General features: G+C 37.6%; 47 protein-coding genes (2 of these 47 cut by a window edge). 24 read left to right on the top strand and 23 right to left on the bottom strand.

Translation table 11 applies throughout. The annotated features are described in order from the left end of the window. Window positions 1–407 carry the 5' portion of a valine--tRNA ligase gene (locus D9O48_RS10165; protein WP_126972936.1) on the bottom strand. Its footprint begins 2194 nt before the window's first position, so 407 of the gene's 2601 nt are visible here — the first part of the coding sequence; its start codon is at window positions 405–407; its stop codon lies off the left edge, out of view. 592 nt (window positions 408–999) lie between these two features. Here D9O48_RS10165 and D9O48_RS10160 point away from each other — a divergent pair. From D9O48_RS10160 to D9O48_RS10145, 4 genes are all read left to right on the top strand, one after another. Beyond that, entirely contained in the window at window positions 1000–3162 is a 2163-nt protein-coding gene (locus D9O48_RS10160) for a hypothetical protein (RefSeq protein ID WP_126972861.1), read from the top strand. 38 nt (window positions 3163–3200) lie between these two features. Beyond that, window positions 3201–4589, top strand: a complete 1389-nt coding sequence (locus tag D9O48_RS10155) for an exonuclease domain-containing protein (protein ID WP_126972860.1) — start codon at window positions 3201–3203, stop codon at window positions 4587–4589. Window positions 4590–4731: 142 nt separating this feature from the next. Further along, on the top strand, window positions 4732–5340 hold the full coding sequence (locus tag D9O48_RS10150) for an outer membrane beta-barrel protein (RefSeq protein WP_126972859.1): 609 nt from the start codon (window positions 4732–4734) through the stop codon (window positions 5338–5340). A gap of 79 nt (window positions 5341–5419) precedes the next feature. Further along, window positions 5420–6151: an esterase family protein gene (locus tag D9O48_RS10145; protein WP_199750548.1), complete on the top strand. Its 732-nt coding sequence runs from the start codon at window positions 5420–5422 to the stop codon at window positions 6149–6151. Here the strand turns inward: D9O48_RS10145 and aat are convergent. The 3 genes from aat to D9O48_RS10130 form a co-directional block, all read right to left on the bottom strand. After that, on the bottom strand, window positions 6123–6785 hold the full coding sequence (gene aat / locus D9O48_RS10140; protein WP_126972858.1) for a leucyl/phenylalanyl-tRNA--protein transferase: 663 nt from the start codon (window positions 6783–6785) through the stop codon (window positions 6123–6125). The two genes, D9O48_RS10145 and aat, sit on opposite strands and share 29 nt — an antisense overlap. Window positions 6786–6964: 179 nt before the next feature. Continuing rightward, window positions 6965–9082: an alpha-glucuronidase family glycosyl hydrolase gene (locus D9O48_RS10135; protein WP_126972857.1), complete on the bottom strand. Its 2118-nt coding sequence runs from the start codon at window positions 9080–9082 to the stop codon at window positions 6965–6967. Between the two features lie 15 nt (window positions 9083–9097). Continuing rightward, on the bottom strand, window positions 9098–10132 hold the full coding sequence (locus D9O48_RS10130; RefSeq protein WP_126972856.1) for a LacI family DNA-binding transcriptional regulator: 1035 nt from the start codon (window positions 10130–10132) through the stop codon (window positions 9098–9100). A gap of 164 nt (window positions 10133–10296) precedes the next feature. Between D9O48_RS10130 and D9O48_RS10125 the strand changes: the two genes are divergently transcribed. After that, the gene (locus tag D9O48_RS10125) at window positions 10297–11901 is read left to right on the top strand and encodes a GH39 family glycosyl hydrolase (protein WP_126972855.1); all 1605 of its coding nucleotides are present in this window, start codon (window positions 10297–10299) and stop codon (window positions 11899–11901) included. A gap of 5 nt (window positions 11902–11906) precedes the next feature. Continuing rightward, on the top strand, window positions 11907–13238 hold the full coding sequence (xylA, locus tag D9O48_RS10120; protein ID WP_126972854.1) for a xylose isomerase: 1332 nt from the start codon (window positions 11907–11909) through the stop codon (window positions 13236–13238). Window positions 13239–13505: 267 nt separating this feature from the next. Here xylA and D9O48_RS10115 read toward each other — a convergent pair whose 3' ends face one another. Together D9O48_RS10115 and D9O48_RS10110 are read right to left on the bottom strand one after the other, a co-directional pair. Beyond that, window positions 13506–14894, bottom strand: coding sequence for a S41 family peptidase (locus D9O48_RS10115; RefSeq protein WP_126972853.1), 1389 nt, complete (start codon window positions 14892–14894; stop codon window positions 13506–13508). A gap of 85 nt (window positions 14895–14979) precedes the next feature. After that, window positions 14980–15843: a helix-turn-helix domain-containing protein gene (locus tag D9O48_RS10110; RefSeq protein ID WP_126972852.1), complete on the bottom strand. Its 864-nt coding sequence runs from the start codon at window positions 15841–15843 to the stop codon at window positions 14980–14982. 656 nt (window positions 15844–16499) lie between these two features. Between D9O48_RS10110 and D9O48_RS10105 the strand changes: the two genes are divergently transcribed. The 5 genes from D9O48_RS10105 (at window position 16500) to D9O48_RS10085 (ending at window position 22966) form a co-directional block, all read left to right on the top strand. Beyond that, complete coding sequence (locus D9O48_RS10105; RefSeq protein WP_126972851.1) at window positions 16500–18674, top strand: ATP-binding response regulator; 2175 nt, start codon at window positions 16500–16502, stop codon at window positions 18672–18674. 96 nt (window positions 18675–18770) lie between these two features. Then, window positions 18771–19358, top strand: coding sequence for a DUF4082 domain-containing protein (locus D9O48_RS10100; protein WP_126972850.1), 588 nt, complete (start codon window positions 18771–18773; stop codon window positions 19356–19358). Window positions 19359–19517: 159 nt separating this feature from the next. Continuing rightward, window positions 19518–21416, top strand: a complete 1899-nt coding sequence (gene dnaK / locus D9O48_RS10095) for a molecular chaperone DnaK (RefSeq protein ID WP_126972849.1) — start codon at window positions 19518–19520, stop codon at window positions 21414–21416. A 342-nt stretch (window positions 21417–21758) separates the two neighbouring features. Next, entirely contained in the window at window positions 21759–22322 is a 564-nt protein-coding gene (locus D9O48_RS10090) for a Crp/Fnr family transcriptional regulator (RefSeq protein ID WP_126972848.1), read from the top strand. A 59-nt stretch (window positions 22323–22381) separates the two neighbouring features. Further along, the gene (locus D9O48_RS10085) at window positions 22382–22966 is read left to right on the top strand and encodes an NAD(P)H-dependent oxidoreductase (protein ID WP_126972847.1); all 585 of its coding nucleotides are present in this window, start codon (window positions 22382–22384) and stop codon (window positions 22964–22966) included. Between the two features lie 48 nt (window positions 22967–23014). Here the strand turns inward: D9O48_RS10085 and D9O48_RS10080 are convergent, their stop codons facing one another. Further along, window positions 23015–24067 (bottom strand): saccharopine dehydrogenase family protein, encoded by a 1053-nt coding sequence (locus D9O48_RS10080; protein ID WP_126972846.1) that lies wholly within the window; start codon window positions 24065–24067, stop codon window positions 23015–23017. Between the two features lie 503 nt (window positions 24068–24570). Between D9O48_RS10080 and hppD the strand changes: the two genes are divergently transcribed. The 7 genes from hppD (at window position 24571) to D9O48_RS10045 (ending at window position 34049) form a co-directional block, all read left to right on the top strand. Next, on the top strand, window positions 24571–25701 hold the full coding sequence (gene hppD / locus D9O48_RS10075) for a 4-hydroxyphenylpyruvate dioxygenase (protein WP_199750547.1): 1131 nt from the start codon (window positions 24571–24573) through the stop codon (window positions 25699–25701). Between the two features lie 270 nt (window positions 25702–25971). Beyond that, window positions 25972–26526 carry a TetR/AcrR family transcriptional regulator gene (locus D9O48_RS10070; RefSeq protein WP_126972845.1) on the top strand — a complete coding sequence of 185 codons (555 nt, stop codon included), beginning with the start codon at window positions 25972–25974 and terminating at the stop codon, window positions 26524–26526. Window positions 26527–26533: 7 nt separating this feature from the next. Beyond that, window positions 26534–27799 (top strand): beta-ketoacyl-ACP synthase II, encoded by a 1266-nt coding sequence (fabF, locus tag D9O48_RS10065; protein WP_126972844.1) that lies wholly within the window; start codon window positions 26534–26536, stop codon window positions 27797–27799. Between the two features lie 159 nt (window positions 27800–27958). Then, entirely contained in the window at window positions 27959–29134 is a 1176-nt protein-coding gene (locus D9O48_RS10060; RefSeq protein ID WP_126972843.1) for a L,D-transpeptidase family protein, read from the top strand. Window positions 29135–29681: 547 nt separating this feature from the next. Further along, entirely contained in the window at window positions 29682–32375 is a 2694-nt protein-coding gene (locus tag D9O48_RS10055) for a 4-alpha-glucanotransferase (RefSeq protein WP_126972842.1), read from the top strand. A gap of 28 nt (window positions 32376–32403) precedes the next feature. Further along, window positions 32404–33426: a dipeptide epimerase gene (locus D9O48_RS10050; protein WP_126972841.1), complete on the top strand. Its 1023-nt coding sequence runs from the start codon at window positions 32404–32406 to the stop codon at window positions 33424–33426. Window positions 33427–33482: 56 nt separating this feature from the next. Next, the gene (locus tag D9O48_RS10045; RefSeq protein WP_199750546.1) at window positions 33483–34049 is read left to right on the top strand and encodes an NADPH-dependent FMN reductase; all 567 of its coding nucleotides are present in this window, start codon (window positions 33483–33485) and stop codon (window positions 34047–34049) included. Window positions 34050–34600: 551 nt separating this feature from the next. Here D9O48_RS10045 and D9O48_RS10040 read toward each other — a convergent pair. Continuing rightward, window positions 34601–35275 (bottom strand): YceI family protein, encoded by a 675-nt coding sequence (locus D9O48_RS10040; protein WP_126972839.1) that lies wholly within the window; start codon window positions 35273–35275, stop codon window positions 34601–34603. 378 nt (window positions 35276–35653) lie between these two features. On the opposite strand from D9O48_RS10040, the gene D9O48_RS10035 reads away from it, so the two are divergent. Further along, on the top strand, window positions 35654–36142 hold the full coding sequence (locus D9O48_RS10035; protein ID WP_126972838.1) for a hypothetical protein: 489 nt from the start codon (window positions 35654–35656) through the stop codon (window positions 36140–36142). Window positions 36143–36180: 38 nt separating this feature from the next. Here D9O48_RS10035 and D9O48_RS10030 read toward each other — a convergent pair whose 3' ends face one another. Further along, window positions 36181–36615 (bottom strand): BlaI/MecI/CopY family transcriptional regulator, encoded by a 435-nt coding sequence (locus tag D9O48_RS10030; RefSeq protein WP_126972837.1) that lies wholly within the window; start codon window positions 36613–36615, stop codon window positions 36181–36183. A gap of 428 nt (window positions 36616–37043) precedes the next feature. Here D9O48_RS10030 and D9O48_RS10025 point away from each other — a divergent pair, with 428 nt between their 5' ends. Next, window positions 37044–38180, top strand: coding sequence for an ImmA/IrrE family metallo-endopeptidase (locus tag D9O48_RS10025; protein ID WP_126972836.1), 1137 nt, complete (start codon window positions 37044–37046; stop codon window positions 38178–38180). After that, a complete protein-coding gene (locus D9O48_RS10020; RefSeq protein WP_126972835.1) occupies window positions 38180–38677 on the top strand; it encodes a DUF4411 family protein in 498 nt (165 codons plus the stop codon). Before D9O48_RS10025 ends, D9O48_RS10020 begins: the two co-directional genes overlap by 1 nt. Window positions 38678–38734: 57 nt before the next feature. Here D9O48_RS10020 and D9O48_RS10015 read toward each other — a convergent pair whose 3' ends face one another. From D9O48_RS10015 to D9O48_RS09990, 6 genes are all read right to left on the bottom strand, one after another. Then, the gene (locus D9O48_RS10015) at window positions 38735–40987 is read right to left on the bottom strand and encodes a sodium-translocating pyrophosphatase (RefSeq protein ID WP_126972834.1); all 2253 of its coding nucleotides are present in this window, start codon (window positions 40985–40987) and stop codon (window positions 38735–38737) included. Between the two features lie 455 nt (window positions 40988–41442). Next, window positions 41443–41892 carry a carboxymuconolactone decarboxylase family protein gene (locus tag D9O48_RS10010; RefSeq protein ID WP_126972833.1) on the bottom strand — a complete coding sequence of 150 codons (450 nt, stop codon included), beginning with the start codon at window positions 41890–41892 and terminating at the stop codon, window positions 41443–41445. Between the two features lie 63 nt (window positions 41893–41955). Further along, window positions 41956–42531, bottom strand: a complete 576-nt coding sequence (locus D9O48_RS10005) for a Crp/Fnr family transcriptional regulator (RefSeq protein ID WP_126972832.1) — start codon at window positions 42529–42531, stop codon at window positions 41956–41958. Between the two features lie 130 nt (window positions 42532–42661). Continuing rightward, a complete protein-coding gene (locus D9O48_RS10000; protein ID WP_126972831.1) occupies window positions 42662–43375 on the bottom strand; it encodes a head GIN domain-containing protein in 714 nt (237 codons plus the stop codon). Between the two features lie 229 nt (window positions 43376–43604). Next, on the bottom strand, window positions 43605–44270 hold the full coding sequence (locus tag D9O48_RS09995; RefSeq protein WP_126972830.1) for a hypothetical protein: 666 nt from the start codon (window positions 44268–44270) through the stop codon (window positions 43605–43607). Window positions 44271–45112: 842 nt separating this feature from the next. Next, window positions 45113–48163: an AsmA-like C-terminal region-containing protein gene (locus D9O48_RS09990; RefSeq protein ID WP_126972829.1), complete on the bottom strand. Its 3051-nt coding sequence runs from the start codon at window positions 48161–48163 to the stop codon at window positions 45113–45115. A gap of 54 nt (window positions 48164–48217) precedes the next feature. Between D9O48_RS09990 and D9O48_RS09985 the strand changes: the two genes are divergently transcribed. Both D9O48_RS09985 and D9O48_RS09980 read left to right on the top strand, forming a co-directional pair. Then, window positions 48218–48814: a TrmH family RNA methyltransferase gene (locus D9O48_RS09985; protein WP_126972828.1), complete on the top strand. Its 597-nt coding sequence runs from the start codon at window positions 48218–48220 to the stop codon at window positions 48812–48814. A gap of 60 nt (window positions 48815–48874) precedes the next feature. Continuing rightward, entirely contained in the window at window positions 48875–49354 is a 480-nt protein-coding gene (locus tag D9O48_RS09980; protein WP_126972827.1) for a TlpA disulfide reductase family protein, read from the top strand. Between the two features lie 245 nt (window positions 49355–49599). Here the strand turns inward: D9O48_RS09980 and D9O48_RS09975 are convergent, their stop codons facing one another. The 8 genes from D9O48_RS09975 to miaB form a co-directional block, all read right to left on the bottom strand. Further along, entirely contained in the window at window positions 49600–50208 is a 609-nt protein-coding gene (locus D9O48_RS09975; RefSeq protein WP_126972826.1) for a redoxin family protein, read from the bottom strand. A gap of 18 nt (window positions 50209–50226) precedes the next feature. Next, window positions 50227–51180, bottom strand: coding sequence for a YihY/virulence factor BrkB family protein (locus D9O48_RS09970; RefSeq protein ID WP_126972825.1), 954 nt, complete (start codon window positions 51178–51180; stop codon window positions 50227–50229). A gap of 1 nt (window position 51181) precedes the next feature. Then, a complete protein-coding gene (mltG, locus tag D9O48_RS09965; RefSeq protein WP_126972824.1) occupies window positions 51182–52201 on the bottom strand; it encodes an endolytic transglycosylase MltG in 1020 nt (339 codons plus the stop codon). A gap of 105 nt (window positions 52202–52306) precedes the next feature. Further along, on the bottom strand, window positions 52307–52663 hold the full coding sequence (gene secG / locus D9O48_RS09960; protein ID WP_126972823.1) for a preprotein translocase subunit SecG: 357 nt from the start codon (window positions 52661–52663) through the stop codon (window positions 52307–52309). Window position 52664: 1 nt separating this feature from the next. Further along, a complete protein-coding gene (locus D9O48_RS09955; RefSeq protein ID WP_126972822.1) occupies window positions 52665–53411 on the bottom strand; it encodes a hypothetical protein in 747 nt (248 codons plus the stop codon). 3 nt (window positions 53412–53414) lie between these two features. Beyond that, window positions 53415–53912 (bottom strand): LPS assembly lipoprotein LptE, encoded by a 498-nt coding sequence (lptE, locus tag D9O48_RS09950; RefSeq protein ID WP_126972821.1) that lies wholly within the window; start codon window positions 53910–53912, stop codon window positions 53415–53417. A gap of 2 nt (window positions 53913–53914) precedes the next feature. Next, a complete protein-coding gene (locus tag D9O48_RS09945; RefSeq protein ID WP_126972820.1) occupies window positions 53915–55168 on the bottom strand; it encodes a sigma-54 interaction domain-containing protein in 1254 nt (417 codons plus the stop codon). 45 nt (window positions 55169–55213) lie between these two features. Beyond that, window positions 55214–56641, bottom strand: a complete 1428-nt coding sequence (gene miaB / locus D9O48_RS09940) for a tRNA (N6-isopentenyl adenosine(37)-C2)-methylthiotransferase MiaB (protein ID WP_126972819.1) — start codon at window positions 56639–56641, stop codon at window positions 55214–55216. Window positions 56642–57122: 481 nt separating this feature from the next. Between miaB and D9O48_RS09935 the strand changes: the two genes are divergently transcribed. Next, window positions 57123–57671, top strand: partial view of a TlpA disulfide reductase family protein gene (locus tag D9O48_RS09935; RefSeq protein ID WP_158624863.1) — the 5' portion only. 516 nt of this gene lie beyond the right edge of the window; only the first 549 of its 1065 coding nucleotides appear in the window; the start codon lies at window positions 57123–57125; the stop codon falls past the right edge of the window.

Genomic DNA, 57671 nt, shown 5'->3' with positions numbered 1-57671 from the left:
CTACAACCCAGTTTTGCAATCTGATGATAAATGATACCACCGTATTTGTCTTTCCATTCGTAGGCATGTTTCAAAAACTCTTCGCGGGTCAGATCCGCTTTTTTAATGCCTTTTTCTTTTTCAAGCATCTGTACCACTTTTGCTTCAGTGGCAATAGAAGCGTGATCGCTTCCCGGAACCCAGCAGGCATTGAAGCCACTCATACGTGCTTTACGAACTAAAATATCCTGAACCGTTTCGTTCAGTGTATGGCCCATGTGTAACACGCCCGTAACATTCGGTGGCGGAATGACCACTGAATAGGAAGGACGGCTATCGGGTTTACTATCAAAATATCCTTTAGATTTCCAATGCTGATACCATTTGTCTTCAATTGAAGCTGGATCAAAATTTTTGCTAAGTTCCATCATAATTTCTCCTGCATTAAACGGATGCAAAGTTACTCAATGTTGTTGGGAGCATCAAAAAAACCCCCAACAAAGTTGGGGGTTCCTTACAAGAAAGTAGTAAAAAATACTATACTACCACTGTATAATAAATTGCAACACTCAAGATCAATACTGCAACAAATCCGGCAATAATCCAGTTTGCTTTTAATTGGTCTGCGTTGCTGTGCGTGTCAATTTTTTTCATGATACCTAGGTTAAAAGTTAAGAAAACGGTTTACCAGGTATTCATAGGGGCAATTGAACCGGTTATTTTCAGTGGAAGGATTCTTACTACGAAAGTAATTAATATTTGTCAAATAACCAATACTTAACGTAAACTAACTATATTGATAATCAATGGTTTATGAAATAGTTTGTAAATGTTTTGTTATCCTTTGATTGTCAGTATGTTATTGTTTCGCTTCTTGAGTACAAACAGCTTAAAATTGATTGGTGTCAATAAATGTTCGTGTTTATTTAATTAGAGGCTTGATTTCCCTATGTTTGTTTAAGCGAAACTGGTTTTTAAGAACTTTAACCTTAAACTGCTACGCGAAAAAGCAAATGAGTCATGCTCAAATTCACTCCTCCATATATTGAATTCGAACGGTACATTATTTTTCGTGATAACAATTATCCGGAATTGTTTTACTATCTCAGTCTGTGTCCGCAAATCAGCCTGTTTGAAGATCGTCCCGCAGTTTTGATTGAATATGAAAAAAATGCTGAGCAGGTGAATCATTTGCTACTCCGGTTTAAGATCAATTACATTGCTACTGCTTACGATATTACCGAAATTCAAAATTTTCTCCGTAATAAATTCAGAATACGTTATCCTTACCTCGTACCGGCACCAATGGGTATTGCGAAGGTCTATCTGCAGTTGCAGGAAGAGGGTAGAACAGTATGGACTTCGGCTGAAGATAGTCAATCGATGGTCAACAGGTTTTCGCAGATTGCCCAGTTTGTGGCGAAGAATGAAATCGCAGCTTCCTTCTACAATGCCATTATGCGCGGAGGGTGTTCCGTTAACCTCAATTTTACGGTAAGTGTCGTAGGTTTTCCTCCTGAAAATCCGGCCAGTCTGTTCATCGAGTGGGCCGGTATTTATAGCTATTTTGACCAGTCTGCCAACCGGCCATACAACAGCGATGAAATTTTTGATATGATCAATAAATGGATGAGTAAAAATCTTGATACCATTCATTTCAGCAAAATGGATAAAACGATTCGCGGACTGGCAACGCTTGATATGATGAATGAGGTACGAAAGATTGCTTTTAAAAAACTCTTTGTGAAAGGTTCACACAATAAGCAGCTGCCACTGGATATTACTTTTCAGAATAATATTCACCGGTACGATCTTCAAAAAAAGTTTTTTTTACGGGAAGCTTCTACAATCTCTCCCGCCTCAGAAGAAATCAACCTGGTGTGGAAATCTCAAAAAAGTATCGATTTTAAATATGTACTCAGTTTAAAAGACCTGGCCCGTAATATTGCACGCATTGCCGAATATGTGGTGGATACCACAAACTTTAGTTTTCTGAATAAAATTACCCTGTATGTGGCCATTGCAAATAATACTTTCGACTTTGTTAATATCCGTAAAATCGAAGTACTGATCGAAATATGGCACCGGAAAACCAATACGATAGAAAAAAATATCTATATCACCTTTGAGAAAGGGGGTAAGTCTTTACATGAACTGGCATATGATCTCCTGGATCAATACCATACTTATCAAGTGCAGTTTAAAGTGTTGTACAGTATTATTCAATCGAATAATTACACTATTGAGAATATAGAGATGTCGCCGAAAGTGGAACACAAAACACATTTGTTTATTGACCCGACACGCGATTTCAATGTTTACTTCGTACGATTTTTACTCGATAAGGCTAAACGGTTGGCTATCTTCGATTCGATTCTGGCTAAAATTACTTTCAGAAGCCATTTTAAGAAAAATGCTATTTGGGAAGTATCAGAAAGCCTGAATAAAGATTCCCGCGAGTTTACGCTTGCTTTTGTATCGACCCTGGATGGTATTCGTGCAAAGGTGGAAGTTGAATATATCGTCAATAATGCAAAAGTGGCTAATACTGTGTATACGAATGTTGCAAAATCCAACTATATTGTTGATAACCCTTTTGAGCACTGTTGGGAAGTTGAAGTTTCAGCTGAAGCCAATTGGGCGGATACAAGAAAAATTATTCTGGAAGCCAGTGCCTATGAGCAGAATTCAAACTCTGTTTATGTAAAAAGAATCGAACTGAATAAAGACGAACCGCAACAAATGATAGGTTTTTCACGGCGACATCTGTTTAATGAGTACAGTTTTTATTATCGTATGTTTTGTGTCGAACATGATGGGGTATTCCGTTGTCAATCCGGCTTAAAGCATACCGGTGAAAAGTTGACTGTCAGCGATTGTATTTCCAATATCCGCACTATTCATGGTTATTTGCCATCCGATTTTAGTTTTCGGCACAAGAACTATTCTAAAATCGGATGGACACTCCGGTACCTGGATAAGTCTAATAAAATCAATTTCGTCAGTGCTACAAAATACTTCACCGATACTGAGAGGTATCAGCAGATCAGCCATGAAATGGCCAATCCGTACCTGATAGATTATGAGTATAGTTTTAGCCTTGAGTATGACGACGGAACTGAACGGGAAAAAAGTGTATGGCTAAAAGCCGATCAGGATCAAATTTTTTTGGAAATTGAATAAATATTCTTTTTTGCTAAATTATTTAGTAATATTGCGTTATGGAATACGCGATTGTTGATATAGAAACTACCGGTGGTTATGCAGCCAGTAATGACATTACTGAAATTGCTATCTATATTCATGATGGTAAGCAGGTGATTGATCAGTATAGCACACTGATCCGCCCGAGAAGAGCGATTCCTTATCATATTCAGGTATTAACGGGTATTCAACCGGCTATGGTAGAAGATGCACCTTATTTTGAAGAGGTGGCAGCTACCATATATGAGTGGTTACAAAACAGAATATTCGTTGCTCATAATGTTAATTTTGACTATTCATTCGTAAAGCATCATCTCAAAGAAGCAGGATACATTCTCAACGTCAGCAAAGTTTGTACGGTACGGCTTAGTAAGAAAGTTTTTCCGGGTCATCCTTCTTATAGCCTGGGTAACATCTGTAAATCTTTAGATATTCCTGTTTACGACCGCCATCGTGCCGGTGGCGATGCGGCCGCCACTGCACAATTATTTGGCTTGATCCTGCACAGTGACGGTGATCAATACCTGCAGCAAATGCTTAAAAAAGGTGCAAAAGAACAATGGCTTCCGCTACACCTGTCGCCTGACGTTATTGATAATTTACCCTATACACCCGGCGTATATTATTTTCTTGATCAGAAAGGTAAAATACTTTATATCGGTAAGGCAAAAAAACTGAAGTACCGTATCAAAAGTCATTTTACCCATAATGGTGCAGGAAAACAACGGCAGGAGTTTTTAAGAAATATCCATAATATTGAGTACGAAGTATGCGGTACTGAGCTGATGGCTTTTATACTTGAAAGTATTGAGATTAAAAAGAAATGGCCTCCTTACAATCAAAGTCAGAAAAAGCCTTCGGTTACCTATGGTATTTTTGATTATGAAGACAGGAACGGTTATATACATCTTGTAATTGATAAAGTACGAAAAGGTATTCAACCATTATTCACTTTCGGATTACTGGTAGAAGGACACCGTTTATTAAAGAGCTTAATTGAAATGTTTCAGTTATGCCCTAAGTTATGCTATATCCAAACCCAAGGCACATGCGAATCTAAATTAGCCGGCCAATGTTATGGTGCTTGTGAAGGAGAAGAGCCAGCTATTGATTATAATCAAAGAGTACAACAGGCGGTTGATTATTTACAAGATAATTTACCAACCTATATGATCAGTGACCTGGGTAAAAACAGAGAAGAGCAAAGTGTAGTATTAATGGAAAAAGGAAGATTCTACGGTATGGGTTATGTACCGAAAGAGATTAATGTTGGCACGATTGAAGACGTAAAAACTTTTTTAACCACTTACCCCGATAATGATTATATACGATCATTGATTGTAAACTTTGCTGATAAAAATCCACATAAGCTGATCCGTTTTTCAGATAAAATATCTTTGGTATAATTTTCATATTATCAATTATTTTTATTTTATCTTTGTTGTACTATACCCCTTTACACACTACATCGTAGAAGTTTATCTTAATTATTCGGATTGTCCCAAATTTTTACCTAGAATAAATGTTTGGGTTTTTAAACTTTAATTTATGAAAAAGAAAACTTCTGTTTTAGGGTTGTTAATAGCTCTATTTGCACTCACTTTTATTCCACAGTCTACAAAAGCTCAATTACAAGAAGGTAACATGATGGTCGGTGCCAGTTTAGCCGATTTCGGACTTGATTTTCAGAAAGGTAATACCGGTTTTTCAATGAGTATTAGTCCTCGTATAGGTTATTTTGTAAAAGATAATATTGCTATCGGGGGTATTGTAAAATTAGGCTTAAACACTCAGAAAAACTCTACCATGTTTGATTATGGTATCGGTGCTTTCGGACGTTATTATTTTTCTGATAAAGATCTTGAAGTTTTAAAATCTGCCCGTTGGTTTCTTGAAGTAGACTTCGGCTTCAATGGAAGAAACACAAAGGTGAATAGCGTATCGGCCAATACAAATGGTTTAGGTATCGGCTTCGGACCGGGTCTGGCTTATTTCATTACCGATAATATTGCCTTGGAAGGTTTATTAAAATATAATATTACTACCGGTTTCGGTAACTCAACTACTAATAACAGACTGGGACTGAACCTTGGTTTTCAGATTTATTTACCTACTAAGAAAGTTCAGAGCGTGGTAAATGATATGAGAAGAAATTAATTCTATTTTTTCCCTTCACATTAGGTCCGGAGCTTCCTGCTTCGGACTTTTTTTTTTATCTTAATAAAAATTTACCGTCATGCGACACCTGCACTCCTGGTATAGCCAATCCCTGCATACCGACATGCCCATTGCCGTTTATGGCCATTATGGTCATGCATTATTACTAGTGCCTACTGCGGCTGCAGATTATCTGGAGTATGAACGGTTTCAATTAATTCACTCTTTGTGGCATTTAATTGAAGCAGGAAAAATAAAGGTTTTTTCTATTAACTCTGTTAATAATGAGTCATGGATGAATGCACATGTGCCTGGTGAATGGGCTATTGAAAGGCACCGTCAATGGAACAATTATGTTTATAACGAGGTAATCCCTTTTATTAAAGCACAAACCTCTGCAACGACCCCTATATATGTATCCGGAGCTTCTTTCGGAGCGCTCCACAGCGCTAATCTTTTCTTTCAACGCCCGGATCTTTTTTCAGGAGTTATTGCTATGAGCGGAGTATACCATTTAACAGAATATACCAAGGGCTTCTATAATGAAGAAGTTTATTACAATAGCCCGAATCACTATGTCTCTAATCTGGAAGATCCTCAGATTCTTCAACAAATAAGATCTTCAAACCATATTCATCTTTTCTCAGGTAGTGGTGATTATGAAGATCCGAGAGCAACTCAGAATTTTTCAAATGTATTACACGATAAACAAATTAAGCATGATTGTTTTATCTGGGGGCAGGAATGGAAACATGACTGGGATACCTGGAGAAAGTTTTTACCTATTTTACTGGAGCAATCGTTTGAATAGATTGATTCAGTAACTCAAGAAAATGAGTTCGCTCTATCATTATAGCACCGAGGGTTTCCAGATGTGGATTCCATACCTGGCAGTCGATCAGGGTAACTCCGCGCTTTTTTAATAATTCATTCAGCCGGATGAAAGCAAATTTGCTGGCATTAGGCTGGATACTGAACATGCTTTCACCAAAATAGACATTTCCTATGCGTAATCCATAAAGGCCGCCTACCAGTTGTCCGTCTTTCCAGGCTTCTCCGCAAATACCATAACCCATTTCAAATAATCGGGTGTAAGCCTCAATAACATCCTCTGAAATCCAGGTACCTTCATCTTTTCGATTGGCTTGCTGACAGGCTGTAATCACTTCTCTGAAGGAGGTGTTGTAGCTGAATTCATACTTTTTCTGATTCAGATATGGGCGCATGCTCTTACTGATCTTAAGTTGATCAGGGTAGATAATACAGCGGGGGTTGGGGCTCCACCATAGAATAGGCGGTTCATTGTACCAGGGAAAGATTCCATTCGTATAAGCAGAAATAATTCTTTCAGGCGATAAATCTCCACCCACCGCCAGCAAACCGTCAGGTTCTGCATACGCGGGGTCAGGAAATTTGATATGCTGGTCTAATGCAAAAATTGCCATAAGAGGGGTTCTTATGGCAAAGATAGGATGAATTTTAGCATTAAAATTAAGTTGATTGGCTTCACTTACGTTTTAACTCCTCCGATATTTACATCACAATGATAAACAAACAATCCAGGTCCTGTATTCTGAATGCATAATCCTTAACTCTTCCAATTAATTCTCCATTCTTCATTCCTCTAGATACCCGGAACGAATTTCAGCTTAGCCTGTATTTCTTTATAATAATCAACATTGTGTGGGGGAGGAGTAAAACCTGATGGCCACGGACGTTGATTCTTACTTTGAAAATAAGCTAAACAGGCATCTCTCCACCACTGCGCTTCTTTTAATTGCAATCGCAACAGTTGTTCTATATGTTTTCCTTCCTCTTTACCAAACTCGTTCTGAATAGATAAAAAGTCATTTAATAATTGTTGCATTTCCTGAACGCCTTCTTCATACCGGAAACATAAGTTTTCCCAAACTGTTTTTCCATTTTTCAGTTTAAATTCCCAATTCACACGGTGAAACCACAATAAAAAATTTTCATCAATAGTGTTTTTGTCGCCATATAATTGTTGAATCTCCTGCGCATATTGTGCTAATGCATTACTTCCTGATGCTGTTCTGTCAAAACCGATTCCGGTGCTATCTGCTTTATGATAGTATACTGAAGTCCAGTCGGCACGGTGCATATTATCAATCCATGGAGCAGGCCCGAAGTGATGGCTCCATCCCATAATATGATGTAATCCTAACGGTGTCATATATTTGAACAATACTTCTCTTGAGTTGAGTAGTAAACCGGCTAAAATATCAGTTGCTTCCTGCGATAGTAAATAAGTCTGGTCAATCCACTCTTCAATGATTTCTTCACTGCTCAACTGTGGGTTCCATGCCAGCCTGCCGTATGCATACCAGTTGGCTTGTGATAAAGGATGCCCTGTCCAATTCACATCATTACCGATATTGGCCACACCGGCAATGGCAGACAATGTGTGTTTATCCTGTTCGCCTGTAACAATTCTGGCAACGGTAGCATTCGCGTCCGGACGATAAGTCGGCATTTCCAGCACTTCTTTATACATAGGTGCCAAATAAGCGGCATGTGTAGCCATTCCCAGATATTCCTGTGTAAGCTGAAACTCCATCATTAACGGTGTTTTTGGCATTGCTCCAAACAAAGGATGGAACGGCTCTCGTGGTTGAAAATCAATAGGACCGTTTTTTACCTGTACCAATACATTTTCGGCAAAACTTCCGTCGAGCGGTTTAAATTCATTATAAGCCTGCTTAAAACGGTCTTCAGGAGTTTCATTGGAGTATACAAATGCTCTCCACATGACTATACCATTGAAAGGTGCCACTGCTGCGGCCAGTAAATTTGCACCATCGGCATGAGTACGCTGATAATCCTGAGGGCCTGGCTGACCTTCGCTATTCGCTTTCACCAGATAGCCGGCAAAGTCAGGAACATATTCATAAATTTCCGCTGTTTTTTTCTTCCACCAGTCCTGCACGGCCGGTTCCAGCGGATCAGCTGTTTTTAATCCGCCGATTTCAATCGGTGCTGAAAAACGAGCCGTTAATACTACGCGAATATTATAAGGACGTAATGCGTCAGCCAGTGCTTTTACTTTTTCTAAATACTGCGGTGTTAATACCAGTGCATTGGCATTCACATTGGTCAATGCTACAGTATTGATACCTATGCTGGCATTTGCCCTTGCATAATCTATATACCGGGGTTCGATAATATCGGGTAATGTATGCCAGTTCCATAAAGAAATGCCGGCATAACCTCTTTCTACCGAACGGTCTAAATTATCCCAATGATTCAATACACGGTATTGAATGGAAGGATAGTCAATAATATCTTTTTCTTGTGAACGGTAGCCGCCTGTTTGCAGTTCTTTTAACAATCTGAAGCTACCATATAACAAACCGGCATCGTCATTTGCATAAATGGTGACCACAGGCTTTTTTTTGTGATAGTGATGTGATAGGATGTATCCTTCGGCTGGTAAGTTTGCTAAAGATGAATGTCCTTCTTTTTTTAATTGTATACTGGCATTGGATTGCTGAACAATCGATTGATTCAACATCTTACGCACGGCAATTTCAAACTCCCGTAAAATGATTCGTTGAGTCGGATTGGTATCATCGAGTTGAATAGAGGAGAGTAGATTGGAATATTCTTTCTGAGCTGTTGCCTGAACCGGATAATAATTTAGCCAGAGATCATAACCGTTTTGGGCATGTACAGACAATACGAGGCTGCTCGCAAGCATCCATGCGAAAAAATGTTTAAACATAGCAAGTGGTTTAGATTATTCGATAGGTTTTCTCAAAGAAGATTCCCTTACAATTAAATCAGATTTTATAATAATAGAATTCGTTAGCGTGATATCAGCGTTACCGTTCAGGTGATTGATCAGAATGCGTGCAGCAATTTCTCCCATCTCTACACCCGGATAATTAATAGTAGTCAATTGCGGTTCAATCAATGTACAGATAACATCATTATTGAAGCCTACAATAGCGATGTCTTCCGGAATTCTAAGTCCTGCAGACTTAAATACCCTCATACAAACTGCTGCTGAAAAGTCACCTGCACAAAATACACCGTCCGGACGCGGTTGCATATTTAATATCTCATTGGCCACTTTTTCTGATTCAACCCGGTCAAGGTCAGTTATTTTTAAGTTTGCCGGATTGTACTCCTGGTTATTATCGAGCAAGGCATCTTTAAACCCTTTTGCTCTTTGTTTGTATACGTTTCTCGATTGATTACCGGTAATATGGATGACTCTTTTGCAGCCCTGGTCGAGCAGGTGCTGGGTGGCCTGGTAGCCGGCTTTATAGTTATCGATTATTACTTTAGTGCCCAGGCTGTCTTCCTCCACACGGTCAAAGAATACAATCGGGATATTTTTTTCGCTGAATTGTAAAAAATGAGAGAGGTCTGGCGTGTCAAAGGCCAGCGATGCAATGATACCGTCTACGCGTTTATGAAAAAGGTTTTGTGCATTGGCTACCTCTTTTTGCCCGCTTTCTGAACTGTGGGCAATCAGGATATCGTACCCGGCTTCAGTCGTTACTTTTTCAATACCTGCTAAAACCGAAACAATAAAGTGACTGTGTAATTCATGTAATAAAATACCGATCGTCTGGGTTTTTTGTTTTCTGAGGTTACTGGCGAAGTTATTACTTCTGTAACCCAATTCTTTGGCCTTTTCCAGAATACGGCGTTTTGTTTTGGTGCTGATGGCCGGATGGTCTTTTAAACCCCGGCTCACCGTGGCCGGCGAAACGTTTAAAGTTCTGGCAATATCGTAAATAGTCACTTCTTTATCTGGACGCATACCTCTAATTTGAAATCAAATTTAACAAATATATTTTTTTTACAAAAAAATTTATGCAATCGGTTGCAATTTGAAGAGGATTCTTTACTTTAGCTTTCATATTTCAGTTTTTGAACTGATTTTTGTTCCTGTTTCAATAAAAAAATGTGTAAACGGTTGCGTAGATGAGAAAATCGCTTTCTATAATTACGTGCTTGCTTTTGAGTGGAAAACTGTTAGCCCAGGCTGATGGTGCGGATTTACAGCCGGTAAATATACTGGTTGATGCCGCAGCAGCCACCAAAACATTCCCCTCAGCACACTTTTACTCGGTAGGAGCCGGAAGAGCGAATGAAGGGTTACGGGCCGACTGGCAGCAACAGCTGAAATATATCCAAACGCATATTCCATTTCAATATATTCGTTTTCACGGCATTTTTGCCGATGATATGGGAGTTTATTCTGAAGATAAAAACGGAAACCCTCTCTTTAATTTTCAGTATATAGATGTATTGTTCGACTTCCTGTTGAGTCAGAATATCCGCCCGTTTGTAGAATTCGGTTTTATGCCTGAAGCGCTGGCATCCACCCCGCAAACTATTTTCTGGTGGAAAGGAAATATCTCTTATCCTAAAAATGAAGCGAACTGGCAGGCTTTAATAAAAGCATCCGTACAGCACTGGGTCAATCGATACGGTTTAGAGGAAGTAAAAAAATGGTATTTTGAGGTATGGAATGAACCTAATTTAAAAGACTTGTTTTTTGCCGGTACACAGGAAGATTATTTTAAATTATATGCATTAACAGCGAAAGCGGTTAAAAGTGTAGATGAAAGCTTTAAAGTGGGCGGCCCGGCAACAGCGGGTGGGGAATGGATTCCTGCGTTTATTACGTACTGTAAAAACAATGCAGTGCCGCTGGATTTTGTATCCACCCATAACTATGGCGTTAAAAGTGGTTTCTTAGATCATTTAGGAAACCATACAACTGTTTTACATTCAGATCCTTTAGCAATTGCTCATTCCGTACAAAAAAACAGAAAAGAAATAATGGCGTCTGCGATACCTGCATTGTCATTACATTATACCGAATGGTCTTCATCATATACACCTACTGATCCGTTTCACGACAGTTATCATAGTGCAGCTTATATCCTGCATCAGTTAAAAGCAATCGATACGGCGGCGATGAATATGAGTTACTGGACATTCACTGACATCTTTGAAGAAAATGGTCCCCGGTTTACACCATTTCATGGAGGATTTGGTATGCTCAACTATCAGTCGATTCCGAAGGCCTCTTTTTTTGCTTATAAATACCTGAAAGCATTGGGCGACCGGCAGATTGTAACGAATCAACCCAATTTACTCGCCGGAAAAGATAGTACAGGCGGAATAAATATTTTGTTCTGGAATTATACGAATACCCATCCTGGTGACACTGTCAGCAATCAGGCCTATTATAAGCAGGTGCTACCGTCGGCAGCCATCGCACAAGTACAATGGCAGGTTGAAAATTTACCGCCCGGAAAATATGAACTCACCATCCGTAAAACAGGTTATGAAAATAACGATGCTTATACGGCTTATATGAAGTTAGGAAGCCCGCAACAGTTATCGAAACAACAGGTGGCATACCTGAAAGAGAAAACGGCTGATTTACCGGTGTTCAGTGAATTGGTACAGGTCGCTAATGATAAAAAATACAATGCTGCATTGACTTTACATCAGAATGAAGTAATACTTATACAAATAAAACCTCAAACAAAAAATAACAGTAAGAAAAAATAAAAGATATGGCGAATATCATTAAAGGATCCACAGAATATTTCAAAGGAATTGGTGCAATTCCTTACGAAGGCCCGAATACTGACAATCCGTTAGCCTACAGATGGTATGATGCGAATAAAGTAGTGGCAGGAAAAACAATGAAAGAGCACATGAAATTTGCAGTGGCTTATTGGCATAGCTTCTGCGGAAACGGTGCCGACCCGTTTGGTGGTGCTACACACATTTTCCCATGGGATGCACCGGCTGATCCGATTGAAAGAGCAAAAGCAAAGGCTGATGCAGCTTTTGAAATGATTACAAAGCTGGATGTTCCTTATTATTGTTTTCACGATGTGGATGTGGTAGATTTTACCAATGACGTTGCAGACAATGAAAAACGTTTACAGACTTTAACAGCGTACCTGAAAGAAAAACAAGCTGCTTCAGGTGTTGAATTGTTATGGGGTACAGCCAACCTGTTTTCACATGCAAGATACATGAACGGAGCTTCTACCAATCCTGACTTTCAAGTGTTAGCTCATGGCGCCGCACAGGTAAAAGCTGCTTTGGATGCCACTATTGAGCTGGGAGGACAAAATTATGTATTCTGGGGTGGCCGTGAAGGTTATATGAGCTTATTGAATACCGATATGAACAGAGAAAAAGAGCATTTAGCCCGTTTCTTACATACGGCAAAAGATTATGCACGTAAAAACGGATTCACCGGTACTTTCTTTATCGAACCGAAACCTTGCGAACCTTCTAAACACCAATATGACTATGATGCCGAAACTGTCATCGGTTTCTTGCGTAAATACGATTTATTGGGTGACTTTAAATTGAACCTTGAAGTGAACCATGCTACTTTAGCGGGTCATACCTTCCAACACGAATTACAGGTAGCTGTTGATAATGGTTTATTAGGAAGTATTGATGCTAACAGAGGTGATTATCAGAACGGCTGGGATACCGATCAGTTCCCTAATAACCTGAATGAATTAGTAGAATCTATGCTAATCATTCTGGAAGGCGACGGTTTTAAAGGCGGTGGTATTAACTTCGATGCTAAAATAAGACGAAATTCTACCGATCGTGAAGACCTGTTCCACGCACATATCGGTGGTATGGATACTTTTGCCCGTGCATTAGTAATCGCTGATAATATCTTGCAAAAGTCTGATTATAAAAAAATCAGAACACAGCGTTATGCTTCTTTCGACACCGGTAACGGTAAAGCGTTTGAAGAAGGTAAACTTACTTTAGAACAGTTGCGGGATATCGCTGTTCAGGGCGGAGAGCCGGCTGTAATCAGCGGAAAACAGGAATATCTTGAGAATGTAATTAACAGATACATTTAATTTCCTGGGTGAAATTAAAAATTAAGAGTTAAGAATGAAGAATTAATAATTAAGGAATTAAGAAATTCAGGTAATCTGTTTCTTAATTCCTTTTATGTTTGAGAATGGAATTGGAAACATGAAGAAAATAAAGAGATGAAGGTAAAGCAGCGCGGACGACAGCACTTCATTCGCTTCATGTTTAAATGGTGATCATCAGACAGAATAAGCCAAAGCGAAGCGGCAGGAGCTTTTTAATAGTTTATACGAATGACTTTTTTGTACTGGTTATTGTTCGAGATATTCAAGTGCTACCGATAACAAATCCTGCGTTTGATCTACATAAATATCAGGTTGTACCCCGATATTGTCAATAGGAAAGTCTGGCAGACGTGTACTTCTGTAAGTGGGTAGAATCATCGATAATCCCAGACAATTATAATCAGTTATCCGTGCAGATGCGTAATCTAATGCACCGAATGTAGGAATACCCATTACTTTTACTTTTTTACTTTGACGAACGGTTAATAAAAAGCTCTCTGCTGAGCTGGCCGATCTTTTATTAGTCAGTATCAGTATTTGTTTTGGACTTTTTACGGCTAATTTCCGTTCCGTTATCATCAATCGCTGCTCGTCTGGATATACTACAAACTCTCTTAAATGTTGTTTTAAGTAGTTGATGTTATTATTAATCCGTTGAATATCCTTTTGATTGGTTTCGTTATTATCAAGTTTGGCTACATAATCCTGTAATCCTTTAATCAGAAACTCTGTTGAATAAAACTCATTACCTGTATGACGTGTATTGTTTGTGAGAATATAAGGTAGTAAGGGGCCATAAGTAATGTCTGTACCACCACCATTATCAGTAATATCTATAATGAGGTTTTCTATGTTCTCTATCAGATCGCGGTTTAAGGAAACCAGCTCGTCGATTCGTCTTATATATGGATAATTGAAGCTTTTTATTTTGAAAATAGCTGTTCGGGGTGTTAACTTTTTTATGTAGAACCCTTCGAGTTCCCACGTTTTTACTTTGAGAAAGTTGGTGTCTAATACTTCTTGGTTATCTTTTATAAAACCATAACCCAATCTATTCAGCAGTAAAGTGTCTTTAATCACAGAATACGCTCCGTCAAAAGTGGTTTGATTACTGAAAATATATTGAAAATGCTCCCTTTTATCTAGTGTGAAGATGACTTCATGCTGCTTTCTGTCTGAGTTTGCAGCAGCAATCATAAATCCTTTATAGATACTATCCTGCTTTATAATACCAATCTTCATCTGATCATTCACCCAGATTCCTTCCAGTGTGTCTGTTGTTTTGGCAATTGTTTTTCTGAAAGAAGGCAATGTCGTTTTTACAAAAGTTTTTTCAACTTTTATACTACTTTGATTACTTAAAAAAGCAATATGGCCGTCGCGGAAAAAACTGATATAACTTTTAAGTATTGTAAGACATTCTTCTTTTCCGGTGGTGTCGGCTTTGCTGATCAGCTCTTTTTTGAAACTTGAGTAGAGGTGTTTGTCACGGGTTTTTTCTTCCAATCCCGGATAATCTCTTTCTATCAGCGTAACTAATTTTTCGAGCGCTTCGTTGCAATCGCAATCATGTTGTGCCTGTAATGAATGAATACCGAAGACTATTATAATAATGAGAAATATACATTTTTTCATGAATGAAATATTTGAATAGCAAAGTAAACAAGTCAATAATCAATAAAATTGTAAAAATCATTCATGTTTGAACTTGATTTCACTCTTAATTCTTCATTCTTAACTCTTCATTATTAAAAATCCAGGCCAATGCATTCTGTTCTACTGAAATTTTTCGCATCAGTTGTTTAGGTGAATAGCCTGAAAATGATTTACAGTCATGAATAAAGTGCGACTGGTCGTAATATTCGTTTGAGTAGGCTAATTGGGTAAGTGACTGACCGGAATGAATAATATCATGTAAGGCTTTTCTGAACCTTACTGTTTTCAGGTATGACTTTGGGTTTTGCCCCAGATGGGTGGTGAACAAACGAAACAGCGTAGCGTCACTGATGCTGAGTTTTTTGCTTAACTCTTCAATCTTAAAAGACCCCAGATGGCTGTTTTGAGAGATATAATGAAGCGCTTCCTGAAGCTTGCCCGGAATAATTGACTCATGTAAATTTTTGAACAGGTGCTGCTCCAGTAATGCAGCGCGCATTGAAAAGTTATCATGATTGAAAATTTCTTCCAGAAGAAAGGTATTTTTAGAATGAAATATACATTCAAATACCTCTTCAGAATTAAGTAAGTTATGGTAAGCTTCACCAGTAAAAGCTCTGATAGCCGAAGGGTAGAAGATAATGCAAATCTGATCTAATGAGTCATAAATATTAGCGTGAAAAGCAGTTTTATGAAATCCGTAAAGTCTGCTGGAATAGTTTTGACTGCCTGCTCTTACAATGCAGCTGTTCGTGTTGCCTGTATTAATGTAATCAACATTGTTTTGCTTGTAAATTGCCAGGCACAGGTTATTATTCGGAAAAGTAGTATAACTCACTGTTTCAGCACCGCTTTTTCTGAAAAACAGAAAATACTGAACATATTTCTTCAGTAACTGGTTTTGGGGTTGAATAATGACTGATTGCATAAGGGGTACTTTACGGCTCAAATGTAGGATTTTTTAAATACTGGTAAAGAATGGAAATTACTTCCCGTTTCAGGAATATTATAATTGTCATGATAATATCATCTTTTGTAATAAAAAATAATCAAAGTCTTTGTCAGTCTGCTTTACATTAATAACTTCTTATTTTGGGCTGATCAATTAAAAATTATGGTCCGGAACTTGCGTCAAAGCCGTTTTTGTGTGCAATACTTGATCTGAGTCATTGTTTCGAATGGGAGAAAAGTATAGATTGCCGGTTTAAAAGATGGAGGTAAGCCGAAGGTGTTTCAGCTGTTGGAGAAAAGCGATCAAATGATAACAGTCTGTTCAGGATACTAACGGTGAAAGAAGACCTAAAAATAAGGTGGAAACCCGTAGCTTGTTGGTTTTTTAGCTGATTTTTAGGAAAAAAATAAAGTTTATAACTAAAAGATTTGTAAGTGTTTTTAGAATAAAAATAAATGTTAACACTTATAACGTACTACGAAACTTTTTAGAGGTTTGTTGTACATGTCATTTATTATTCGTTATTTAGCTCAGGTATATAACATCTACCCCCAAGCTTTTAAATCGTATCTCATAAAAAACCGTTGTTCGGTATCCAATGACTTTTGAAAGTAAATTTTAAAAGAGCTGATATGAATTTAAAAGATACAAAAACTAAACTGCTGATTGTAGCTGTATTGTTTGTTGTTGCTAAGCTTTCTTTATTTGTAGTGATCTGGAATTTAATGTTAGGGCTGAGGCCTGATCATTCATTAAAAGCAGCCATTGATCACCTAAAGTACAAAGACTCTTCACTGATTCATTTAAACCTGGCTAAACAAGACATTTCCTACGCGGAAAATTATTATCGTGATTATCTTTCTTCGAAAGATACAGTTTCGCGTAATCTCTTTGTTACAAAACTGGAAGGCGTATCAGCGCATCTTGAACAGGTTGATTTTACTGATACTGTTATTGCCGCCCAATTGAAAAATGAGATGGGTGACAAACTTAATGTAGCAGAGACAATTTCATCATTAAAAGGTTTAGCCGACCAGTTACTGGCCGACACTTATGCACAGTCTCCCTCACTGGATGCAAACGGCATCAGGTTGGGTAAAATATCGACCTCAATTTTAAAGAATCATATTGTTCACAAGGTGGATACTTTAAAAGCTGTGCAGGAAAAGAAAGGTTTTTTTAAGAAAATATTCGGTGGAGCTGATTCTACAAAATACCAATTAGCAGAGGGAGGGGTTACAGAAGACCAAAATGAAGAACGCACAGAAACGGGTGATGATACCCAGCCTGAATACGATCAGCTGGCAACTGCGGTAAGTAAGTTTTATCAAGACCGGCTCGATCAACAAATACGCTTGAGAAATTCTATTGATCAGAAAGAACAGGCATTGGCTTCGGTAAATATGTCTATCATGCGTCAGATTAACACCGGAATTCAGCATATATCCGATCAGGTAGACCAGCTTGCAAACGAAAGAAGCATTGCCGCCATCCAGGATATAGAAACGGATACTGAAAAGTCACTGGCAAACAGAAAGCTTTTTTTATGGCTGACGATTGCTTTCATGCTGATCATTACTGTTATTTTCGGTTTCTATTATAAAACATGGCTTAGTGAAGAATCTGCTAAGAAAAAAGCCAATCAACTGGCGGATGTAAAAGCCCGTATGTTAAGCAGTATGAGCCACGAAATAAGATCTCCGTTAACGGCTATTATGGGATTTGCCGAACAACTGGTGGCGAATCCGTCTATTCAATTTAACGTTGACTATCTCGGTGCCATTAAAAAGTCTTCAGAACATTTGTTGAGTACGGTCAATGATATATTAGATTATTCGAAACTCGATAAAGGGAAATTTAATATTGTAAAAGAAGATTTTGCGGTGCGCGAAATACTGGAAGACGTGATCTTTAACTTCTCTATACTGGCCGAAAAAAATGATATCTATTTAAAGCTGAACTCAAATATCCCTAAAGATCTGGTACTGACAGGCGATGCATTCCGTTTGAAACAGATATTAATTAATCTTGTCACGAACGGTCTTAAGTTTACCAAAAACGGTGGCGTGGAAGTAATTGCCAATACCAAAACAACAGGTAACGAAAAATTACAGCTTGAAGTAACTGTAAAGGATACCGGTAAAGGTATTCCGGATGATCAGCTGAATTTGATTTTTGATGAATTTACACAGGTCATCAGTAAAGACGGAAATGCCTTGGATGCCCGCAGGGGTACAGGTTTGGGGTTATTCATTTCTAAGATGCTGATTGAACTGCAAGGTGGTACCATTAATGTGACCAGTGAAGTAGGTAAGGGGTCTGAATTTACTTTTAGTATTCCTTATGAAGTAAGCAAACACAAAATATCACTGGCTCCGAAACAAATGATTTCTGAGCATTTTGAGCACATGGCAGGCAAACGGGTACTGATGGTAGAAGATTCACCCATTAATATTATGTTATTAGGGCACTTGCTGAAAAAATACAAAATCAATTTTGATGTGGTGCAGTCGGGTGATATGGCCTGGAAAACCTATCAGGAAGAAAACTATGACCTCGTATTAACTGATATTAATGTTCCGGAAATGTCGGGCGATGAACTGGCAATTAAAATCAGGGGTATGGCAGACCAGGCAAAAGCTAAAATACCGATCGTTGCCCTTACTGCTGAAGTTTTGTGGGAAGAGCAGCAGCGGTACGCAAAAGCCGGTATTGATAAAGTGGTGGCCAAACCATTTAAAGAGGCCGAATTTATTCAAACCATTTCTCCTTTTTTAAAGGAAAACAGAAAACAAATGGTCTCTTAATGAATTGATAAATTGATAGTTGATAAAAATCCCGTTGTCTTTTCACAACGGGATGCAACTTTTTTCATATTTTGAAGGTCAATTAGAATAACAGATATGAAGAAGGTTTTTGCATACATATTATTGACCGGAGTAATTATTACCGGATGTAATAAAAAAGAAGGCACCAGCCGTAGTGCACTTCTGACAACTCCTTTTAAAGCTTATGTGGAAGAAAGAGGATTATTACCGGTTGAATTAATGGTAACCTCTCCTCAAACTTTCGAAATCGGTTATAATTTTACTGTGATACGGAATCAGCAGGTATCAAAACTGGGGGCTTTAATGCCCGACCCCGGTGAGTATTTCGTTACCCTGTGGAAAGCAGATGATGAATCTGTTATGGCCAGGGCCACTATTGTTGTAACCGAAAAAGAGTTTACTTACACCAACATTTCCCCGGTAAACCTGGAGCCGCGTACAAACTACGTTTTGTCTATCAACACTTCTAATAAAGGCGCCGAAGCCAGTTATTTTGCACATCGTTTAGCGGAAGAGCCTTATCCGCTTTATCCTTTTCAACTGGGCATTATGTCGGTCTCTAGTGTTGTACAAAAACATTCAGCCACTCCCTCTTTCCCATATTCCTCGTTCAACGACTATCAGTATTTCCTGATGGGAATTCCTGACATGCTTTTCGAATAACAATTTTGTCAGCCAGGTCACTGTAACGCTGACAACATGTATCTAAAGATTTGATTTAGAGGGCATCTCCTGCAAAAAGCTGACAATTTTTCACTTATTCTGTCAGCGGCACAGAGATTGATAAAATCTAAATAGCAAACTAAAAAACTTTAGATAAACATGGGTAAAATTATAGGAATTGACCTGGGTACAACAAATAGCTGCGTAGCAGTTATGGAAGGTAATGAGCCAGTAGTAATTGCAAATGATGAGGGTCGTCGTACCACCCCTTCAGTAGTTGCTTTCTTGAAAAGTGGTGAACGTAAAGTAGGTGATCCTGCTAAACGTCAGGCAATTACCAATCCTCAGAATACGATTATGAGCGTTAAGCGTTTCATGGGTCGTCGTTTCGATGAGGTTTCAGAAGAAATTTCTCATTGGTCATACAAAGTAGCAAAAGGTGATAACAATACCGTTCGTATTGATATCGACGGTCGTTTATATACGCCTCAGGAAATTTCAGCAATGACACTTCAGAAAATGAAGAAAACCGCTGAAGATTACCTGGGCCAGGAAGTTACAGATGCGGTAATCACCGTTCCTGCATACTTTAACGATGCTCAACGCCAGGCTACCAAAGAAGCCGGTGAAATCGCAGGTTTAAATGTACGTCGTATCGTCAATGAACCTACAGCCGCTGCTTTAGCTTATGGCCTGGATAAAGGTCATACCGATCAGAAAATCGCTGTATTTGACCTTGGTGGTGGTACTTTCGATATCTCTATCCTTGAACTGGGTGATGGTATCTTTGAAGTAAAATCTACCAATGGTGATACTCACTTAGGTGGTGACGATTTCGATAAAGTAATCATGGATTGGTTAGCTGAAGAATTCAAAAGCGAAGAAGCGCAGGATTTGCGTAAAGATCCAATGGCTTTACAACGTTTGAAAGAAGCAGCAGAAAAAGCAAAAGTTGAATTGTCTTCTTCCAGCGAAACTGAAATCAATCTTCCTTATATCACTGCAGTAGATGGTGTTCCAAAACACCTGGTGAAAAAGTTAACCAGAGCAAAATTTGAACAATTGGCAGATAGCCTGTTCGAGCGTTGCCTGAAACCTTGTGAAGCTGCATTGAGAGATGCTAAAATGTCAACCAGCGATATCGATGAGGTGATTTTAGTAGGTGGTTCTACACGTATTCCTAAAGTACAGGAAATCGTTGAAAAGTTCTTCGGTAAAAAACCTAACAGAGGTGTTAACCCTGATGAGGTAGTAGCAATCGGTGCTGCTATTCAGGGTGCCGTATTAACAGGTGAGGTTAAAGACGTTCTTTTGTTAGACGTTACCCCTCTTTCTTTAGGTATCGAAACAATGGGTGGCGTAATGACCCGTCTGATCGAATCTAATACGACCATCCCTACTAAAAAATCTGAAACATTCTCTACTGCTTCAGATAATCAACCGGGTGTACAAATTCACGTATTGCAAGGTGAGCGCCCGATGGCCAACCAAAACAAAAGTTTAGGTATGTTCAATCTGGATGGTATTCCTCCTGCACCACGCGGTGTTCCTCAAATTGAAGTTATCTTCGATATCGATGCAAACGGTATCTTACACGTAACTGCAAAAGATAAAGGAACCGGTAAAGAACAAAAAATCAGAATCGAAGCAGGTTCAGGTTTAAGCAAAGATGAAGTAGAGAAAATGAAAGCTGAAGCTAAAGCAAACGAAGAGTCTGACAAACAAGCTCGCGAGCGCGTAGAAAAAGTAAATCAGGCAGATAGCTTAATTTTCCAAACCGAAAAACAAATTAAAGAATTCGGTGATAAGATCCCTGCTGATAAAAAAGCTCCGATCGAAAATGCTTTAGTAAAATTGAAAGAAGCGCATAAATCACAAGATCTGGCTCAGATCGATGCAGCTGTAGAAGAAATGAATAATGCCTGGACAGCAGCTTCTGAAGAAATTTACAAAGCACAACAACAGCAAGGTGGCGCAGAACAAGCTCAACAACAACCTAATCAAAATGACGGTGGAGCTGATAATATCACAGATGCTGAATACGAAGAAGTGAAATAAGTAACTAGTTTATAAAGTAAAAGTCCTGCCGGTTGGCAGGACTTTTTTTATACTAACCCGTTAATAATGTGTCGGTTATGGGAGCTTCCATAGGTTCGGTACTATAGTGAACAGGAAGTCAGGTTTCGATAAAGTTAAAGGTAATTTTTTAGATATCGAACGTTTAATATTAAAAATTCTTGAAGTTTTTTAAACTTTCTCATGATAAGATAATTTATTTTTTTAACTACTTTGTTGATTGTAAATCAGTTGTTTATGATTGTTTTGATAAGTTTTGTTTATAAAGGATTTCAATTACACTCTTAAGAAAAACATTACAGTTATTACAAAATCACACCAATTATGGAAGCCTTTTTTAACAGTTTCGGGTTTCTTCAGCCAACAGATATCCGGCAACTCATGGATTGTTTTAGTTTAAAGCAATTTAACAAGAATGATTTTTTTAGCAGAGAGGGAGAGATTTGTACTGAAGTAGCTTTTATTAGATCTGGCATTTTCCGGTCATTTTATTTATCCGATCAGGGCGATGATATTACTTATTGTTTCAGATTTCCTAATGAAATGATGGCAGCCTATTCGTCTTTCATTACCGGCCAGCCCAGCGTTGAATCATTGCAGGCAATAACTACGGCTGAAGTACTGATAGCCCGTAAGCAAAAACTAGATCAACTGTTTGCCAATAACCCTAACTGGATAAAAGTATTAAAAATTATTGCCGAACAACAATACCTTGAACTGGAGAAAAGAATGTTTCAGTTTCAGAAAGAACGCGCACTACAACGATATGAACGTTTATTAAAAGAACAACCTGAATACATCAGACAAATTCCTTTACAATATTTAGCCTCTTATCTGGGAATTACACAACGCCATTTGAGCCGCATCCGGAAATCAGTAAATAATTAGACATTTGTCCTGAAACTTGTACTATACGCCATTTATCTTTGAAAAAGATATTTACTCGTATGCAAAAGAAAATAGCGATCATTAACGGTCATCCGAATGCGGAGTCATTTAATTATGCATTGACAGCCGCTTACAAGGAGGGCGCTTTACTGGGTGGAGCAATCGTTCAGGAAATTGTCATAGCCCAATTAAAATTTAACCCCAATCTTGAATTCGGTTATCGCAAACGTACAGAACTGGAACCTGACCTTTTGAAAGCATGGGAAATTATTCAATGGGCAGATCATCTGGTGTGGATTCACCCGGTATGGTGGGGTGGGCTGCCTGCTATTACCAAAGGTTTTATCGATCGCCTGTTTTTACCGGGAATGGCATTTAAGTATCGTGAAAATTCGCTTTTCTGGGACAAGCTTCTTAAAGGAAAAACCGCACATATCATCACTACAATGGATCAACCAGGCTGGTATTACCGGTTGGTATATGCAAGGCCCGGTATAAATCAGTTGAAGAAAACCGTCTTACAATTTTGTGGAATAACACCGGTGAAAGTAACCGGCATCGGAATTATAAAAACAGCCAATGAAACTAAACGTTTAAAATGGCTGGATAAAGTAAAAAAAATTGCACGTAGCGAAGCAAAATAAACAGGTAAAAGCCGGTTGTATCAGCAACCGGATTTTTATGGGTTGATGTTAAAATTCTATTTGAATGTTCTCATCAAATGTTTGTAGTGTTGTTAAAAAACCGGGAATGTTTTGAATGAATCTATGCGAATGATGAACACCGGATGGCGCTGATTGCTGTAACATCAGTAAAGCAGTTTGTACTGCAAAAAATGCAGTCATCTTTCCTTCACCATAACCTTTTACGCTACAGGCATATTTTTCATTAAAAGCATTTACAGCTTCGGCTTTTACTGCAAAAACATCAGAACCGATCATTCGTTTTCTGAATAAAGCAATCATGAAATGTTGAATTTTCTCCCGGGTAAAAATTTTTGTAATACCGGTTTTTCTTAATAGCCCGATACTTTGTGTAAGAAACCTTGAATCAAAAGCCATACGTGTTGTTACCTTTTGAATGGATGTAGTTTTTGATAAAGTATGCTGGTCTGAAAAATTAAAGAGATAAAAGCGGCGTTTTCCTATCAGTTCTGTTGTTTTCGGTTGAGTAAAACTCTTTACAAGGGTTGTCTGATCACCGTTTTTTAAGGAATAAGAAGAATGAATATTGTCAAAAGTCCATTTATACGCATGTTCTCCGTGTTGTTCTCCCAATCCCAATAAAATAGAGATATCCACCGCCTGAACTTCTTTCAGCTTTTCTGTACAATGTTGTGCAAGCAGGTTGGTAATACCCGGCGCCAGGCCTACACTTAATAACATGCTACTTTTATTAAGTATAGCTTTGGAATGTAGTTGCTCAATTTTTGAAATGATATTTTGATTGGCAGTAATATCAATATAATGAATACCAAGGTCAGCACAAAGATTCGCTACCCGAACGAATTGATCGTCGATACACATAATGACCATACCGGTATCATTGAATATATCCGTAGAAGCCAGGTTTGATAAATCAAGTTCGTGAGGAATAATTGTATGGTCTAACGTTGCTGCAAACTGTCGTGCTTTTTGAATACTTCGACCGGCAACAATGATCTGATGCGGAAAAAGTTTTGCCAGGTGGCGGGTGATAATACTGCCCACTGCTCCGTAGCCGCCGATGATTAAAATTTTTTTCATTGAAATGAATTTGATTCAGTGCGATAAGCTATTGAACTGCAAAAATCAGCAGAATAGAGGGGGGGATTGTTACAGAATTAGGAGAATAAGTTATAAGTTTTAAGGCTGACAGGCTGTGTTATATAATAAATTAAATAAGTTGAAAATTGAAAACGGGTACGTAGGTCAATTAAAAATTAATAATTAATAACGGCTACGCAGTTCCTGAAATTAATATCATTTGTTATGTTCAATTACAAAGAGTTATTGTACAATTTCAATTTTTCATTCTTCATTTTTCATTATCAAACATCCTGTTTTTGATTTAACACGCGATTTTTGTGGATTTGAATAAATTGACGTACATTCATATTATGCGACCTGATTTCGCACATAAATGTTTCCCTGATGAGCGCAATAATTATTGCCTGCTTATGCTTTGCTTAGCGATGGATTCACTAAGCTAACCTCTTATTTCCCTTGGCTATATAACTTTTTTTAGCTTTTTCTTAAATCATACAAATATGTCTACACCGATTGCGTCTGGTATGCAGGCTGCTGCGCATACAGACTTTTTGCCATTACACGGTACCGATTACGTAGAGTTTTACGTAGGTAATGCCAAACAAGCAGCACATTTTTATAAAACAGCATTTGGTTTTCAATCGCTTGCTTATTCCGGTCCGGAAACAGGTGTGCGTGATAGAGCCAGTTATGCAGTTCGTCAAAACAAGTTGACTTTTGTTTTTACAACCCCTTTACGTACTGACAATGAAATTGCTGATCATATTTACAAACATGGTGACGGCGTGAAAGTGCTGGCATTAAAGGTAGAAGACGCTACCAGTGCCTGGAAAGAAACCACCAAACGCGGTGGCGAGTCTGCAATGGAACCAACCGTTTTAGAAGACAAACATGGAAAAGTAGTGGTAAGTGCTATCAAAACCTATGGCGATACATTACATTACTTCATTGAAAGAGGCCAGTACAACGGTGTTTTTTTACCTGGTTTCGTAGAATGGAAATCTGAATATAATCCGACTTCAACCGGCTTACAGTATGTAGACCACTGCGTTGGTAATGTTGGCTGGAACCAGATGAATAAATGGGTAGGTTTCTATGAAACGGTGCTGGGCTTCAGAAATATCCTGAGCTTTGATGATAATGATATTTCTACAGAGTACTCTGCTTTAATGAGTAAGGTAATGAGTAATGGTAATGGTTATGTAAAGTTTCCGATCAATGAACCTGCAGAAGGAAAGAAAAAATCGCAGGTAGAAGAATATCTCGATTTCTATAATGGTGAAGGAGTACAGCACGTAGCCTTAGCCACCAATGACATCATTGAAACAGTAACTGCTCTTAAAAGCAGAGGAGTAGAGTTTTTAAGTATTCCGACCAGCTATTACGATGATCTGGAAGAAAGAGTCGGTAAGATTGACGAAGACCTGAAACCACTTGCTGAATTAGGTATTCTGGTGGATAGCGATGACGAAGGCTATCTGTTACAGATTTTTACCAGACCGGTTGAGGATCGTCCAACTTTGTTCTTCGAAATTATTCAACGTAAGGGAGCAAAAAGTTTTGGAAAAGGTAACTTTAAAGCGTTATTTGAAGCTTTGGAAAGAGAGCAGGAAAAACGCGGTAACTTGTAAGATGTAGTCTGACATTTAGTATATAAAAAAGCTGTGCAGTATCTGATACTACACAGCTTTTTTTTATGGTATAACAAACTTTTCAATACAAGCACAATGTCTTTATTCGAAACATCCGGAAAGAGAAAGGCTAATTTTACCAGACACGATTGAGTAATATACTTCATTTAACAATCTAAAACTCTTTTTGAAATTGATAATCAATGCTATAAGTGTTTTTTAAAATATATTTGCCTACCTACTGGTAGGTTTGTATGTTTGTAAAAAAAGATGACTACCCGCGACCACATTATTCAAACGGCAGATCAGCTGATTCGTGCAAAAGGATACAATGCATTCAGTTTTGTAGATATTGCCAATGTGGTAGGTATCCGGAAACCTTCTATTCATCATTATTTTCCTCGGAAAACCGATTTGGGAGTAGCTGTAATTGAATATCATATTCAGCAATTACAAAAAATACAAAAGGCATTTGCCGTTAAATGTGCTGTTGAAAAGCTAGATCGCTTTTTTTTGATTTATGATGATATCAAAAAACACAATAAGGTTTGTTTGGTGGGATCACTGACAACGGACTATAATACACTTGATGTGGAGGTACAGGATAAACTCCGCTATTTTTCGGAAGTGATGTTAAACTGGGTGACAGATTTTTTAGAAGAGGGCAGGTGTAAAAAGGAATTTCATTTTTCGGAAGCCCCACGTACAAAAGCTTTATTGATTATCACCAACATGATTGCAATTGTTCAGTTATCCCGGGTTACTGAGGATAAAGATTTTAATCTGATGAAAGAAACCATTAAAAAAGAGTTACTCACTAACTAATTAAACAATGAAAAGAGTCGTTATAACAGGTATCGGAGCAATTACTCCTTTAGGAAATAGCGTGAATGAATTTTGGGAAGGGTTGATTGCCGGGCAAAGTGGTGCTAAATTAATCAGCAGGTTTGACACCACTCATTTTAAAACAAAGTTTGCCTGTGAAGTGCGCAATTTTGATCCTCTCTTATATTTGGAAAAGCAGGAAGTAAGAAAGTACGACCTTTTTACACAATATGCCTTGGCAAGTGTGCAGGAGGCAATTGAAAACGCAGCAATTGATTTCAGTAAAATAGATCGTGACCGTGTAGGTGTTATCTGGGCTTCGGGGGATGGGGGTGTTTCTACATTTGAAGAACAGGTGGGGGAGTTTAAAGCAGGCAACGGTATTCCACGCTTTAGCCCGTTTTTTATCTCTAAACGTATTCTTAACATCGCATCAGGTGTTATTTCGATTAAATATGGATTGCGCGGGGTTAACTATACGACCGCATCCGCTTGTTCGGCGAGTAATACAGCGCTGGTAGATGCTTTTAACTACATCCGTTGGGGAAAAGCTGATATGATCATCAGCGGAGGTTCTGAGGCGTCAATTACCGAAAGCTCTATTGGCGGATTCAATGCATCAAAAGCGCTTTCCACGAACAATGAAAATTATTTACAGGCCTCAAAGCCCTTTGATACAAACAGAGATGGTTTTGTTCTGGGTGAAGGTGCCGGAGCGGTTATTCTGGAAAGTTATGAAAGTGCCGTCAGAAGAAATGCACCCATCATAGCAGAAATTGTGGGTGGAAGTATGGCTGCCGATGCTTACCATCTTACCGGAACACACCCTGAGGGCGATGGAGCGTTTTTAGGAATGAAACTTGCTTTGGAAGATGCCGGCATCACTGCCGGAGAGGTCGATTATGTAAATGCACACGCCACCTCCACACCGATGGGTGATCTGAGTGAATTAAAAGCGATTGAAAGGATTTTCGGACCAAATGCAGGTGTTTCAATCAGTGCGACTAAATCAATGACAGGGCATCTTTTGGGAGCCGCAGGAGCCATAGAAGCAATTATTTGTATTAAAGCAGTAGAAACAAACACGATTCCCCCGACCATTCATTCAACAGTTATAGAACCCGCGTTTGTTGATCAACTGGATATTATTCTGGGAAACGCAAAAGAGAAAACCGTGAACATTGCTCTTAGCAATACCTTCGGTTTTGGCGGACACATCGCTTGTTCGGTTTTTAAAAAATTCAGTTCTGATACAGAAGTGACGAAGGCATAATCTGAAGTTAGTTTGAAAATACAAAAGTTACCCGCACTGTAAAACTGTTTAACAAGGGCAATAATATTGTTTTTTAAACGATTTCTATATTCTGTTAATTAGCAAAATGTTTTGAACTTTGTGAGTATCTTTAAGCTTAAATCAGCAAAAAATAAAGGAATGCGCTTATTTATAGTATTATTGGGTTGTTTGGTGGTGTTGCCATTCCTCTCGTTTTCTCAAGGAACGGCAGCTGCCAATGCCAACTTTGTTGAATATCAAAAAAAGTTCCCGCGCATCAATGCGGCATATTATAAGAAATTACAAAATTTACAGAAAGAGTTTAGTGATAAGAATCTTGCCTGGCCTGCCCGCTATATTTATATCCGCTCTTTTAAATACGATAGTGAGCTCGAAGTATGGGTAAAGTACCAGAAAAACGAATCGTTTAAATTATTCAAAACTTATAAAGTTTGTGCTTTGGCCGGTACTTTAGGTCCTAAACGTTTACAGGGTGACTTTCAGGTGCCGGAAGGATTTTACTACGTCAATGAATTCAATCCTAAAAGCATGTATCATTTGTCGTTAGGACTCAATTATCCAAACGCCAGTGATAAAGTATTAAGCGATGCGCATCAACCCGGTGGTGATATTTATATTCACGGGTCGTGCGTTACAACAGGTTGTATTCCGATTACGGATAATCAGATTGAAGATTTATATATATTGGCAGCTCACGCGATCAACGAAGGGCAAGACTTTATTCCGGTTCATATATTTCCGATCAGGTTTGATGTAAAAAGAAGTGTTGATTACCTGAATAACTATGCGCGTAATTATCCGGAATACAGAAGTTTTGTACAGCCACTGAAAGAGGCTTACGATTACTTTAATATGCATGCTGACCTGCCATTGATAATGGTAAACAGAAGGGGGGAGTATGTAGTACAACCGTTAAAAGAAACATTTATCAGAATCAACGAACCGATTGTTCCGGTGCATGTAGAGTCGCCGGTAAGAATCAATACATTTCCTGAAGATTCCATTTCTAAAGTAGTGGATCAGCTACCGCAGTTTCAGGGGGGATATGCCGCTTTTCAAAAGTTTCTGGATAAGTTATCGAATGACATGAAGGTTCATATGAGCGGTAGCTTCAGTAAAACTTATCTTACTGTAGAGTACATTGTAGATCAGAAAGGGAAAGTTGTTTTTGCAGAAGTTACTAAAGGGGGAAACAAGCTCATTAATGAGAAAGTGGTAGATGCTTTTGAAGCTTTACCGAGATATATTCCTGCCAGAAGATTAGGTAGAGATGTTGCTATGCGATTAACACAGGGAATAGATATTTCATTATAAGACCTGGGTAGTGTGTCACACTACCCGGGATATAAAAAAGCCTCCTCAACAAAGTTGAGGAGGCTTTTAATATTTTGAGATATACTGATTAGATAATGTCCAGCGCTTTCACAAAGAAAGTGCAAACGAAAGGAATAATCATGGTTAAATACTCCCAATGCGCAAAACATGCGAATAAAAATGCTGCTGTCGATAGCAAAAACAAAAACCAGTATAGACCAGTAGACTTTTTAGATGTTTCCATGATTAGAACTTTAAATTTGTGCGAAGGTAAGGCTAAACAGGTAATAATCATATACTTAGTAATGAAAAATTTTCAAAAGTTTTTTCATTTTGTAAAATCATGATTCTAAATAATTGATATACATTGTCTTATAGATTATTGTGGTAGCTAATTTAAAAATTTGTAAACACAAAAGCAGGAATTTCCCACATTAGTTGTAATTCCTGAGAAATTAATTGTGTATTTAGTACACTTTGTATATTTTCGTGAGATATTGCTTGCCTGCTGGGGAACCGGGGGCTATTTGACGATAAACATTTGAAAATGAAGATTTATTTTTTTGTGAGATTTAGTACCCTTTACGGACAGCAATTGTCTGTAATGGGAAATATAGACGCGTTAGGCAATAATACGGTATCCAAAGCTCTTCCCCTAAAGTGGTACAATTCTTCTTTGTGGTACGGAGAAATTGAAGTGGATGCCAATTCCATCAAAGATCCGATTCAATACAAATATATTTTAACGAATGAAAGCGGTTTAACCATTCAGGAATGGGGTAATGACCGTTTGATTCCGGTACATGATTTACCGCATCATTCTATTCAGGTAATTGATACCTGGAACCATGCCGGAACTATCGAAAATGCATTTTTTACCAATCCTTTTCAGGAATACCTGCTGCCCGTTAACAACTACCATCTTAAAAAACAAAAACTCAATAAAAAAATTACTCATCTTTTCAAAGTAAAAGCTCCTTTACTGAAAAAGAATGAAGTGGTATGTTTACTGGGTAACGGTAATACTTTAGGCAACTGGGATACACAGCAACCGGCTATTCTTCAGAAAGAAGGTGACTGGTATACGTTGGCATTGTCCATTTCTACATATGAATTACCGCTGGAATATAAATACGGTATATACAATATAGAGCAACAACAGTTTGTTGCTTATGAACCGGGCGATAACAGACTGCTGCACGAAGAGCAGCATGAAGATCTTACAATTGTGCATGATGGATTTGTGCAGATGAAAAATGATGAGTTTAAAGGAGCCGGTGTTGCTATTCCGGTATTTTCTTTAAGAACCGAAAGCAATTTCGGAGTAGGGGAGTTCAGCTCTATTAAAAATCTGGCTGACTGGTGTGCTACAACCGGTTTGCAACTGATTCAGTTGTTACCGGTAAATGATACTTCTGCCACACACACCTGGAAGGATACCTATCCATATGCAGCTATCTCTGCTTTTGCTTTACACCCTTTATACCTGGATGTATTTGAACTGGCTGGTAGTAAGTATCATAAACTGGTAGAACCTTACGAGGCTAAAAAACAGGTCTTGAATGAAGCTGCTGAAGTACGGTATGAGGAAGTAATGCAGTTTAAATGGGATATTATTCATCAGCTTTACGATAAACAACATAAAAGCTGTTTTGACTCTAAAGAGTATAAAAGTTTCTTTAAAGAAAATGAACATTGGCTGGTACCGTATGCTGCATTTTGTTATTTGAGAGATTTATATGGAACTCCTGATTTTAACCAGTGGCCTGAGCATTCTGTGTATACAGAAAGTGAAATAGAGAAGCTAAGTCATACAAAAGCAAAACATCATCATAAAATTGCTATCCATTATTTCGTTCAATATCATCTGCACAGTCAGTTGTCTGACGCCGTAGCATATGCGCACGAAAAAGGAATTATCATCAAAGGTGATATCCCGATAGGTATTTACCGTTACGGAGTAGACGCCTGGATAGAACCGGATCTTTATCATATGGATATGCAGGCCGGTGCACCTCCGGATGATTTTGCAGTAAAAGGTCAGAATTGGGGATTTCCAACCTATAACTGGGAAAAAATGGAAGCGGACGGCTTCTCCTGGTGGAAAAAAAGATTTCACCAGATGAGTTATTATTTTGATGCTTTCAGAATCGATCATATTCTTGGTTTCTTCCGTATCTGGAGCATTCCAATGCATTCGGTTGAAGGAATTCTGGGATACTTTGTGCAGGCATTGCCTTTAGAGCAAAATGAAATAGAAGCGCAGATCGGCTGGTTTAGTCATGAAAGATTCTGTTCTCCATATATCAGTGACGCCGTTTTGTGGGATATGTTTGGTCCGAATCAATCAAAATTTCAGCAATATCTTGTATCCAACCACCACCAGCAATATCAGTTAAAAGAAGAATTTAATACACAACGGAAAGTTGAAGCTCATTTTAGTGAACTCGAATCAACAGAAGAAAATCAAAAAATCAAACAAGGTTTGTATGATTTGATTTCTAATCTGATTTTTATTGAAGAAAATGGTCGTTATCATTTCAGATTTGGTATTAGAGATACTTATTCGTTTAAGCATCTAAGTCATGACGTTCAGGCGAAGCTGGAGCATTTGTACAACTATTATTTCTTTCAACGCCAGGATGAATTCTGGAGAAAAGCGGCAATGAATAAACTACCTGCGTTAAAGGCAGCTACCAATATGCTGATTTGTGGCGAAGACCTGGGTATGGTGCCAAATTGTGTTCCTGATGTAATGCAACAGTTAGGGATTTTAAGTCTCGAGATTCAGCGTATGCCTAAAGAAGCAGGGATCGAATTTTTCCATCCGAAAGATGCTCCTTACTTGTCTGTAGTAACTCCGTCTACCCACGACATGAGTACCATTCGCGGCTGGTGGGAAGAAGATTTACAGAAAACACAAAGGTTCTATAACAATATTCTGAATGAGTACGGCGATGCACCGTTCTATTGCGAAGACTGGATCAATGAAAAAATAATTGATCAGCACTTTTACTCTCCGGCAATGTGGGCAATTTTCCAGATTCAGGATTTATTGGGTATGGACGGTTCTATCAGAAGAGTTCATCCGGAAGAAGAAAGAATCAATGTTCCTGCAATTCCAAATTATTACTGGAAATACAGAATGCATCTATCTATAGAAGAATTGCAGAAAAACACTTCATTTACGCATAAATTAACCGAAAAAATCCGCTTATCGGGCCGGAGATCCATCAAATAGCATGTATATTTGGTGAAAAATCGGGAAGATGAACGTTGCGTACAGATCGATTAATTTACCATTTAAGTATCCTTTTACTATTTCAAAAGGTACGAAAACACATCAGCCATCCTTACTGAGCCGGATAGAATTCAGAGGTTTCAGAGGTTATGGCGAAGCTCCGGCAATCAATTATTACAATATTACGGTAGAGCAAATGATCGAAGACATTGAGAAAAAGAAAATGTTTATCGAAAAATTTGCTTTTACCGAACCTGAGAGATACTGGCATTATCTGCATCACCTGTTACCACAGAATCCATTTTTGGTTTGCGCTTTAGATATCGCTACCTGGGATATGTTCGGTAAAATCACGAGAAAACCTTTGCACGAGTTATGGGGATTTAAACCTTCGGAAGAAATGGCCATCTGCGATTATACCATCGGTATTGATACCGTAGATAAAATGGTGGAGAAAATGAAGGAAAAACCCTGGCCGATTTATAAGATTAAAGTAGGCACACCACAGGATATTGAAACAGTAAAAGCTTTAAGGGAAAATACCGAAGCTGTATTCAGAGTAGATGCCAATGCTGCGTGGACACTTGAAGAGGCACTGTATAAAATTCCTCAGTTAAAAGAACTGGGCGTTGAATTCGTAGAGCAACCTCTGGCAAAAGATAACTGGGAGGGAATGAAAGTTTTATATAAAGAATCTCCTTTACCATTAATAGCTGATGAGTCCTGCGTATTTGAACAGGATGTAGAAAAATGCCTCGAACATTTTCATGGAATCAATATTAAACTGACTAAATGTTCAGGGCTAACTCCTGCATTGAGAATGATTAAACAGGCAAAATCTTTAGATCTGAAAGTAATGGTGGGTTGTATGAATGAATCAACTATTGGTTCGGCTGCTATTGCTCATTTATTACCGGCATTGGATTATGTAGATATGGATGGTCCTTTGTTATTGAATGAAGATGTTGCCACCGGCATAGAATACAATCAGGGAAAGGTATCTGTTCCTACAGCACCCGGGCTGGGCATTACTTTGCACGAGCCGTTTTAAAGTATTGCCTGTCATTCAGATAATAATTTATTGACTTATTTAAAAACAACCATATAATGAAAGTATTAGTAATTTCTTCAACGGTCAGGCCTGGTAGAAGAGGACCCGTAGTAGCACAGTGGGTGGTAGATCAGTTAAATCAGAATGAAGCATTTGAAGCTACTTTATTAGATCTGGGAGAGTTTCATCTGCCATTAATGAATGAAGTAAATCATCCGAGGTTACAAAAATATGAACTGGAGCATTCAAAAGTATTCAGCGAGCAGGTGAAAAATGCTGAGGCATTTGTAATGGTAACCGGTGAGTATGATCATACATATCCGGCTCCTTTGAAAAATGCATTGGAATACCTGGTTTTTGAGTGGCAGTTTAAAGTGTCTGGCATTGTTAGCTACAGCGGAGGTTATTTTGCGGGTGTGCGTGCTGCTGACAAATTGAAGGGAGATCTGATGAGTAAAAAAGTGGTTCCTTTAATGGAAACAGTACATATTCCAAATGTGGATCAGTTGATTCAGGAAAAGAAATTTCAACCTACAGAAGCTATTTCAAAAAGTTTAGGTGTATTGGAAAAAGCTTTGATCCGTTGGAATAAAGGGATGGAAGTGATTCGTGCAAATGCATAATATCCTGATCAGTTAAAATTTTAAAAAGCTTACATCGTATTACGTGTAAGCTTTTTTGTTTCTGTTTGGTAACCGGTAAAACCATAACTTTTTAATCTTTTTTTCTTGTTACTGCGTATATAATAGAGTACCGATGCATGCAGGTATATTGGATACACCGGAATGTATTTACATCTGGGTGTTATCCGACTGGGGTATCGTATAAGCTCTATAAACATCGCTGAGTGGGCATTGTTGAGAGCAGAGCGATTCACAAGTAAACAGTATAAAGGGAGACGGTTACGTAACACTATGAAGGCGGATGGTGGAGTATAGTGTTACAAAAAATAGTAAATGCGTATGAAGTAAAACAAAAAAAGAAAAAATAGTGTTGGTGATTGCACTAATCTGTAAAAGTTACTGATTGGTAATAAAGCCGCCTGTAAAGTAAGCAGTGTTTTTTAGTATTGCATTGAAAGGAATGTTTTTGTTTTGCATCTTTAGCATAAAACAGATAAAAAAATCCCCGCACCATGATGGGTGCAGGGGCTATAGTTTATTTCGCCAAAAAATTACTTTTTCAAAGCAGTTACATTGAAACTTACTTCGATATCTTTACTGATCATCCACTCTGCAGGATCAGCTTCAGAAGTACCGAATTTCAGATTCCAGTCAGTACGGTTCACAGTGAATAATGCGTTTACAGTAACTTTAGTATCATCAACAGCAACTTTAGCAGGGAAAGTAACATTTAAAGTTTTTCCTAATAAAGTTAAGTTACCGCTAACCGTTTTATTTGCACCCTCAATGGCATTGGTTGCTGCACCAGGAGCTAAATCAGTAACAGAAGTAACCTGGAATTCTGCTGTTGGGAAAGAATCAACCTGGAAGAAGTCTGCACTTTTTAAGTGATTCTGTAAATCAGTGTGTTTTTTTCCAGCTTCAGAAACAGAAGCAGAATCAACTGTTAAGGTAGTCATATCAATTACAAAATCACCAGCAGTTAAGTTACCTTCAGCTACAGTAATTTCGCCATCTTTAATGGTAAGAGTACCCCAACGTGGTGCAAAACCACCTTTATGAAACGCCTTCCAGTTTACGATAGAGTTTTGTAAGTCTACTCCGTAAGCAAATCCTGCTTTTTCAGCTACTTCCTGTGCATCTTTAACAGAAGCTTCATTTGAGTTTCCACAAGCTGTTGCGAAAAGAACAGCACCCGCAAGTACTAATACATTAAATGTTTTCATATATGATTTGTTGTTTTTAACAAGGCAAAGATACAATCCAAATTCATTGTTTAAACACTTATTTTTAGATTTAACAGATTCACAACGCTACGAGGGCGTTGAAAAACGGGTAAAAATCGCTTTAAATAAATTGTCTAAAATATAATCGCTTAAAAATCAAGGGGTAAAGTCTATCGATTTAGTCTATTAAGCGAAGTAATGATCTGGTTGTCAGTTACCTTTTGTATAATGATTTTCGCTAAAGTAATAAATTTTTTCATTTAAAGAGTCTTTCTTACCCGGAGGTGAATATGTTGTGGATTCTTCCACTGATCACTATTCACCCGATATCTGCTAGTTTTGGGCCATATTTTTTAAAACATAGATCATCAGTCGCAATTGAAAAAAATAGAACCTTATATCCTCAATGGCTTTTTATTAAGCTTACCTGTATTAGTCTGGAATATCATAATGGCCGGTAAACTTCCTGAAGTATTTCAACCTGCAATTTTCCAACAGGCGATTCCCTTATGGATCACCTATGGTGAAAGTATTTTCAGGCTGCTGTTTTTCATACTCATCTTCCTCATCCCTTTACGCAATCGTTATCCTTACCGCCAATATGGTTGGTGGATATATGGCATCGGTCTGGTCATTTACATGCTGAGTTGGCTCCTGCATATCATTTATCCCGATAGTGGCTTGAGTAATTCTTTAATTGGACTTCTTCTTCCATCGTTAACTCCTTTATGCTGGATGACGGGAATCATTTACATCTCCGATTCTTATAGTTTCGGAATTGTATATAAACGATGGATATTGATTGGTGTGATGCTCTTGTTTCTGGTGTTTCATAACCTACATTCGTTTATCGTATACTACCGGTAATAAACTGAATGGAGTGTGGGAGGTAAGAACGGAAAACTCTACATCTGAATACCTGAGTGATTATCTGATGAATTAGTAACTGCACCGTTGTGAAGCGTTTTCTTCTGCTCTTCTATTAATTGTTCGATTGTATTTAACTCTTCTTCATTAAGATGATTATCTCTAAGTGCCTGTTTAATTAAATCAACTTTTGAACCTGCAAAAAGAGATTGTGTAATTCTATTCAATAATGAATTGAGTGTTTCTTCTTTGTTGATGGTTGGTCGGTAAATGTGAACTTTTGAACTGGCGTCGCGATCTACAATACCTTTTTCAAACATTATTTGCATCAACTTTAGTGTAGTAGTGTATCCAACATTTTTGGTGTTTGCAATGATATTGTGTACCTCACGAACTGATGCATTTTCTTTGCTCCAAAGTACTTGCAAAATATCCAGTTCAGCGTCTGTGGGTTTAACGAATGGTTGCTTCATTTTGAATCCTTTTGTTCCGGATAAAAGTACTATTCGCTTTGTAAATGGCTAGTTAATGTGAATGACATTCATTGTTTTTCGATTGGTGGTAATGGGTATTTTTAAGATAGTTTTTACAATATCGTTTGTTGAAATCGGTTGCACAGTTGTATGAATATTGCAAAGCAATTATCATTACTTGTTTACTATAACATCAGCCTGATCGTAAACTTTTCAACGTAGACAATAAGAATGCTTTAAAAATATTGATCAATAATGTTTTGAGTAGTGTTTTTGAAGGATTACATATAAAATTTAAAGAAAAATTATTATATTAAACTAATAGTGTAGTTTATAAGAAAATAATACTATTTTATAAATAAATTTAGTGTAATTTCTAATTTTTTTGCAAATACTTTTATTACTTTAATATTCAATAAATTTGCATTGTGAGTGTAAAAGTTACAAACATAAATGCTGCTTTAATAGAGTGGGCTATTATCCGAAGCGGGAATAGCTTAGAAGATTTTTATGCTCAGAATCCTAATGTTAGAAGCTGGACCAACGGCGATAAAGTACCAACAGTAAAGCAACTGGAAAGCTTTACCAATAAAGTGCATGTTCCTTTTGGGTATATGTTCTTAACAACTCCACCTGAGGAAAGAATTCCACTTCCGTTTTTTAGAACGGGCTCTAATGAAATCAGTAAAAAAGTAAGTCTGAATGTATATCATACAATTCAAATAATTAAAGAAAGACAAGATTGGTTGCGTGACTATTTAGAAGAATTGGAATATCCCGACCTTGATTTTGTAGGTAAGTATTCTTTAAATCATGATTATAGAGTAATAGTAAAAGCCATAAAAGATACACTTCATTTAAGCTCCGGTTGGGCTGAAAAACAAAATAGTTGGGAAAGGGCTTTAGAATATTTAACTTCTACGATTGAAGAAGCTGGGATGATCGTCTCATTTAATGGTGTTGTTGGTTCAAATAATTATAGAGCTATTGATGTAAAAGAATGTAGAGGCTTTGTACTCGTTGATAAAAAGGCTCCTTTCTTATTTATTAATTCAAGTGATACAAAAGCAGCTCAGATGTTTAGTCTAGTTCATGAATTGGCACATATATTTATAGGTGAAAGTGCAGGGTTTAATAACGACAAATTGTTACCGGCAAGTACTCCACTAGAAAATCTATGTGATAAAGTAGCTGCCGAATTTCTCGTGCCTGAAAGCTTTTTGTTAGAGAGATGGAAAACTACCCGTGATTTCAATGTTCTAAGCAGAGTGTTCAAGGTTAGTCCAATTGTTATAGCTAGAAGAGCATTAGACCTGAGCTTAATAAATAAGGCTCAATTTTTTCGTTTTTATAATAATTATATTTTAGAATTCAATTTTAGAAAAGAGCTTAGCAGCTCTGGTGGAAACTACTATACAACTGTTAGAAAAAGAATTAGTTTGAGATTTGCTGTTTTTGTAAATAATGCAGTGAAAGAGAATAAGCTTTTATATAGGGACGCATACAGATTAACTAATATGACTGGAAACTCTTATAATAAATTTGTTACAGAATATTTGTATTAGTGAAAAAATATTTATTAGATAGTAATGTATTAATTCAGGCACATCGAATGTATTATCCATTTGATGTGGTTCCTGGTTTTTGGCAAAAGCTTTTATTCTTATCTGGAAAGAGCTCTATCATTAGTATTGATAAAGTCAAAAATGAAATATGCGGAAATTCTACTGAAGATGATTTGTCTAAATGGTGTTCCACTCAATTAGATTCCGGATTTTTTGTAAACACAGAATCTTGTATTGATGTTTATGCGCAAATTGCAGAATGGGTAAATTCACATGCTGTTTTCTCTCAGAGTGCTAAAGAGCTATTTTTGTCAACCGAATTAGCAGATCCTTGGTTAGTTGCATATGCTCAAAAAAATAATTGCACAGTTGTAACTCATGAGATAAGTCAACCTCATAGGAGGAATAGGATTAAAATTCCAGAACCATGTGATCGTTTCGGTGTAAGGTGGATTACACCAATAGAAATGTTTAGGGATCTTAAGGAAACATTTTAAATAATAAAAAATGAGTTGCACTAATGCAACTCATTTTTTATTATAGTAACTAAAAGTTTACTGTTGAACAGAAGAATACACAACGGTATTTTTTTCATCAACTATTGAAGTAGTGATTACACTCACTTCTTTTTTGGATTGATGAGTAGAGTTTTCACTGATGCCTGCTTTAGCAGCAAAACGTTGCGCTAAGGTAGGTGCTATTACCAGTGATACAATCGACATTAGTTTAATAAGAATATTCATTGAAGGACCGGAAGTGTCTTTAAACGGATCACCTACAGTATCACCGGTTACCGATGCTTTGTGTGGTTCTGATTTTTTGTAGAAAACTTCTCCGTTAATATCCACTCCTTTTTCAAATGATTTTTTTGCATTATCCCATGCACCACCTGCGTTATTCTGGAACATACCCATTAATACACCTGATACGGTAGCACCAGCGAGGAATCCACCTAATGCTTCAGGGCCCATTAAGAATCCGATAATAATAGGAGACAGGATTGCTATTGCCCCGGGCATCATCATTTTTTTAATAGACGCTTCAGTAGAGATGGCTACGCACTTATCGTATTCCGGTTTACCGGTACCTTCCATAATTCCCGGAATAGTTCTGAATTGACGACGCACTTCATCTACCATGGCTATTGCTGCTTCACCTACTGCTTTAATAGCAAGTGAAGAGAAAATAAACGGTACCATTGCTCCGATGAATAAGGCAGCCAATACATCGGCGTGATAAATATTAATAGCACTTTGCAGGTCGTAACCGTTGTTTTTAATAACACCTACATAAGCGGCGAATAATGCTAATGCTGTTAATGCGGCAGAAGCGATTGCGAAACCTTTACCGGTAGCTGCGGTTGTATTACCTACTGCATCGAGTACATCGGTTTTTTCGCGCACTTCTTTTGGTAATTCACTCATTTCTGCAATACCACCTGCATTATCTGCAATTGGTCCGAATGCATCGATTGCCAACTGCATCGCTGTGGTGGCCATCATACCAGCTGCGGCAATTGCCACACCATATAATCCGGCACATTCGTAAGAACCCCAGATACCGCCAGCTAAAACGATGATAGGAAGGAAGGTTGATTCCATTCCTACTGCGAGCCCTGCTATTACGTTTGTTGCATGACCGGTAGCAGAACCTTTTACGATACTGTTCACCGGACGTTTGCCCATCGCTGTATAAAATTCTGTGATGATACTCATTAATGCACCAACCAGTAATCCTACACCAATCGCTCCTAATACGCCCCATTTCGTGAATTCATAATCACGTAAAGTCATTTTTTCTGGCAAGATATAATATACAAGGCCTATAGATGCAATGGCGGTCAGGATCATTGATCCCCAGTTACCTAAGTTGAGTGCTTTTTGAACGATACCGGTATCTATTTTGGCAGAATCACTGATTCTTACCATCCAGGTTCCCACGATAGAGAAAAGAATACCGACACCTGCAATTAACATTGGTAATAAAATCGGAGCCATACCACCGAAATTATCTACCGAAACAGTTTCTTGTCCGAGTACCATTGTTGCTAAAACAGTAGCTACATAAGAACCGAATAAGTCGGCTCCCATACCCGCAACATCACCCACATTATCACCTACATTATCGGCAATGGTAGCAGGGTTACGCGGGTCATCTTCCGGAATACCCGCTTCTACTTTACCTACCAGGTCTGCACCTACGTCTGCAGCTTTGGTATAAATACCTCCGCCCACACGTGCAAATAAAGCGATTGATTCAGCTCCTAAAGAAAAACCTGTTAAGACTTCAATGGTTTTCAACATTTCGTCTCCGTTAACAGAAGCGCCACCGGGAACGAATAGTTCTTTTAATAAAATAAATAAACCGCCTAAGCCTAATACAGCTAAGCCGGAAACACCTAATCCCATTACCGCACCACCGGTGAAGGATACATTAAGTGCTTTTTTCAAACTGGTACGGGCAGCTTCAGCTGTTCTTACGTTTGCTTTAGTGGCAATACGCATTCCGATATAACCGGCTACAGCACTGAAAATAGCACCGATTACAAATGCAATGGCAATTGACCAGTGAGAGTGAGGATTAGCATTAGCCATAACAGCTAATAGTATCCCAACGATGACTACGAAATAGGCTAAAATTTTCCATTCTGCTTTGAGAAATGCCATGGCTCCTTCAGCAATGTAGGTACTGATTTCTTTCATGCGATCGGTTCCTACAGATTGCTTCGAAACCCAATTGAATTTTACTAGTGTGTAGAGCAAACCTATAATGCCCATTACCGGCACCAGGTAGAGCAAATTGTCCATAAGCAATTGATTCTTATTGTTGTTGTTTTGAAAGGATAATAAATATAGTAGAAAAAATGTAAAGTTTTAATGACTCTGCGTATTTCTACCAACTTTAAATGTCGATATTTAGGTAATGTATTTATAATCAAATTGTTGCGTTTTGTGGAAATGTGAAAAACTTCTGAAAGTCAGTCCTGTAGCAGGTTAAGGATATCGTATTCCGGAATCGCGAAGGCTGTTTTTGGGAAAGCAAGCTTATATATTAAGGTGTAGGTTTTTTTGTAAGGCAGGGTGTTGTAAAGTATTATTTTATAAATAACGGTAATATATATATGTTTTTTATTTATTTTTTTCGTATCTTTTAAGAAGGAGCACTTGCTTTTACTTCTTCATTAAAAAAGGAATGAAAAAATCCTTATAGAATTTATCCACTCCTTTTTTGAAATTTTTATAATACGTTCTGCCAGTTGTCACTACTTACTCAATGGTATCGGTAAATTAGTACTGATTGCAATTCTGTTCCATGCATTGATTGTGATAACTGCCATTAATATTTCTGCAACCTGTTTCTCATTGAAAAACTGACGTGCTTTAATATAGGTTTCATCACTTAATCCTTTCTCATGAATTAATGTAGTTTCTTCGGTCATGAGTAAAGCAATTTTTTCTGTTTCAGTAAAAACATCTCCTGCTTCTTTCCAGGAAGTAATTAAGAAAAGACGTTGAGCCGTTTCTCCACTCTCTAATGCTTCTTTAGTATGCATGTCGATACAAAAAGCACAACTATTGATATAAGAAGCTCTGATCTTAATTAATTCAAGTAATGGTTTAGGAATTGATATGTGGTTCAGATATCCTTCCAACATAAGCATTGCCTTGTATGCTTCCGGTGCTATTTCCTTTAAATTAAATCTTGTTTCCATTTTTTATTTTTTAGTTGGTAAGGCAAAATTGTATAATTATCTTCTTAAAAAAATTAAACTGGTTTAAGAAAATCGTTTAGCCCTGATTTCACTCAGGTATTCAGGAGTAAGTCCTAAATAAGATGCCAACAGGTATTGAGGAATCCGTTGCGCAAATGCCCCCTGTGTTTTAATAAAATGATGATACATTTCTTCTTTTGAATAATCAAACAGAAATTTAATTCTCATTTGTGTAGCTGCAAATGCACGTTGATATACAAACCTGAAGTATCGCTCCATAAAAGAAAATTGTTCAAATAATTTCTCCTGTGATTGATAATCAAGAATAACTATCTCTGTATGCTCTACTGCCTGAATATTAAAGAGCGTCGCGTGTTGGCGTTCATATGCGATATGATCTGTCATCCACCAGTTTTCAATCGCAAATTCTGTTGTTTGTTCTACTCCTTTTTCATTAATAAAGAATTTTCTCAAACATCCTTTTTCTACAAAGTAATGCTGTTTGCATATCTCGCCTTCGGTCATGAGATTTTGCTTTTTCTTTACTTTCTGTACTTTTAAATAAGGAAGTATGGCACTATATTCTTCGTCATTCAGGGGCAGAAATTTATTGATATGTGCTTTTAATACTTGCGACATTCAGTGAAGATAATTTTAAATGGTATAAGAGAAAGTTGAAATGAAGAATTAATTTATAGCAGATTGATCTCTGTCAATCCGGTAATGCTAACTTTTTTACTTTCATTCTAAATTTTTAGTTTTTCGTTCATTATTCTTTAATCACTTTAGCCATTTCTCTCATCTGAACATCTACAATTCCTGGATTTCCTTTGTAACGAACAACTGTTACGCCGTTGGCACGTCCCTTCAACGATGTTTCTATCCAAACTTCTGCTTCAGCTGTACCACTGATATCTATTGTACAGTGCTGCGCTACCAATCCATAAGCCTTTAAACGGCTAGTACCTGACAGCTGCGCGTCTATTTCATAAGCACTACCGGAAAGTTCCATTTTGCTGGTACCCTCCACATTAAGTGTTAGTAAGGTCGAAATTCCATTGAATTTAACCAGACCCGTACCACGGGTTTTTAGAAAACGGTCAACAGGGGTGGTAAAACCTGCTATATCAACGTCAACGGTCCCTTCTGTTTCCAATGATCTTAAATCAGGCATGCCGATTACTACCCTGATAGGTTCGTCAGAAGTTTTACCGTTTCCACGCTTCAATTCAACGTGGCCATTGCTATTTTGAAATTTGATTCTGTCTAAATCTGAAGTACAACCTTGCAATGAAATATATGCACTGTCTGATTGCGCGATGGTTACATCAAAATCACTGATTAGTTTGATACTCGTGAAGTCATTCACTTCAAGATCTTTCACCGTCATTCCATTACAATCCGCATTCTTGTTACAGGCAGCTAATACTAATAGTACGATAGTACCTGTTAGCAGTATTTGTTTGTTCATGAACCGTTTCATGTAGATAAAGTTTCCACAAAGATGCGGTATTCAGTGTTAATGAATGCATATTTTTTGAAATAAACTATACATGATTGCGATTATAGAATAAGGTTCAGAGATTATTGAAAATTAGTTGATTCTGTAGTAAGGTATTTTAGTTTATGCTGATAAAACCGTTGACGGAATTTTATTTTTTGTGAAGGGGATAAACAGCACCGGATACAATCCGGCGCGAGTGTGGGGGTGATTAAATCAGGTCTGAAATAAATTCTTTTCCAAGATCTATACCTCCTTTTATGATTCTCTTTATGACTTCTTTTTGAGCTTCTGATAAAAATTCTTTTGAAAATTTTATCCCTATCTTTTTTATTTTATTGAGAATACTTTCGAGTTTACTGGTTATAGATTTTTTGTTTTCTGTATCTAATTTTTCTCTTAACGAAGAAATATCTTTTTTGATACTATCAATAGCTGATTTATTTTCTTCCGTTTTTTTATTATCTAATGCTTTGTCTATAATTTCTAGCGCATAATCCAGCTTCCGTTTTGATTCAGAATCTATGTATTGAATATGTTCGCTTTCTTCGAAAATATTGTTTAGTGAATTGTATGCTTCTATAATACTTTTCCATGAAAGAAATGCCTGTTTGAATTGATCAAGATAAATCCATTTTTTTTCAGTGCCCACTTCATCCTTACTGGTTGGTTTTTTGGACACAAAAACCTGAATTGTACCATCGTTCATTGTTTGATACTTATGTACAGTAAAATGAAACTTCGAATTGACATCTCTGTCTTTTGCACACAAAATATTTTTACCTGGTAGAACAAACTTTATTTTATCATCTTCTAATGCTCTTATTTCCGCTATTTCAGTAGATAGCGTTAGTGGATATTTTTTCTTATTACTCATTTTAATTCAAAATGTTCTTTAGTCCGGTGACTAGCCGGAGATATAAATAATGACGGTATGAGGGAGTGAGTGCACAACTGCAGTTTATTTCTACAAACAAGAGTACACGGGTATATTTTTTTCTTTATCCCTATCTTTTAACATTGAATAACTACTTGCAATTTCAGTAGAACATATGTGTAAAGAAGAAATACATGAATACATGTGAAAAAAACAGGATTAATGAATAAGGAATTGGAAAAATATTCAGTTTGATTGGAAAATGGAGCTATATAAGGTGAATCTAATCGAGAATTAAAGGTGGAATTATAAGTGTCCTTTTTAAGGCAATATTGATTAATTCGTATAAAAAGTAAAGATTAGATTTTTCTTTGTGTGATGATAAAAAGAATTGATGCATGGTATGACATTTAGGTGTTAAATCGAATTTTATTGTTACACAAAATGTAATGAAGTCTCAAATATACAGGAAGGAATTTTAATTGAAAAGAAGCATATTTTTATTGTTTTTTTTAATTGTTTGAGTATTATTTATTTATATGTTTTAATTAAAAAAAATATTAATTCTGATTAAGAAAATTATTAAAATTTGGTTTTTCTTTTTTTGAATTGCCTTTTGTCAATTTGTATTTATTGTTCATTTTAATTTTATCATTAATTGTTAAGCTTTATAAAAATTAAAGAAAAAGTAAGTGTATTTCAACTTTGATTTTTTTCTCTTAGCTGAAATATGATATAATAGTTATTGAAAATGCTTTATACAAAAAAAGACCGCTATTGCCAGCAGTCTTTTTTTGTATAAAGAAAAATTTATAACATGTAAAATTATAAATTTTTTCGGGTTAATTCTTCTTATTCAATATCCCTTTCAATAATCCTTTTGCTTTGTCTTCTACCTTTTCTTTTGTGTTGGCAGAATCTTTTGTAGCAGTGGAATCTTTACCCAGCAACTTGTCTTTTAATGCATTCGTAGCATCTTTTACTACCTGCTCTTTGATACTGTTCAGCGTATCCTTTGCTGCCGCTTTCTTTTCTGCAATGATACTGTCGGCCACCGCTTTTTTCTCCGCTATAAACTCGTTCGCCTGTTCTTTCAATTCGTCTTTTACACTGGCTGTAGTACTTGCCAGATCGGTTTTAACCGTTGGCTGTGTAATTTTACCACCCAGGTTCAGTTTGAATTTTACTGTATCTGAAACATTTACATTGATGCCTTTGGCCGCTGCCTGCTCTGATAAGTTGCCAATCAGGTTATTTGCTCCGCTACCTAATAAGGCACGCGGTACTTTCAGGTTCACTACATAGTCTAACGACTGATCGATACCGTGCATACCACCTACTTCCATTTCCATGTCTTTTAACTTAACTGTAAATGGTTTTACCAGTACTTTACCATTCGTAAATTCGAAATAGTTTTTGATATCTTTTACTGTTACAGATTTCAATGAATTGATATTTAAACTGCTGGCGATTGATTCCAGCGGTTGAAATTTACTGAGTACACCTTCCAGTAAGAATAAGGTTCCTTCACCGGTTAAGCTGTTCAACAACGGAAACATATCCGTACCTAATTTTCCGGTTAGTTCAAGGTCTGAACTCAGCTTACCAGATATGAAATTACCAATCGGCATTAATTGCTGAACCGTATTGTATGCTTTAAAGGTTTGCTGGATGTCTACATTCTGTAACTTGTAGTTAAAGGATATATCCGGCGTTTGTTTGTTTTCTAAAGTTGAATAAGAACCGGTCATTGCTAACGATCCGTCAAACGCATTCATTGAAAAATCAGTTAGTTTAATCGCTTCATTTTTTACATCTACTTTACCTTTTATATTTTTGTATTCAACCTTATCGTAAATTAATCTGTCTACTACAGCATTCATACTAAGATTCAGATTACCAGGAACAGGAATTACTGTCATCGGTTCTTCTTCTGTAGCGGTAGTAGTGTCTTCTCCCATCCATTCAAACCATTCATCTGCATTTACCACATTTGCATAGGCTGTAATATTTCCTGATAATGTTTGATCTTTTAACGCATAACCTACCACATTTTTAAGATTACCCTTTACATCGTAAGAAGTACTGAGAATTTTTCCTTTTAAAGTATTCAATGTTACGTCTGAAGGATTGAACTTCATGTTCGAATTTTCAATGATAATACCGTCTTTGAAGTCGGGCGTTACCATTTTAAAACTTTTCAGGTCAACCAAACCGTCAAAAGCAATTTTATCGTATTCTTCTTTTTCTATCTGAGATTGCTTCAATTGAGTACTCAAATCAGCATTGAGATATCCCTGAATGGTAGATCCGTCTTCGAAAGTATAGAACTGATGAATTTTCGCCAGATCAAATCCCCCTTTAAGGTGTGCATTGATATTCGGATCGCTGATCGGGGTTTTTACAGAAGCGGAGAAGTCAATCTTGTCTCCACCCACTTCAATATGGCCGTTGGTGATTTGTACACTGGTTAAATCAGCAGCACCACCTTTGTTCTGAACGGCAATATGAGCTCTTGTATTTTGAATTGCTTCCGGAAACTCTTTTGCTTTGAAATAAATATCGCCTAGCTGAATAAACCCTTCTGCGTAAAAATCACCTGCCTGGTTGTTTTGTACAGCGGCAAGACTCCCTTTTGCTTTCAGGTCAGCATCCACCCAGCCTCTTAAAGTCATACCGTCTTCCAGCTTCACGAATTCCGTTACACTTGCCAGGTTTAGTTTACCTAATGCTTTAAGATCTACCACCTGTGTGGTCATCGGGCGTTCAAACTTCAGAAAAAAGTCAAATGCGTCCTTGCCAAATTCAATATGCATGTTCGACACATCGATTCTGGTATCATCCATCTCACCTGTTGCATTTTGAACGGCAGCGGCAATCTGAATATTTTGTACGGGTTGTGGTAAGTCGGGGTATTGAAAAAAACCGTCTTTAACGTTCAGATGAACGTCAAAAGCGGGTAGGCTTTGCGGATCCATGGTTCCTTTTACAAAACCAGCCAGATCGAGCGTACCTGCTGTTTTGATCTGATCAAAATCGTTCATGTAAATGGCAGGAACCATTGATAAAATCGATTTAAAGTCGTTTGAAGGGGCTTTAAATTCGATATCCATAGCATAGGTGCTGTCATTTACCAATTGAAAATAACCCTGCGTATTCAGGTTTAAATCGTTCAGGTGAATTTTATCGGTATTGAAACCGATTTTCATATTGTCTGTATTAATATCCAGGTCTACGTCAATACTGGTTTTTACTTTAGATAAGTAGGGAACCCCTTCATACACTACGGTAAGCGCATCTGCTTTGGTAGATGTACCCAGGATAAAGTTTGCTTCGGTGAAGTTACCGGTTCCGGTGTGGTTAAGATTGTATATTTCCGTAGAGACATTCATTGTCTGGTCTGCGTAATAAACATATCCGTTTTTAATCTCATATTTGTTGAGGCTCAGATTGAAGGTAAACGGTTCTTCGTTTTCAGCAGTAACAGTTTCTTCACCCGGCTTTACAATATCCCAGTTGGCTTTTCCATCTTTATTCACTAATGCTTTAATGCGGGGTTTATCTAACAGAATTTTAGTGATTTTCCATTCATCGCCCAGAAAGCTGAACGGATTGACTACTACTACAATTTTTTCGGCACTCAATAGGGTGTCTTTTTCAAAAACATCATAGCCTTTCATGTACAGATTGTCCACTACTACAGCCGCATTGGGGAAGTTTCTGAAGAAGGATACAGACACATCTTCAAAATCCGTTTCTCCTAAAATATTCTCATTGATTTGTTCTTTGGCGATCGCCAGTAATTTTCCTTTGAACAGGATCGGAGCGAGGAACAGGATTAATAGGAGTGTTAAAAGAGTATAACCAAGAATTTTGAGGCTCTTTTTAAGCATATTCGGTTTATTTTTGTTCCAAATTTAATTTATCTTATCAGTTAATTACCAATTATGACGCCAGAACGTAAAGAAAGATTGTTGTCTGTGTTGAATAAACGTCAAAATGATATTACTGTCGTTTTAGAAAACGTATTTGACCCACATAATATTTCAGCGGTGATGAGAACTTGTGATGCTGTAGGGATACAGGAAATTTACGTACTGAATCATACCATACCCCGTCATAAGAAATTTGGCTTCAAAAGTTCCCGTTCGGCATCCAAATGGATTACCGTACACCAATTTACGGATGCCGGGCAATGTATAAAAGCTTTACGTAGTAAATATGATAAAATTTTAACAACTCACCTCAGTAATGACGCAATTAGCTTACATCAGATCAATTTTACGCAAAAACTGGCATTAGTTTTCGGTAATGAACAGGTCGGGGTGAGTGAAGAAATCAGAACAGCAGCTGATGGTAATTTCATTATTCCGCAAGTAGGAATGATTCGGTCATTGAATATTTCAGTTGCTTGTGCGGTAACGGTATATGAAGCCTTTCGCCAGAAGTCTTTAGCCGGACATTATGATTCGGTTAAAATTCAGGAACCTCAGTTTACTAATTTATTAACCGGGTGGGGATTTTCAGAGGCTGATCTTGATTAAATTATATTATTCAGCAATTACGGAATAGAAATTTCCGTGATTCATTTAAAAAAAGCTAACATGAAACAACTAAGTTTATCACTAGCTATTCTGTTATTATCGTTGGGGCTGCATGCGCAATCATTTGAGAAAATCAGCATGGACGATTTATTGGCGAAGGCAAAAACGGCCGGCCACCCGGTGGTGTTGAATGTATGGGCTACCTGGTGCGCTCCTTGTGTGGAAGAATTGCCTTATTTGAATGAAGGAGTAAAAGCTTTTAAAAAAGAAAAAGTGGAACTGTGGTTGTTGAGCATGGATTTTCCGAAAAATCTTGATGAAAAACTGAAGAAATTTATTAAAGAAAAAGGGTATACCGCTCGCTACTTTTGGCTGACAGATGATAATGCTGATGAGTTTTGTCCGAAACTTGATCAGCGGTGGGAGGGAACGATTCCTGTTACTTTGTTTTATAACCCGCTGAATAATTACCGCAAGTTTTTAAACCGCGCTATTACCAAAGCACAGGTTCCTTTGGAAATCAAAGAAATGATTCAATAAGTTGAGAGTGGAAAATGAAGAAAAGGAAAGTTTTGACAAATGTATACCGGCTCTGATCAGCGAAATGTGTGTAGTATGGATTTTAAGTTTGTAAAGATTTAATCTGTTTGATCTGAGGGTAAATCTTTCCTTTAATCATTCAAACGTTTAAAAATCATTTAAAAGAAGAATAGAGGCAAGAAAAAAGCCTTCAAACTGATTGAAGGCTTAAGAGTAGATTTTAAAAACGGGACCAATGCATCATCTTAGTTCAAGCGCTTAATAGTGCATCCAATTGAACGAGACTTTGTAACGGAAACTTCTTTTCCGTTGGTTAACTCTTTGATGGCTTCCTGGAGGTGAATTCGCTGCACTTTCTCTTCGTCGTTCGGGTTATCATCTATCGCTCCTGTATAAACCAGTACGCCTTGTTTATTAAACAAAAAACATTCTGGTGTTCTGGTAGCACCGAAAGCATCTGCCAGCTCGTGGTTTTTGTCGAGACTATAATACCATGAATACCCTAGCTTGCTGGCATAGGTTCTCATGTCATCGAGTGATTCTCCTTTACCGCGAGTACCCTCATTAGAATTGATAAGGACTACGCCAATCTTGTTTTCAAGGGCGAATTTGCTGATACCGACTGTTCTGGATTCGTTATTTATTACAACAGGACAAGTGTTTGAACTGAACATTACGAGAAGTCCGTTCTCTTTCATGGCTGATTGTAATGTAACTGTTTTTCCTGAGATATCTGTCATAGAAACATCAGCTTTTGGAAGCTTGGTTCCGACAGCTATTGGATCGGTGGGCGCGTTGCCGCTATTAAATGCTAATAAACCTGTTAAAAGGCTAGCATACAATAAGATTTTCATGATAACGACTTTTATAGGTTAAGTGTTTTGTGATTCCTGTTTTTCACGCTGTTGAGCAATTGTCTTCAATGAGTGAATGCTGATGTTCAGTTCATATCCTATCAGTAGTACCAGTGAATTGATATATATGATGGTCATTAGTACAATGATAGTGCCAATAGAACCATATAAAGCATTGTATTTACCGAAATTATTAACGAACAATGAAAAGCCTAACGTTGCTAAAATACATAGAGTAGTGGCGAGGATAGCGCCCGGACTGCTTAATTTCCATTTCTTGGGTATCGCTGGAGCAAATTTATAAATAAAAGCGATCGCATAGAACACTAAAGCAAGTATAAAAATCCATCTTGAAAATTTTATGAGTGCAATGAGCCATTCCTGCTCAATTCCTAACCATCTCAATACGAATCCTTGTAAGCTAAGTAATAAAAGCGTTAGAAATAATAAACCTAATAATATGAATGTCAGCTTAATAGCAGCAAGCCTGGCCTGAAAATCGGTTCTTTTCTGAAAACCTATATATTCTTTGTTAAAAGACCGCATGATGCCCATCATACCGTTTGAGGCAAAAAATATGAGTAACAGAAAACCGAATGAGAGTAAACCTACCCGGCTGCTTTCAAAAAAAGTATCTATGAAGTTAATAATCTGTGCGTTGTATTCAGGAGCCGGAATCATATCTGTAATCAGTGACCGGATCTGCCGTTGTAGTGCCTGATTGTTTACAAAAGGTAATTGCGGAATTAAAGTAAAGAAAAACAAGCAGGTAGGTGGAATTGCCATGATGAAATTATACGAAATGGCTGCCGCTCTTTCCGATAAGCCGACTTTCTCTACCTGTTTTTCAAAAAATATCACCACATCGTACAAAGTAACTCCATCAAAACCTGGTAGTTTCCAGTGTTGACTACCTTTGATAGCAGATTTTACCAGCCGTAAATTGAAGAAGTACTCTTTTATTTTTTTCATCTTACTTAGCCTTTTGTCGTTCGTTCAAAGCCTTATGAAACAATCTTGCATTTTTCAGGTGGTCGCTGTAGGTAACAGCAAATGTATGACGGCCTGAAAAATCATGTTTTGCTACAAAGTAAAAGTAATCCGTTTCCGGTGCTTCTAAAACTTTTTCCAGTGTTTTTAAGCTGGGGGTACAAATGGGGCCGGGGGGGAGTCCCGCATAACGATAAGTGTTATAAGGTGATTCTGCTGTTAAGTGACCGTGCAGGATACGTGTAAGACTAAAATCCTGTAAAGCGAATTTTACTGTTGGGTCTGCCTGCAATTTATGGCCTTTTTTAATACGGTTCAGGTAAACACTGGCAATAGTATCTTTCTCATCGTTGGCATTGGTTTCTTCTTCTACAATACTGGCCAGAATATAGGCTGTAGTAGGAGTGAGGCCAAGTTTTTCAGCTTTTGATTTCCTCTCTGTATTCCAGAAGCGGTCGTATTCTGCTTTTAATTTGTCGAATATCTGTACCGGATTACTATTCCAATAATAGGTATAGGTATTGGGTAATACCAGTGACATTACAGTATTCGTATCTACATCATAGCGTTCGATTTCATCAGCGTCATTTAAAAATTTCATCATTGTAGCGGAATCGCTTTCCAGGCGCCGTCCGATAAGCCTTGATAACTGAGCTTTGGTTCTGAGTTTGGTAATCACAAGATTAACCGGTTCTTGTTGGCCGTTGATCAGTTTTTGTACAATCTGATGAACAGAATTGCCTTTTTCAATGGCGTATTTTCCGGGTTTAACTTCAGCAGGTAAATCTCTTTGTTTAGCCCAAAGATCAAACAGTGCCGGAAATTGTACCCATTGACTGTCTTTTAGTGTTTGTATAATATGTGAATAATGATTCGAAGCGGTAGGAATGTATAAATATTTTTTGGGTTCATCAAAACGGGTGGTACTGGTGAAAAGGAAAATATAAATACCTATGGCCAGAATAAGAAGGAGTGCAACTACTCCCAGTAAAAATTTTTTCATGGATTGATAGAGTGCTTAGGTTTAAGATACTAAAAAAACGCCGGATTTACAATAAAAAGCCCCGTCTGAACGACAGGGCTACTATAAAAACGTATGAAAACAATATTATTGTTCAGCTGGTGCTGGAGTTTGCTCTAATGGAACAGTGTTTTCAGGTAATGTTAATGGTTGATCCTGAATCGGAGCTGTTGTATTGAATTCTGGCTGACCTTTTAATTCTCTGACATCGCTACCTGAACCTGTGATAAAGAAAGAAGAGAACAAGCACAATACGCCAATGATTGCAGCGCAAATCCAAGTACCTTTTTCTAAAATATCAGAAGTTTGTTGTACGCCCATGAATTGAGAGTTAAAACCTGCGATATTACCTGCTAAACCACCACCTTTTGGATTTTGTACTAAAATCAAAATGGAGATGAAAACGCTCACAATGATAATTAAAGTAAGAAATAAGATTGACATATTATGCGCCTTTTAATTGTTCTATTTTTTTTGCAAAATAATGATTTTTGTTGGGATTCAACAAACTTAATTTTTCGTATATCGCAATTGCTTTCAATTTGTTACCCTGTTTGACCCAAACTTCAGCCATTGTTTCTGTTATAATTTCAGGCGGGGTAACGGATTTATTAGAATCTTCCCGGGGGGCAGGATTCCTGATTTCCAATACTTCTACCTGCTCTTTTGGCTGAATTCTTTTCATATCTCTCAGCCATTCGGTAAAGCTTTTAAGCTGTTTACCCAGTTTATCTTTGTAGTCTTCCGTTTGCAGTTTTATGCCCTGCGAAGCGAAATAATCAATGGTATGATAGGGTTCAAATACCAGACTTTGCTCCTCAGTTTTCAGAGACACTTCTGCCACCTGTTCTGCCTGAACTGCTGTTTCAGCAGGCTCTTCAATTGCTGCTGCTATTGTTGGTTTTACTTCTTCAGCCGCCTGTTCTGCTACAACAGATGTTGTTGTGGTAGCAACCGGCGCGTCAAACTCGCTGATGATAGAGAAATAGAGCCAGCTGGGGTTATTGGTATAAAGACTGGCTGATAAAGCATCGGCAGTACCGTCTTCGGCAGACTGTTTTGCTTTCAGCCAATGACCTATGCCCATATAGGGATATTTATCGATTAAGGTTTGGAGTTCTTCCTCCGTTACCTGCGACAAATTATCTTTTTTGAAAAACTGTTGAATAATTGTTTGAGTGTGCTGTTGCATTGATTACCATTTAGAAAAGATCCTATTAAAGATTTCGTCGGTCAGGTTTCTTAGGATGTCTTCCATCAGATTCGCTTCTGCCTGTTGTAAGCTCAGACTGGCTGCAAAATCAATCTGGGTTTGAGCTGTGGCGTCGATATTCTCTTTTGCGTTTTTGTTGTTTTTTACAGCTATCTGTACATTCACTGTAAGCCTGTTTGAGGCGGATTGCTGATTCGAAATACCCGAAGTGCTCACCGAATAATTCGTTATTTTACAATAGATATCATAATCGGCATCAGAGTCTTCGGTTTGTTTAAGACGGGTCTGGTTATTGATTTTTTGTCTTAACCTTTCCGTTAACTGAGGAGCCAGTTGCGGGTTTACGTAACGTGCCCTGTTCTCAAAGATATTTACCCTTACTGTTTGTATTTCCTGAGGAATACTCACATCCTTAAATGTATAGCACTGTGTGAATACTACAGGAATAAGGGCTACTATGAATATATGTAGTAATTTCATTCTTACTGATTTTCTTTGATGTCGTATTCTTTTAATTTACGATACAAGGTACGTTCGCTGATGCCTAAATCACTGGCAGCATCTTTTCGTTTTCCCTTGTGTTTACGCAAAGCTTTTTGAATTAATTCTCTTTCTTTATCCATGATATTCAATGACTCTTCTACTTCAACATGTTGTTGAATATCATTACCCGCCTGTAACACTACCGGAGCAGAGGTGGGGGTATTCATGATCGGAGCCGTATAGTTAGACGGCAACAGTTCAGTACCGTTATTACTGACTTCATTGAATATTGGTGCCGTATGTAGATCGGCGCCGGGATTCTGAATGATCTCAAAAAAAAGCTTCTTTAACTCGGTTACATCTTTTTTCATATCAAAAAAGAGTTTATATAAAATCTCTCTTTCATTAGAAAAGTCAGTATTGGAGGTACCGAATCCGCTTTGATGCGAAACCATTGGTAACCTGTTCTCATTGCGATCTGGTAAAAACTTTCTCAGATCCTGTGCATTGAGTTGTTTCGACTCTGATAAAACAGAAATCTGTTCAGCTATATTTTTTAATTCACGGATATTACCGGGCCACGGATAATGCACCAGTAATTCCTTTGCTTCTTCAGATAATTGAATCGGAGCCGATTTATATTTTTCAGAGAAGTCAACCGAAAATCTTCTGAATAGTAAAGGAATGTCTTCTTTTCTGTCGCGCAGAGACGGTACTCTGATTGGTACTGTACTCAAACGATAATAAAGATCTTCTCTGAATTTTCCTTTTTGAGTTAACTCCAGTAAGTCTTTATTGGTAGCAGCCACTACACGAACATCTGTCTTCTGCACTTTCGAACTACCAACTCTGATAAACTCACCGGTTTCAAGTACGCGTAATAACCGGGCCTGAGTGCCCAATGGCATTTCGCCGATTTCGTCAAGAAAAATAGTACCTCCGTTAACTGTTTCGAAATATCCTTTACGTGCATCTACTGCTCCGGTAAAAGAACCTTTTTCATGTCCGAATAGTTCTGAATCTATTGTTCCTTCAGGAATCGCACCACAGTTTACGGCAATAAATGAATTGTGTTTTCTTGCCGACAGTGAATGTATAATTTGAGAAAAAACTTCTTTACCTACACCGCTTTCTCCATGAATCAAAACCGTTAAATCAGTATTTGCCACCTGCGCTGCTACCTGCAGTGCATAGTTTAAGCCAGGAGAATTTCCTATTATGCCGAAACGATTTTTTATTGATTGAATATCCATTACTCAATTAATTTTTACCCTTCAAAATGTTGTGAAGTGGAATGATTAGTCCACTATATTCCCTATCAAAGTAGCGCCGGTACACTCTGTTATCAATACGTTCACATAACTACCAGGTGTAAGGGAAGGATTAGTTTTAGGGAATACGATCATTTTGTTCTGACTGTTGCGGCCTTTCCAGTCGGCATCGCTTTTTTTCGAATTACCTTCAATCAAAACTTTAAATGTTTTGCCCAGGTCTTTTTGATTGCTCTCCAGACTCATCTGGTTTTGAAGTTTTACGATTTCATCCAGTCTTCTTTTTTTAACTTCTTCCGGAATATCATCCGTGTATCTTCTTGCAGCCAGTGTTCCGGGGCGTTCACTGTAAAAGAACATATAACTCAGGTCATATTTGCTATAAGCCATTAGGCTCAAAGTATCCTGGTGCTCTTCTTCTGTTTCTGTACAAAAACCTGCAATGATATCAGAGCTGATGCCACAATCCGGCATAATTTCACGAATACGATCCACTTTTGCCAGATACCATTCACGGGTATAGGTACGGTTCATTAGTTGTAATACTCTCGTAGATCCGCTTTGTACCGGAAGATGAATATATTTACAGATATTCTCGTACTTCGCCATTGTAAACAATACATCATCTGTAATGTCTTTAGGATGTGAAGTAGAGAAACGAACTCTTAAATCGGGGTCAATTAAAGCTACCTGCTCTAATAACTCAGCAAAGGTAACGGGCTTTACTGCTTCAGGAGAATTGGGCAACCAGTAATAGCTGTCTACATTCTGTCCTAAAAGCGTCACCTCTTTATAACCGTTTTCAAATAAATTTCTACATTCTGCTATGATAGACTGTGTATCTCTGCTACGCTCTCTTCCTCTTGTAAATGGTACCACGCAAAAAGAACACATATTATTACAACCTCTCATGATGCTCACAAAAGCAGTAATTCCATTACTATCCAAACGTACAGGAGAAATATCTGCATAGGTTTCTTCACGGCTTAACAGAACATTTACCGCTTTCTGGCCTGTTTCTGCCTCTTCTACCAGGCCGGGTAAGGTTCTGTAAGCGTCAGGGCCTACCACCATGTCTACCAGTTTTTCTTCTTCCAGTAGTTTGGCCTTCAGACGCTCGGCCATACAGCCCAAAACACCGATCAATGCACCCGGGTTATTATCTTTTACTTTTCGTAAATCATTTAATCTTTTTCGAACAGTTTGTTCTGCTTTTTCACGGATAGAGCAGGTATTTAACAAAATCAAATCAGCTTCCTCATAATTACGTGTAGCGCCAAAACCTGAATCAGCAAGAATAGAAGCTACGATTTCACTATCAGAAAAGTTCATCTGACAACCATAACTTTCGATATAGAATTTTTTTGAATAGTTGTTCGGGTCGTTTTCAAATGGAGCATACGCTTCTCCCTGACGGCTTTCATCCTGTATTTTCTGTGTAGTTACGTCCAACATCGTCCTTAATAAATTTGAAAGGCAAATATAGCTGAAAATTATGGTTTAATGACAGGTTGTCAGCAGATTTTAATATTTTCTGTGTAATAGAATCGTAATTTTTCCGGTTAGCCGTCGGTTAATGAACTGGTAGCTTTTAACCGCTTATTATGTTTTAAAAGGATTGTAAAATTAAATGAAAATCAATCAGATATGATTTTTTACAAACCTGAGTATTGTACTTATGGCCAGGTTAATCCTAAATCGATTGACCCCCATCAGTATTTTGTGGCAAAAGAAAACCGTTGATACTTTCCTGCATAGTATGAAAATTATCTTTACTGTTGATTTTATATTTTGTTGAATATAACAGTGATCATCTATTACTGATGAGGCCGGGTGAAGTGTTAATGACATCAGGAAACAGATAGTAAAGGTAAAGTTTGTTCAAAACCCTGATCCTGCCTTATGTATGTTTTATTATTATACTAAACCTTTCTTAATGAAAATCAGGAATATTATTTTATCAGCCGTCTCCATGTTTTACCTATTATCCTGCTCGGAATCATCTCCTTCAACATTTGTTTTAAGTGGGCATATCAAAGAACAGGATACGGGTTGGGTATCGTTAACATATGCTCTTTTAAACGAAACGGAACAACAGATCGAAGATTCTGTGAGATTAACCAATGGTAAATTTGTGTTTGAGGGAGAACTTCCGCAACCTACGGTAGCTTTTTTAAGAGGGGCAGTGGTTGACAGGTCAGATGGTGATCCTAACTGGATGGCAATTTTTATAGAGCCCGGTAAGATGAATATAGAATTGCAAAAAAATCATTTTGAAAAAGGGAAAGTCTCCGGATCGCAGTCTTATGATCAGTTGTTGCTTTATCAGGATATCGTAACAAAAATTCCACGGGATGAAGATTTTATAAACAATCTCCAAAAATTCCGGTATAGTTTTCTAAAAGAAAATCCAGGTTCTTACACCGCAATGTATTTCTTTATATGGGGTGTACAACAGTATTCTATTGATTCATTGTTAGCATTA

Source organism: Gynurincola endophyticus, assembly GCF_003991195.1.
GTDB lineage: Bacteria > Bacteroidota > Bacteroidia > Chitinophagales > Chitinophagaceae > Gynurincola > Gynurincola endophyticus.
This window is presented reverse-complemented; position numbering and strand designations above follow the sequence as displayed.

Coding starts and splice junctions, on each gene's coding strand:
- D9O48_RS10050 (WP_126972841.1), top strand. CDS start 32,404: ATGAACGTTGCGTACAGATCGATTAATTTACCATTTAAGTATCCTTTT.
- D9O48_RS09975 (WP_126972826.1), bottom strand. CDS start 50,208: ATGAAAATCTTATTGTATGCTAGCCTTTTAACAGGTTTATTAGCATTT.
- dnaK (WP_126972849.1), top strand. CDS start 19,518: ATGGGTAAAATTATAGGAATTGACCTGGGTACAACAAATAGCTGCGTA.
- fabF (WP_126972844.1), top strand. CDS start 26,534: ATGAAAAGAGTCGTTATAACAGGTATCGGAGCAATTACTCCTTTAGGA.
- D9O48_RS10105 (WP_126972851.1), top strand. CDS start 16,500: ATGAATTTAAAAGATACAAAAACTAAACTGCTGATTGTAGCTGTATTG.
- D9O48_RS09985 (WP_126972828.1), top strand. CDS start 48,218: ATGACGCCAGAACGTAAAGAAAGATTGTTGTCTGTGTTGAATAAACGT.
- D9O48_RS10010 (WP_126972833.1), bottom strand. CDS start 41,892: ATGGAAACAAGATTTAATTTAAAGGAAATAGCACCGGAAGCATACAAG.
- D9O48_RS10080 (WP_126972846.1), bottom strand. CDS start 24,067: ATGAAAAAAATTTTAATCATCGGCGGCTACGGAGCAGTGGGCAGTATT.
- D9O48_RS10125 (WP_126972855.1), top strand. CDS start 10,297: ATGAGAAAATCGCTTTCTATAATTACGTGCTTGCTTTTGAGTGGAAAA.
- D9O48_RS09980 (WP_126972827.1), top strand. CDS start 48,875: ATGAAACAACTAAGTTTATCACTAGCTATTCTGTTATTATCGTTGGGG.
- D9O48_RS10155 (WP_126972860.1), top strand. CDS start 3,201: ATGGAATACGCGATTGTTGATATAGAAACTACCGGTGGTTATGCAGCC.
- D9O48_RS10145 (WP_199750548.1), top strand. CDS start 5,420: ATGCGACACCTGCACTCCTGGTATAGCCAATCCCTGCATACCGACATG.
- lptE (WP_126972821.1), bottom strand. CDS start 53,912: ATGAAATTACTACATATATTCATAGTAGCCCTTATTCCTGTAGTATTC.
- D9O48_RS10100 (WP_126972850.1), top strand. CDS start 18,771: ATGAAGAAGGTTTTTGCATACATATTATTGACCGGAGTAATTATTACC.
- secG (WP_126972823.1), bottom strand. CDS start 52,663: ATGTCAATCTTATTTCTTACTTTAATTATCATTGTGAGCGTTTTCATC.
- xylA (WP_126972854.1), top strand. CDS start 11,907: ATGGCGAATATCATTAAAGGATCCACAGAATATTTCAAAGGAATTGGT.
- mltG (WP_126972824.1), bottom strand. CDS start 52,201: ATGAAAAAATTTTTACTGGGAGTAGTTGCACTCCTTCTTATTCTGGCC.
- D9O48_RS09995 (WP_126972830.1), bottom strand. CDS start 44,270: ATGAGTAATAAGAAAAAATATCCACTAACGCTATCTACTGAAATAGCG.
- D9O48_RS10130 (WP_126972856.1), bottom strand. CDS start 10,132: ATGCGTCCAGATAAAGAAGTGACTATTTACGATATTGCCAGAACTTTA.
- D9O48_RS10090 (WP_126972848.1), top strand. CDS start 21,759: ATGGAAGCCTTTTTTAACAGTTTCGGGTTTCTTCAGCCAACAGATATC.
- D9O48_RS10015 (WP_126972834.1), bottom strand. CDS start 40,987: ATGGACAATTTGCTCTACCTGGTGCCGGTAATGGGCATTATAGGTTTG.
- D9O48_RS10060 (WP_126972843.1), top strand. CDS start 27,959: ATGCGCTTATTTATAGTATTATTGGGTTGTTTGGTGGTGTTGCCATTC.
- D9O48_RS10045 (WP_199750546.1), top strand. CDS start 33,483: ATGAAAGTATTAGTAATTTCTTCAACGGTCAGGCCTGGTAGAAGAGGA.
- D9O48_RS10005 (WP_126972832.1), bottom strand. CDS start 42,531: ATGTCGCAAGTATTAAAAGCACATATCAATAAATTTCTGCCCCTGAAT.
- D9O48_RS10110 (WP_126972852.1), bottom strand. CDS start 15,843: ATGCAATCAGTCATTATTCAACCCCAAAACCAGTTACTGAAGAAATAT.
- hppD (WP_199750547.1), top strand. CDS start 24,571: ATGTCTACACCGATTGCGTCTGGTATGCAGGCTGCTGCGCATACAGAC.
- miaB (WP_126972819.1), bottom strand. CDS start 56,641: ATGTTGGACGTAACTACACAGAAAATACAGGATGAAAGCCGTCAGGGA.
- D9O48_RS10030 (WP_126972837.1), bottom strand. CDS start 36,615: ATGAAGCAACCATTCGTTAAACCCACAGACGCTGAACTGGATATTTTG.
- D9O48_RS10115 (WP_126972853.1), bottom strand. CDS start 14,894: ATGAAAAAATGTATATTTCTCATTATTATAATAGTCTTCGGTATTCAT.
- D9O48_RS09955 (WP_126972822.1), bottom strand. CDS start 53,411: ATGCAACAGCACACTCAAACAATTATTCAACAGTTTTTCAAAAAAGAT.
- D9O48_RS10085 (WP_126972847.1), top strand. CDS start 22,382: ATGCAAAAGAAAATAGCGATCATTAACGGTCATCCGAATGCGGAGTCA.
- D9O48_RS09970 (WP_126972825.1), bottom strand. CDS start 51,180: ATGAAAAAAATAAAAGAGTACTTCTTCAATTTACGGCTGGTAAAATCT.
- D9O48_RS10150 (WP_126972859.1), top strand. CDS start 4,732: ATGAAAAAGAAAACTTCTGTTTTAGGGTTGTTAATAGCTCTATTTGCA.
- aat (WP_126972858.1), bottom strand. CDS start 6,785: ATGGCAATTTTTGCATTAGACCAGCATATCAAATTTCCTGACCCCGCG.
- D9O48_RS09990 (WP_126972829.1), bottom strand. CDS start 48,163: ATGCTTAAAAAGAGCCTCAAAATTCTTGGTTATACTCTTTTAACACTC.
- D9O48_RS09945 (WP_126972820.1), bottom strand. CDS start 55,168: ATGGATATTCAATCAATAAAAAATCGTTTCGGCATAATAGGAAATTCT.
- D9O48_RS10040 (WP_126972839.1), bottom strand. CDS start 35,275: ATGAAAACATTTAATGTATTAGTACTTGCGGGTGCTGTTCTTTTCGCA.
- D9O48_RS10160 (WP_126972861.1), top strand. CDS start 1,000: ATGCTCAAATTCACTCCTCCATATATTGAATTCGAACGGTACATTATT.
- D9O48_RS10135 (WP_126972857.1), bottom strand. CDS start 9,082: ATGTTTAAACATTTTTTCGCATGGATGCTTGCGAGCAGCCTCGTATTG.
- D9O48_RS10000 (WP_126972831.1), bottom strand. CDS start 43,375: ATGAAACGGTTCATGAACAAACAAATACTGCTAACAGGTACTATCGTA.
- D9O48_RS10055 (WP_126972842.1), top strand. CDS start 29,682: ATGAAGATTTATTTTTTTGTGAGATTTAGTACCCTTTACGGACAGCAA.
- D9O48_RS10070 (WP_126972845.1), top strand. CDS start 25,972: ATGACTACCCGCGACCACATTATTCAAACGGCAGATCAGCTGATTCGT.